Origin of the sequence: Enterobacter sp. BNK-8, from assembly GCF_048685095.1 — a bacterium.
GTDB classification, from domain to species: domain Bacteria; phylum Pseudomonadota; class Gammaproteobacteria; order Enterobacterales; family Enterobacteriaceae; genus Enterobacter; species Enterobacter quasiroggenkampii.
The window spans coordinates 1,313,377-1,367,796 of record NZ_JBLQTN010000001.1; the positions used below are offsets into that span (position 1 = coordinate 1,313,377).

A 54,420-nucleotide genomic window follows, 5' to 3' on the forward strand; every position below is an offset into this window, starting at 1 on the left:
AGGGTATTGACGCACAGCGTGCGGTTCTCGCTGAACGTCGGCCAGACGGACGCGCCGCGGTTCTGGCACACCAGCAGGGTGGGCGGTGAATCCGTGACGCTGCACACCGCGCTGGCGGTGAAGCCTGCCATCCCCGCCGGACCGTCGGTGGTGATGATATTCACCGCCGCGCCGACGCAGGCCATGGCATCGCGAAAGGTTTGTTTATCCGGTGTCGTCATCATCACTCCTTACGCCAGCCCGCAGGCATCGTCGAAGGTCAGGCGCGGCAGGCGGCCGTAAAGTTTGCCCGGGTCGCCGTAGCCGATGTTGATCAGCAGATTGCTTTTAAGCGTCGTGCCGGTGAAAAAGGCCTCGTCGACCTTTTGGCGGTCAAAGCCCGACATCGGGCCGGTGTCCAGCCCCAGCGCGCGACAGGCGAAAATCATGTAGGCGGCCTGCAGCGAGCTGTTGCGAAAGGCGGTCTCTTCCGCCAGCGCGGGGCTTGCGGTAAACCAGCTTCTGGCATCGCCGTGCGGGAACAGTTCAGGCAGGCGCTCGTAGAATTCACTGTCCCAGGCCACAATCGCCGTGACCGGGGCGGTGAGCGTTTTCTCCAGGTTGCCGCTGGAGAGCGCCGAGCGCAGCTTCTCTTTTCCCTCCGCGCTTCGCACAAACACAATGCGCGCCGGGGAGCAGTTGGCGGAGGTTGGACCCCATTTCATCAGGTCGTAGATTTCGCGCAGCGTCTCGTCGCTGACGGCAATATCCTGCCAGCCGTTATGGGTGCGGGCGCCGGTGAACAGCGTTTCCAGCGCGGTGGGATTAATGGCTTCGCTCATTACAGCTCCTTATAAAGCGGGTTCATGACTGTGCAGCAGGCTGGCCAGCCCGTTCAGCAGCAGGGTGTTAAAGGTGTCCGGCTCGGTGACGTTGCAGGCATGGCCGCCCTGACGCATCACCGCGCTGTTGCTGTGCGGGATCGCTGCCTGCAGCTCAGACGAGCAGACAGAGGGCACCAGCATGTCGTCGGCGGAACAGATGATCTGTACCGGGCAGCGAATGCGCGCCGCATGGCGGCTGAAGTCAGCCTTTTTCAGGGCGCTGAGCCGGTGCAGCAGGTTGGCTTTGCCCTGGAAATGAGCCAGCGCCAGCGCTTCTTCGGCCTCCAGGCGGGGAGCGCGAGCGGCCATCCAGTCTGCCGGGTAGAGAAACAGCGGCTGCGCCTCAACCCACGCCTGCGGGCCACCGTAATGCAGCAGGCGCTCGCGGATCTGAAAGCAGCGGCGGGTATGCGCGTTGAGGGTCAACCAGCCGTTGACGCACACCAGCGCGGTGAGGGCGTCGGGCCTGTCGAGGGCCAGCTGCAGGCCGACCAGTGCCCCCAGCGCATGGCCGACAACGCTGTAGCGCGCGATCCCAGCCTCAGCCAGCGCCTGGGCCAGTTCGTCTGCCATCTGTGCCAGGCTGTAGCCTTCCGGCAGGGCGTCGGGGTTAGTGCCCGTTCCGCGCTGGTCATAGCACACCACCTGATACTCCGGTTCCAGCGCGGCCAACTGGGGCAACCAGTAGCTGCCGCTGCCGCCGAGACCGGCAATAAGGACCACCACGGGCGCACCCTCATACGGGGGCGGTGAGACGGAGAGTTTCATGGCCGCCTCACTTCGCGATGTGCGCAACGGTGGCGATCTCAACCAGCGCGTCTGGCTTCACCAGCCCGCACTGAATGCAGAACCGGGCCGGTTTATCGCCGGGGAAGAACTCCGCGTAGATTTCATTAATCGCGGCGTAGTTTTTCCAGTCGGTGATAAAGATGCTGTTGAAGGTCACATCCTCCATCGTGCCACCCGCCGTTTCGATCACGGTTTTGATCGTTTCCAGCACGTGGCGGGTTTGCGCCTTTGGGTCGTTGATAAACACCACGTTGTTGTCTTTATCAAACGGCAGCGTGCCGGAGACATACACCACGCCGTCGGCAAGGGTGCCGGGGACAAACGGGGCGATGGGCGTGCTGGTGCCCGGCGGGATGATTACGGATTTCGGCATCGTGCGTCTCCTCAGGCGATACGGGCGAGCGGGGGATTCAGGGCGTCGCAGAAATCCGCAACGTTACTGACCCAGCCAAAAAAGGTTTCGATATTGAACAGGGCCGCCTTCTGGGCGAAATCCGGCCCGGCCTGATGGGTCGCGTCTTCCAGCACCACGCCGAAATACTCGAGGAAAAAGCCGTCGCGCAGGGTCGACTCCACGCAGACGTTGGTGGCAATGCCGGTGAAGACAAGGTGGCGAATGCCCCGGCTGCGCAGCAGGCTGTCGAGCGGCGTGTTGAAAAAGCCGCTGTAGCGCGGTTTCGGCAGGACGATATCGTCCGCCTGCGGGACCAGCTCATCCACCAGCTGATAATCCCAGCCGCCCTTCGCCAGCAGCTTGCCCTGCAGTTCGGGCCGCTTGCGCATGGTTTTCAGGGCGTTCGACTTGTGGAAGTTCGGTGAACCGGGGCCACCGGCCTCAACGTACTGGTCATCCCAGCCGTTCTGGAACCATATGATAAGCATGCCCGCAGCGCGCGCGGCGGCGACGGCGGTTTTGATATTCGCTATCACAGGCTGCGTAGCGGAGACGTCGAAGCCCGCCAGATCAAGATAACCACCGGGGCTGGCGTAGGCGTTTTGCATGTCCACCACGATCAGCGCGCTCTGCTGTGGCGTGAAGGTAATGGCTTCCGGGCGTGCGTTAAGGGTTGTCATTACGCCACCTCCTTCGTGACGGCAGGGATGTGGGCGCGGCACTGCATCAGCGGCTGGATGCGCTCGCCGAAGATCTCCACGCCGGTGAGGAAGTCATCGAAGGTCAGCAGGACGCCTTCCGCACCGGGAACGGCAGCCACTTCATCGAGCATTCTGGCAACGCTGGCGTACGAGCCGACCAGCGTGCCCATGTTGATATTGACGGCGGAGGTCGGGTCGGCCATCTGACGAACGTTGGTATCCGCCCCGGAGCGGGTGTCCTTCTGGCTCTGCTCGGTGAGCCAGCTCAGGGCTTCCTCGTCGGCGCCGTCCTTATAGCGCTCCCATTTTGCGCGCGCGGCGTCGTCGGTTTCGTCGGCGATCACCATAAACAGCACGTAGGAGCCCACGTCGCGCCCGGTTTTGTCGGCGGCTTCTTTCATGCGCGCGGCGGTCGGGGCGAAGGCGGCTGGCGTGTTAACGCCTTTACCGAAGCAGAAGTTAAAGTCGGCGTATTTCGCCGAGAACTCCATTCCCGCGTCGCTCTGCCCGGCGCAAATCACCTTCATTGGCACCGACGGCTGCGGGCTGACGCGGCAGTCGTTCATGGTGAAGAAGTCACCCTTGAAATCGCTTTTGCCGGTACCCCACAGATCGCGCAGGACCTGCACGTACTCGGTCAGGTAGTCGTAGCGACGCGAGAAGTAATCGTCACCCGGCCAGAGCCCCATCTGCTCGTACTCAGGTTTTTGCCAGCCGGTGACCAGGTTGACGCCAAAGCGTCCGCCGGAGATGGAGTCGATGGTGGAGGCCATGCGCGCCACGATCGCCGGGGGCAGGGTGAGGGTGGCTGCGGTGGCGTAGATCTGGATCCGCGAGGTGACCGCGGCCAGCCCGGCCATCAGGGTGAAGGACTCCAGGTTGTGATCCCAGAATTCGGTTTTGCCACCGAAGCCGCGCAGCTTGATCATCGAAAGCGCAAAGTCGAAATGGTAGTGCTCCGCTTTCTGCACGATGGCTTTATTCAGCTCAAAGGTCGGCATGTATTGCGGTGCAGTGGTCGAGATAAGCCAGCCGTTGTTGCCGATGGGTACAAATACGCCAATTTTCATCACGAACCTCTCTTCATTACGTCGCAGGTGTAACGGTGTTTTTGCAAAGGCAGTGCCAGTTTTAAAAATGGCAGTGTTATTAATGTGTTAATCAGAGGTTGGAGGTTTGATGCGATTAAATGTGGACTAACTGGTCAAAAACATTGCACAGAAAACAGGCATTCATGCGCGATCGGAGTGCAGGATGTCGTGGCGAGACGGGGGTTTTGCTATGCTGAGGGCAACGCAGAATAAGGAGAGCGGGAATGACACAAGGCGCAGTGAAAACACCAGGTAAACGTTCGCAGGCGGTGAGCGCCAAGAAGCAGGCGATCCTCAGCGCGGCGCTGGAGACCTTTTCGCAGTTTGGTATTCACGGCACGCGCCTGGAGCAGGTGGCGGAGCAGTCCGGGGTATCCAAAACCAATCTGCTCTACTATTACCCGTCGAAAGAGGCGCTGTATGTTGCGGTGATGCAGCAGATCCTTGATATCTGGCTGGCGCCGCTGAAAGCGTTCCGCGAAGAGCTGGCCCCGCTGGTGGCGATCAAAGAGTACATTCGCCTGAAGCTGGAGGTGTCGCGCGATTACCCGCAGGCATCACGGCTGTTCTGCCTTGAGATGCTGCAGGGGGCGCCGCTGTTGCAGGCGGAGCTGACCGGAGATTTAAAACAGCTGGTGGACGATAAGTCGGCCATTATCGCCGGATGGGTGGCCAGCGGAAAACTGGCCCCGGTCGATCCGCATCATCTGATCTTTATGATTTGGGCCTCCACGCAGCATTACGCTGACTTTGCGGCCCAGGTCGAGGCGGTGACCGGAAAAACGCTCCAGGACGAAGCGTTTTTCCACAGCACCCTGGAAAACGTGCAACGGATGATTATCGAAGGGATCCGCTTGCGCTAGTTCCCCTCACCCTAACCCTCTCCCCAGAGGGGAGAGGGAACTGTTCTGCGCTGTCTTTTCTCCCTCGCCCCTATGGTGAGAGGGGACAGCTTAGGTTGCCCTCTTCACACTGCATCAGCGAGGCCAGAAACGCTTCGCGCTCCACGGTTTTCTCCGCCAGGCACTGATTCACGATCATCGGCTGAACGCTGCCACCTTCCGTTCCCGAACCGATAAACGCACAGTCCGCGTCGCGCAGGGTAATCCAGGCCTGCTGCGCCTTTTTCAGCAGCTCGCGCTGGGGAGCTTCCGCGCGCTTGACGGCGGCCTGATAGGTCTGGTTGAGTTTTTTATCGGCAGCCTGGTATTGCTGCGCGCTACAGGTATTCAGTTCAAGCTGAGTGGTCGCTTTGTCGCACTCGTCGGCCAGCGCGCTGGCGCTCAGCAGCAGTGCTGCGCCTGCGAGAAATACTCTTTTCATCTTTCCCTCAGTGTAAAAAAGCCGGATGCGCTGCGCTTATCCGGCCTACGGTTGTTTTGTCGCCCCGGTAAGCATAGCGCCACCGGGGAGAGTTTACACGATTAACCGATGGTCATCAGGCTGGCGTTACCGCCCGCTGCCGCGGTGTTGACGCTGAGCGAGCGCTCCACGTACAGACGCTCCAGCAGCAGGTTGGTTTCCCCGCGCGCGAAGCCCTGCACCGAAACAATTGCCCCGCTGCGGGCCGCAACCTGCTCGCACAGCTCGCGCAGCTGATCGGAATCACCGTGATAAATCACGGCATCGAACGCCTGCGTCAGCAGCGCATCGGCTTTCGCGAAGTGGATACGGGCCGAGACCGCTTTCGGCAGCTGTTTGGCCAGGTCGCGATGCAGCGCATCTTCCGGCCACAGCACTTCACACCCGGTGGCCATCGCGGCGGCCAGTTGTACCAGCGCGTCCTGCTCGTTATCCGCCACGCACAGTACGCGCTCGCGCGGCATCAGCGTCCAGGTATTGCGCTCGCCGGTCGGCCCCGGCAGCAGACGCTGCGTACCGGCCTGTGCCAGCTCGCCATACTGCTGCGCCACGGCACGCAGTTCAGGACGTTTTTCCGCCCAGGCGATCAGCGCTTCCAGCGGCTGGGTCAGCACGGTTTTCAGCTGCGCATCCACCGGATACTCCGCATCCTGACGCGCCAGGGTGACGCCCAGCGCGTTCTCAGGACGGTTCGCCAGCAGACGGTACAGGTAGAGCGGACCGCCCGCTTTCGGGCCGGTGCCGGAGAGGCCTTCACCGCCGAACGGCTGCACGCCCACGACCGCGCCAACCATGTTGCGGTTAACGTACAGGTTGCCCACTTTGGCGCTGCCGGTTACCTGCGCGATGGTTTCGTCGATACGGGTATGTACGCCGAGCGTCAGGCCATAGCCGGAGGCGTTGATCTGCTCAACCAGCTCGTTGAGGTTGTTACGGTTGTAGCGCACCACGTGCAGCACCGGACCGAAGACCTCTTTTTTCAGCTCGTCGAAGCTTGCCAGCTCGATAAGCGTAGGCGGCACAAAGGTGCCGGAACGCCACTCGCGGGCGTCTTCGCTGTTGTCTCGCACCGCCTGGAACACCGGACGGCCTTTCGCGCGCATGGCCTGAATGTGGTTTTCAATATTGGCTTTGGCTTCCGCGTCGATCACCGGCCCGATGTCGGTGGTGAGACGGCCCGGGTTGCCCATGCGACATTCGGCCATCGCGCCGCGCAGCATTTTCAGCGTGTGGTCCGCCACGTCATCCTGCAGGCACAGCACGCGCAGGGCGGAGCAGCGCTGACCGGCGCTGTCGAAGGCGGAGGCCAGCACGTCAACCACCACCTGCTCGGTAAGGGCAGAGGAGTCAACGATCATGGCGTTCATGCCGCCGGTTTCCGCGATAAGCGGAGTAGGACGACCCTGCGCATCCAGACGGGTGGCAATATTGCGCTGCAGCAGCGAGGCCACTTCGGTCGAACCGGTAAACATCACGCCGCGCACGCGGTTATCGGAGGTCAGTTTGGCGCCCACGGTTTCACCGCGGCCCGGCAGCAGCTGGACCACGCCCGCCGGTACGCCGGCTTCCAGAAGAATGTTGATGCCCTGCGCGGCAATCAGCGGGGTCTGCTCTGCCGGTTTTGCCAGCACGCTGTTGCCAGCGGCCAGGGCGGCGGCAATCTGGCCGGTGAAGATCGCCAGCGGGAAGTTCCACGGGCTGATACAGACGACCGGGCCGAGCGGACGGTGGGTCTCGTTATCGAAATCATCGCGCACCTGACCGGCGTAGTAGTGCAGGAAGTCGACCGCCTCGCGCACTTCGGCGATGGCGTTGCTGAAGGTTTTACCCGCTTCGCGCACCAGAATGCCGATGAGTGACTGCATCTGGTCTTCCATCAGCACCGCCGCGCGCTCCAGAATGGCGGCACGTTCCTGCGGCGGGGTGGCGAACCAGATAGGGGCGTTATTCACCGCGCTGTCCAGCGCCTGATCCACTTCCGCATCGGTGGCTTCACGCACGTAGCCGACGATGTCTTTTGGCTCAGCCGGGTTGATGACCGGCTGCATGTCGCCGTCAGCAACGGGCTGCTCCAGCATCGGTTTAGCTTGCCACTTCTGCAGCGCGCTGTTGAGCAGGGCAGAGGAGAGCGATGCCAGACGGTGTTCGTTGGCGAGATCCAGCCCCGCCGAGTTGACGCGACCCTTGCCGTACAGCTCGCGCGGCAGGGCAATCTTCGGATGCGGCAGGCCAATCTGGCCTTCCTGGGCCGCCATCTTCTCAACGGCCTGCACCGGATCGGCCACCAGTTCGTCCAGCGGCAGCGTGGTGTCAGCGATGCGGTTAACGAAGGAGGTATTCGCGCCGTTTTCCAGCAGGCGACGCACCAGGTAGGCCAGCAGGGTTTCGTGGGTACCTACCGGGGCATAAATTCGGCACGGACGGTTCAGCTTGCCGTCGGCCACTTTACCGGTCACCTGCTCGTACAGCGGTTCGCCCATGCCGTGCAGGCACTGGAATTCGTACTGGCCCGGATAGTAGTTCTGCCCGGCCAGGCTGTAAATTGCCGCCAGGGTATGGGCGTTGTGGGTGGCGAACTGCGGATAAATCAGGTTCGGCACGCCAAGCAGCTTTTTCGCGCAGGCGAGGTAAGAGACGTCGGTATAGACCTTGCGGGTATAGACCGGATAGCCTTCCAGCCCTTCCATCTGGGCGCGTTTGATTTCGCTGTCCCAGTAGGCCCCTTTAACCAGGCGGATCATCAGGCGACGGCGGCTACGGCTGGCCAGGTCAATCAGGTAATCAATGACGAACGGGCAGCGTTTCTGGTAGGCCTGGATAACGAAACCAATCCCGTTCCAGCCCGCCAGCTCCGGCTCGAAGCACAGTTTTTCCAGCAGATCGAGGGAGATCTCCAGACGGTCGGCCTCTTCGGCGTCGATGTTGATGCCGATATCATACTGGCGCGCCAGCAGGGTCAGGGACTTCAGGCGCGGGTAGAGCTCTTCCATCACCCGGTCGTACTGGGCGCGGCTGTAACGTGGGTGCAGGGCGGAGAGCTTAATCGAGATGCCCGGGCCTTCATAAATACCGCGACCGTTGGACGCTTTACCGATGGCGTGGATCGCCTGCTGGTAAGAAACCATGTAGGCCTGCGCGTCGGCGGCGGTCAGCGCCGCTTCGCCGAGCATGTCGTACGAATAGCGGAAACCTTTATCTTCCAGCTTGCGGGCGTTCGCCAGCGCTTCGGCAATGGTTTCTCCGGTCACAAACTGTTCGCCCATCAGACGCATCGCCATATCCACGCCTTTGCGGATCAGCGGCTCGCCGCTCTTACCGATAATGCGGTTCAGGGAGCGTGACAGGTTGGCTTCGTTATGGGTGGAGACCAGTTTGCCGGTAAACAGCAGACCCCAGGTCGCGGCGTTGACGAACAGCGACGGGCTGCGGCCAATGTGCGAATGCCAGTTACCGTTGCTGATCTTGTCGCGGATCAGCGCGTCGCGGGTGGCTTTATCCGGAATACGCAGCAGCGCTTCCGCCAGGCACATCAGCGCCACGCCCTCCTGCGAGGAGAGGGAAAATTCCTGCAGCAGACCCTGAACCATCCCGGCGCGGCCGGTGGCGGTCTTCTGGTTACGCAGTTTGTCAGCCAGCTGGTACGCCAGGCTGTGCGCCTGGGCGGCAACGGCTTCCGGCAGACGAGCCTGCTCCAGCAGCATCGGTACGGCGTCGGTTTCGGCGCGACGGTACGCGCCGGTAATGGCGGCGCGGCTGACGGACTGCGGCAGGATCTGCTCGGCGAATTCCAGGAACGGCTGATGGCTCTCGTCGCCAGCGGCCGGCGCTTCCTCGCTTTCATTGGCGGCGCCGGCGAGCAGGGCAGGCAGCTCCGGCAGGCCCTCGTCGCTCTCGAGTCTTTCGAGATAGTTAAAAATCGCCTGCTTAATTAACCAGTGCGGCGTGCGGTCAATGCGGGTTGCTGCGGTCTTAATCCGTTCGCGGGTTGCGTCATCCAGCTTAACCCCCATGGTGGTCATACCCATGCCAAAGCTCCTGTTGTGCTTTCATCGTGTTTGGTCGTTAGCGTGAAATATCCACCATGTTGCAACTTTGTGCAACCGTGTTAAATGTGACCTGGTTTGCAACCCGGGAAATGAATGAATTGTTAACGGATGGTTAGCTGGAAAAACGTGCTGCCTTTGTCCCGGGAAGCCTGTTTTTATGCGGGAGTTAACACTTTTAAAAGGTGCAACCCGTAAAAGCGTGAGCGAGTGCAACCTATAGGAAACTCGTATCAAACCGGGGATGAAATTGATGTAAATGCAGTGTTAAATCGTTTGTCAGCGGAGGGCGCATACGGCAGGATAGCGCGCCTCACCGAAACACAAGATACCGTCACCTCGTTCCGGTGATCATATAACAAGGCAACCCGGACGGTTGTCGCTCGACACTTTTGGAGAATTTGAATGGCAATTAGCACACCGATGCTGGTGACATTTCTCGTTTATATTTTTGGCATGATCCTGATAGGGTTTTTGGCGTGGCGTTCAACGAAAAACTTTGACGACTACATCCTGGGCGGACGCAGTTTAGGCCCGATGGTGACCGCACTCTCTGCGGGCGCATCGGACATGAGCGGCTGGCTGCTGATGGGTCTGCCCGGTGCGATTTTTATCTCTGGTATTTCGGAAAGCTGGATTGCCATCGGTCTGACCGTGGGCGCATGGATCAACTGGAAGCTGGTGGCAGGCCGTTTGCGCGTGCACACCGAGGCCAACAATAACGCCCTGACGCTGCCGGACTACTTCACCGGACGCTTTGAGGATAACAGCCGCGTGCTGCGTATTATCTCGGCGGTGGTGATCCTGGTGTTCTTCACCATCTACTGTGCCTCCGGCATCGTGGCCGGTGCGCGTCTGTTCGAAAGCACCTTCGGCATGAGCTACGAAACCGCCCTGTGGGCCGGTGCGGCGGCAACCATCCTCTATACCTTCGTGGGCGGCTTCCTGGCCGTCAGCTGGACCGACACCGTGCAGGCGAGTCTGATGATCTTCGCGCTGATCCTGACCCCGGTGATTGTGATTTTCACCGTTGGCGGCTTTGGCGATTCGCTGGAAGTGATCAAGCAGAAGAGCATCGAAAACGTCGACATGCTGAAAGGGCTCAATTTTGTCGCCATCGTCTCCCTGATGGGCTGGGGTCTGGGCTACTTCGGTCAGCCGCACATTCTGGCGCGCTTTATGGCGGCGGATTCTCACCACACCATCGTCCATGCGCGCCGCATCAGTATGACGTGGATGATTCTGTGCCTGGCGGGCGCGTGTGCGGTCGGCTTCTTCGGGATCGCCTACTTCAGCAATAACCCGGCGCAGGCGGGCGCGGTGAACCAGAATGCCGAACGCGTGTTTATCGAGCTGGCGCAAATTCTGTTTAACCCGTGGATTGCCGGTATTCTGCTCTCCGCGATCCTGGCCGCGGTGATGTCCACCCTGAGCTGTCAGCTGCTGGTCTGCTCCAGTGCCATCACCGAAGATCTCTATAAGGCCTTCCTGCGCAAGGGCGCGAGCCAGAAAGAGCTGGTATGGGTAGGGCGCTTTATGGTGCTGCTGGTGGCGCTGATTGCGATTGCGCTGGCGGCCAACCCGGAAAACCGCGTGCTGGGTCTCGTGAGCTACGCGTGGGCGGGCTTTGGTGCGGCATTTGGTCCGGTCGTCCTGTTCTCCGTCATGTGGTCCCGTATGACCCGTAACGGCGCGCTGGCGGGGATGATTATCGGTGCGGTGACCGTTATCGTCTGGAAACAGTTCGCCTGGCTGGGCCTGTACGAAATCATTCCGGGCTTCATCTTCGGCAGCATCGGTATCGTGGTCTTCAGCCTGCTGGGTAAAGCGCCGTCTGCCTCCATGCAGAAACGCTTTGCGGAAGCCGACGCGCATTACCACTCCGCACCGCCGTCTAAGCTGCAGCCAGAATAATTTTCTCACGCAGTACCGTAGGCCGGGTAAGCGCAAGCGCACCCGGCTTTTTTCTTGCCAAAATCCGTCTTTTCCTGTGATATCCCTGTGCTTATAACAATGAGGATAGCGAAGCATGACAATCAAAACAGGGTTAATGGCGGCGGCATTATTGATGCTGGCGGGCTGCAACGCGCCATCGCAACACGCGGCGGTAGAGACCTGCAAAGCGGATAACCAGATGCAGCAAACCACGCTCTATTTCGGCTTAAACCGTCCTGCCGGGGCGCAGATTACCCCCAACGAGTGGCAGCAGTTTGTTGACCAGGACGTGACGCCGCGCTTTCGCGATGGCTTAACGGTATTTGATGCCCGCGGGCAGTGGCTGGGGAACGACGGAAAAGTGGCGCGTGAACCGAGCAAGGCGCTGATGCTGATCCACGGTAAAGATGCGCAGAGTGAGAAGAACATCGAAGCGTTACGCGGGATTTATAAGTCACGCTTCGCGCAGGAGTCGGTGATGCGTGTCGATCAGCCGGTGTGCGTGCAGTTTTAATGAAAACGGCGGGAATTCCCGCCGTTGTTGTTTTGCAGGCCGGGATCGCTGCGCGCCACCCGGCATTGCGTCAGAGCACCAACCCCGCAAAGCTCGCTGACAGCAAACTCACCAGCGTCGCGCCGTAGACCAGACGCAGCCCGAAACGCGATACCACGTTACCCTGCTGCTCGTTCAGGCCCTTAATCGCCCCGGCCACGATGCCGATGGAGGCGAAGTTCGCGAACGAGACGAGGAAGACGGATAAAATCCCCAGCCCGCGCGGGGACATCTGGTGCGCTATTTTCTGCAGCTCAATCATCGCCACAAATTCATTCGCCACCAGCTTGGTCGCCATAATGCTGCCTGCGTTTAAGGCATCGCTCAGCGGAATACCTACCAGCCATGCCAGGGGATAAAATACATAGCCCAGGATCTGCTGGAAGCTCATGCCAAATACGCTGGAGAAGAGGGCGTTAACGGCGCTAATAAGGGCGATAAAGCCAATCAGCATCGCCAGAATAATCATCGCCACCTTAAAACCAGCCAGAATATACTCGCCGAGCATCTCGAAGAAGCTCTGCGATTCATGCAGTTTTTCAAGCTTGATATCCGGCTCCGCTTCCGGGCGCGCCGGGTTGATGACGGAGAGAATAATAAAGGTGCTGAACATGTTCAGAATCAGCGCCGCGACGACAAATTTAGCATCGAGCATGGTCATATACGCCCCGACAATCGACAGGGAGACCGTCGACATGGCCGTGGCCGCCATGGTGAACAGACGACGCGAGGAGAGATCGCCCAGCACGCCTTTGTAGGCAATGAAGTTTTCCGACTGGCCGAGGATCAGCGAGCTTACCGCATTAAAGGATTCCAGCTTGCCCATGCCGTTCAGTTTGGACAGCAGCGTACCGATCACCCGAATAAAAATCGGCAGGATCCGCCAGTGCTGAAGAATACCAATCAGCGCGGAAATAAAAATAATCGGGCAAAGTACGCCGAGGAAAATGAACGCCAGCCCTTTTTCTCCCATACCGCCAAAGACGAAATTAGTCCCTTCGCCAGCAAATTTGAGCAGTGACTCAAAAAATCCCGAGACGTATTTAATCAGGAATAACCCGCTTTCGGCGTGCAGGAAAAAGAACGCCAGGGCAATTTCAATGACAATCAGCTGTAAAACAAAACGAATGCGAATTTTTCGGCGGTCAAAACTCGTAAGCCAGGCAAGCGCGAGAATAATGACCAGCGCCAGCAGGAAATGGACAATTTTAAACATAATTTATTTTCACCAGGTGTTTGAGGCGGATATTTAGCCACAGCCCTGAATCAGCGTAAATGGGCATTTTCGTTATAACTTATAAACTTGACCGTTACGTATGTAACTATTATCAGGCTCTGCGTTTACAACTCGTCATCAAAACACCGCACATTTCGCTTGTGTTTCTTTCTGCCGTAATGATAATCACTATCACAAGAATTTACCTTTCTTTGCATCAGTTGACCGCGATAAACATTTAAGGTGTCGGCATGTTTGTTCCATTTCTCATTATGTTACGTGAAGGGCTCGAAGCCGCCCTTATCGTGAGCCTCATCGCCAGTTATCTGAAGCGAACCCAGCGCGGGCGCTGGATTGGCGTCATGTGGATCGGGGTCTTCCTTGCCGCGGCGCTCTGCCTGGGCTTAGGTGTCCTCATCAACGAAACCACCGGCGAGTTTCCGCAGAAAGAGCAGGAGCTGTTTGAAGGTATCGTCGCCGTGATTGCGGTGGTGATCCTCACCTGGATGGTGTTCTGGATGCGTAAAGTCTCCCGTAACGTGAAGGTGCAGCTGGAGCAGGCGGTGGATAACGCCCTACAGAAGGGGAACAACCACGGCTGGGCGCTCATTATGATGGTCTTTTTCGCCGTGGCGCGCGAAGGGCTGGAGTCTGTTTTCTTCCTGCTGGCGGCGTTTCAGCAGGATGTGGGGATTTGGCCGCCGCTGGGGGCCATGCTGGGCCTTGCCACGGCCGTGGTGCTCGGTTTCCTGCTCTACTGGGGCGGTATCCGCCTGAACCTGGGCGCCTTCTTCAAGTGGACCAGCCTGTTTATTCTGCTGGTAGCCGCGGGTCTGGCGGCAGGGGCGATTCGCGCCTTCCATGAAGCGGGCCTGTGGAACCATTTCCAGGACGTGGCGTTCGACCTCAGCAACGTTCTCTCCACGCACTCTCTGACCGGCACCCTGCTCGAAGGTATCTTCGGCTATCAGGAAACGCCGAGCGTCAGCGAAGTGGCGATGTACTTTATTTATCTGGTTCCGGCGCTGGTGCTGTTCGCAATGCCGCCGCGTACCGGCACGCAGGCGTCGCGCGTTGCGCCGTAATCTTTGATTGAGTAACAACATACTTTTAAAGGGAAGAGTCATGGCAATTCAGTTCCGTCGTAGTGCGTTATGCGCAGGCATTGCCGCGCTGTTCGCTTCTGCATTCTCCGCCTGGGGCGCTGATGTTCCACAGGTTAAGGTCACCGTCAACGACAAGCAGTGTGAGCCGATGACCCTCACGGTGAACAGCGGAAAAACCCAGTTTATTATTCAGAACCACAGCCAGAAGGCGCTGGAGTGGGAGATCCTGAAAGGCGTTCTGGTGGTGGAAGAGCGTGAAAATATCGCCCCTGGCTTCAGCCAGAAGATGACCGCCAACCTGCAGCCGGGCGAGTATGAGATGACCTGCGGTCTGCTGACCAACCCGAAAGGGAAGCTTATCGTCAAAGGTGAAGCGACGGCCGATGCGGCGAAAGGCGCTGCGGTACTGAGCCTGGGCGATGCGATTACCGCGTATAAAGCGTACGTCACGAAAGAGACGGCGGATCTGGCAGCGGCAACCAAAGCCTTTACCGATGCGGTGAAGGCCGGTGATATCGAAAAAGCGAAATCCCTCTACGCGCCAACCCGTCAGCATTACGAGCGCATTGAGCCGATCGCCGAGCTGTTCTCTGACCTTGATGGCAGCATTGACGCTCGTGAAGATGATTTCGAGCAGAAAGCGGCCGATCCGAAATTCACCGGTTTCCACCGTCTGGAGAAAGCCCTGTTTGGCGATAATTCTGCCAAAGGGATGGAGAAGTATGCCGACCAGCTGAACAGCGACGTGCTGGAGCTGCAAAAGCGCATCAGCGAGCTGGCCTTCCCGCCATCAAAAGTGGTGGGCGGTGCGGCCGGGCTGATTGAAGAAGTGGCCGCGAGCAAAATCAGCGGCGAAGAAGATCGCTACAGCCATACCGACCTGTGGGACTTCCAGGCTAACGTCGACGGCGCGCAGAAAATTGTTAACCTGCTGCGTCCTCAGCTGCAGAAAGAGAACGGCGAGCTGCTGGCCAAAGTGGATGCCAACTTCAAAAAAGTCGACACCATCCTGGCGAAGTACCGCACCAAAGACGGGTTTGAGACCTACGACAAGCTGACCGATGCCGACCGTAATGCGCTGAAAGGCCCGATTACCGCCCTGGCGGAAGATCTCTCCCTGCTGCGTGGCGTACTGGGTCTGGACTAAGCACGATGAATAAGCATAACGAGAGCGACGTGGCTGAACCTTCCCGTCGCCGGTTGTTAAAAGGGGTAGGGGCGCTGGGGGGCGCGCTTGCTCTGGCTGGCGGGTGTCCGGTGGCGCACGCGGCGAAACCGCAAAGCGCGCCCGGCACGCTGTCACCTAATGCCCGCATGGAGACGCAGCCGTTTTATGGCGAGCATCAGGCCGGTATCCTGACGCCGCAGCAGGCGTCGATGATGCTGGTGGCCTTTGATTCGCTGGCCAGTGATAAAGCCGATCTGGAACGTTTGTTCCGCCTGGTGACGACGCGCATCGCGTTTCTTACCGCCGGTGGACCGGCGCCCGATACGCCGAACCCGCGTCTGCCGCCAATGGACTCCGGCATTCTGGGGCCATTCATTGCCCCGGATAACCTGACCATAACCGTTTCGCTGGGAGAATCGCTGTTTGACGCGCGCTACGGGCTGGCAAAACAGAAGCCGAAAGCGCTGCAAAAAATGACGCGCTTCCCGAATGATTCCCTGGATGCCGCCCTTTGTCACGGCGACCTGCTCCTGCAGATCTGCGCCAACACCCAGGACACGGTGATCCACGCCCTGCGCGACATCATCAAGCATACGCCGGATCTGCTGAGCGTGCGCTGGAAGCGGGAAGGGTTTATCTCTGACCACGCCGCCCGCAGCAAAGGCAAAGAAACCCCGGTGAACCTGCTGGGCTTCAAGGACGGCACGGCCAACCCGGACAGCCACGATAGCGCGCTCATGAAGGAGGTGGTGTGGGTCACTGCCGACCAGAATGAACCGGCATGGGCGGTGGGCGGCAGCTATCAGGCGGTGCGGATTATTCAGTTCCACGTGGAGTTCTGGGACCGCACGCCGCTGAAAGAGCAGCAGACGATCTTCGGTCGTGATAAGCAAAGCGGGGCTCCGCTCGGCATGAAGAACGAGCATGATGTGCCTGACTACGCCAGCGATCCGAATGGCGATGTGATTGCGCTGGACAGCCATATTCGTCTGGCCAATCCGCGCACCAAAGAGACGCAGTCGAGCCTGATGATGCGTCGGGGATACAGCTATTCGCTGGGCGTCACCAATTCCGGTCAGCTCGATATGGGGCTGCTGTTCGTCTGCTATCAGCACGATCTGGAAAAGGGCTTCCTGACCGTGCAGAAGCGGCTCAATGGCGAAGCGCTGGAAGAGTACATTAAACCCATCGGCGGCGGTTATTTCTTTGCCCTGCCAGGCGTGCGCGACAGCAACGTGTATCTCGCTCAAGGTCTTATTGAAGCCTGATAATTGTCCCTGCGACGATTCGCAGGGACATTATTTTTTCATATGACTATCCTGCTGTTATATTTCTGTAATATTTCTATATGAGACTGATTTCAACTGTAGGGACAGTCTTAAAAGTTGCATTCAGGTAAAATAAATGTTGCATTTATGATAACTCCTGATGTACTTAAGATAAGACAGCGGTAGTTCCCGGCAGTGATGCTGAATCACTATGGAGATCGCGAATGGTTGCGTCCTGTACTGGACAAGGTAAACATAACAACCGCAGCACCCGGCGCGGAGGCTCAGACTCCGGCAGCGATTTCCTCACCACTAAATTTTCCCCCCTCCCTCAAGAATCTGATTCGACCGACGTGCAGAACGGTGCGCGTAGCTGTTCCGTATCGTCATCCGATAGTGCAAGCAATGGCTTACAAGGAAGCCAACCCTCTGATGTTCGTGCGCATAATCGTGCCGACGCTGGCGCGTGTGATGAATACCAACAACTCAAGGTGCTATCCATGGGAAGACAAAAAGCAGTGATCAAAGCTCGTCGCGAAGCAAAACGTGTGCTGAGACGGGATTCACGTAGCCATAAACAGCGTGAAGAAGAATCGGTCACCTCGCTTGTGCAGATGAGTGGCGTAGAAGCAATTGGCATGGCCCGTGACAGCCGTGATAATTCTCCAATTGTGGCGCGCAATGAGGCTCAGGCGCACTACCTGAATGCTATCGAGAGTAAACAGCTCATCTTTGCAACCGGTGAAGCCGGATGCGGGAAAACCTGGATCAGTGCAGCCAAAGCGGCGGAAGCGCTGATCCATAAGGACGTGGAGAGAATCATTGTTACCCGTCCGGTACTGCAGGCTGATGAAGATCTCGGCTTCTTGCCCGGTGATATTTCGGAGAAGTTTGCCCCGTACTTCAGGCCCGTCTATGACGTGCTGGTGAAGCGGCTGGGTGCATCCTTTATGCAGTACTGCCTGCGGCCAGAGATTGGCAAGGTGGAAATCGCGCCGTTCGCCTATATGCGCGGACGTACATTTGAAAATGCGGTCGTCATTCTTGACGAGGCTCAGAACGTGACCGCTGCGCAAATGAAGATGTTTTTAACGCGCCTCGGGGAGAACGTGACGGTTATCGTTAACGGCGATATTACCCAGTGTGACCTGCCGTCCGGCGTGAAATCCGGACTGAGCGACGCCATGTCACGTTTTGAGGAAGATGAGATGATTGGGGTGGTACGCTTCACCAAAGATGATTGCGTGCGCTCGGCGCTCTGCCAGCGCACGCTTCAAGCGTATTACTGAGTTTGCTGTTGCGTTCAAGGCCCGGGAAACCGGGCTTTGTTTTTTGTGCGGGCATGTCGTCGGGTGGCGCTGCGCTTACCCGACCTACAATACTGCATGCATGCAATATGCGAAAAAAAAGCCCGCATTTTCATGCGAGCTCTTCTTTAAATATGGCGGTGAGGGGGGGATTCGAACCCCCGATACGTTGCCGTATACACACTTTCCAGGCGTGCTCCTTCAGCCACTCGGACACCTCACCATATTGTTTTGCTGCCTGACCGCTTGGGGGGCAACGGGGCGCTACTATAGGGAGTTGCGCTGACACGGTCAAGCAGATTTTCAGCTTTAGTGCCTGTTCGGTTAAGCAATAATCAGCTCCACGGTTTTTACGCCGTGGAGCAGGGGATTAACGCTGTGAATCGAGCACTTCGCTGTTTTTAACCACTTCCTGTGCTTTGCTGTAGCTTTCGATCAGCAACTGATAAGCCGGGAAGATGTGGGTGTACACTTCCGCCCACTCCGCGGCATCTTCACGGTTCCATGTACGCTGGATCTCAGAGGCCACCGCCGCCGTATCCATCGGGACCACACCGGCCTGTACAACGCGCGCCAGCGTGATCTCCTGCGCCATTTTGCTGTAGGTGCCGGAGGCATCAATCACCGCAAACACTTTATACCCGTCCGCCACCGCGCTGATTGACGGGAAGGCCATGCAGACGCTGGTGATGGTGCCCGCAATGATCAACGTCTTACGCCCGGTGGCTTTTACCGCCGCCACGAACTCCGGGTTATCCCAGGCGTTGATTTCGCCTTTACGGGCAACATATTGCGCATGCGGCGCGTTGGCGTGGATCTCCGGGATAAGCGGTCCGTTTGGTCCTTGTGGGACGGACGCGGTGGTGATCACCGGGATCTTCGCCAGGGTTGCGATTTTTGCCAGCGCTGCCGCACGGGCACGCAGTTCCGGCATTGGCATATCCCCAACGGTCTGGAACAGACCGCTCTGGTGATCGATAAGCAACATCACCGCATCGTTTACATCGATGGCCGGACGGGTTCCGTTAAAATTCGCAGGTGTAGACATCTTCTTCTCCTTTATTACGTTCAGATCTGGCCGAAGCGGCCGGAATTGAAATCACGAATGGCTTCGTTGATTTCGGTTTTACTGTTCATCACAAACGGGCCATACCCCACGATCGGTTCATTCAGCGGCTCACCGGCCATCAGCAGCACTTTTGCATCGCTGTTCGCTTCCAGGTGCAGTTTGTCGCCTTCCTGACTTAACACGACCAGCTGGGCTTCACCCGCCTGAGCGGTACCGTTTACCGTGATGCTGCCTTCAAGCACGACCAGCGCCGTGCTCCAGCCTTCCGGCTGAGCGAGCGTCAGATGGCTTCCCTGGTTCAGCGCGATGTCCCAGACGTTGAGCGGCGAGAAGGTGTGCGCCGGGCCGGTCACCGTGTCGTAGCGACCGGCAATAACCCGCAGCGTTCCACCATTGTCAGGCAGCGTCACCACCGGGATGTCGGCTTTCGTGATGCTCTGGTAGCCCGGTGCGGCCATCTTGTCTTTCGCCGGCAGGTTGACCCAAAGCTGCATCATTTTGAGTTCCCCGCCTTTCTGCGAGAACGCGCTGGAGTGGAACTCCTCGTGCAAAATGCCTGCGCCTGCGGTCATCCACTGCACGTCGCCGGGGCCAATGACGCCGCCTTTCCCCGTGGAGTCGCGATGCTCCACTTCACCGTCATAGACGATAGTGACCGTCTCAAAACCCCGGTGAGGGTGCTGGCCGACGCCGCGTTTCGCACCATCTGCCGGAAAGGTGTACGGGCCTGCGTAGTCCAGCAGCAGAAACGGGCTGAGCGGCTCGCCGTGCGTCTGATAAGAGAACATTGAACGGACCGGGAAACCGTCGCCCACCCAGTGCTGACGTGGAGCGGTATAAACGCCAGTGATGTTTTTCATGATTAACTCCTGATGTTCTGTAGATGTAATTAGCTTATATTCAGGGTTAATATCCCGGTAGATAGTGAAAATGGCATTCACTGTTCTGAAAATAGAACGATGAGGATGTATGCAGGATCTCAATGACTTCGTCTGGTTTGTGAAGGTGGTGGAGTACGGGGGGTTTGCGGCGGCGGGAAGGGCGCTTGATTTGCCGAAGTCCAGGCTAAGCCGCCGGATTGCGCAGCTGGAAGAGCGTCTCGGCGTACGGTTGATACAGCGCACGACGCGGCAGTTTACGGTGACGGAAGTGGGGCACACTTTCTATCAGCACTGTAAGGCAATGCTGATAGAAGCAGAAGCGGCAGAGGAGGCCGTTGCTGCGCTGCAGGCTGAGCCGCGCGGCGTCGTCAGGATCACCTGTCCCGTCACGTTACTGCACGTCCACGTGGGACCGATGCTGGCGCGGTTTATGGCGCGCTACCCCGGGATTAATCTCCAGCTTGAGGCCACCAATCGTCGGGTCGATCTTGTTGGCGAAGGTATTGATGTGGCTATCCGCGTGCGTCCGCGTCCGTTTGATGACAGCGACCTGGTGTTAAGGGTGCTGGCTGACCGGGGCATTGCCTGGTGGCAAGTCCGCAGTTGATTGGACGTATGGGTAAACCGCGAATGCCTTCCGAACTCAGTGAATGGCCTGGATTAAGTATGGGGGCCGGTAAACAGGTGCATAAATGGGAGCTCAGTGGTCCAGAAGGGGCGAAAGCGGAGATCCACTACGCACCGCGCTTTATTACCACCGACATGCTGGCACTGCGGGAAGCAGCGATGGCGGGCGTGGGCGTTGTACAGTTGCCGATTTTGATGGTGAAGGATCAGCTTGCGTCAGGGGAACTGGTACGGGTGCTGGACGCGTGGGAACCCCGACGGGAAGTAATTCACGCGGTTTATCCTTCGCGGCGCGGCATGCTGCCGTCGGTCAGGACGCTGGTGGATTTTCTGACTGAAGAGTATGCGAAGATGGTGGAGGAGTAGCTTTTTGTAGGTCGGGTAAGCGCAGCGCCACCCGACATAAAGAGCGCAGGGAGTTTCAAGGTTCGAATCCCCCCTGCATGCGTGCAATATGCGAAAAAAAAGCCCGCATTTTCATGCGAGCTCTTCTTTAAATATGGCGGTGAGGGGGGGATTCGAACCCCCGATACGTTGCCGTATACACACTTTCCAGGCGTGCTCCTTCAGCCACTCGGACACCTCACCATATTGTCATCCCGTTGTTGACGGGACGGGCGCTAATGTAAGGAAAAGCCGAACTGCCGTCAACTCACTTTTTCAGTAATTTAGCGCGTTTAGACAAACTTCAGACAACATGATTCTTAAATGTGCTGAAAGCGTCTTTTTTATCAACAACACAGCCGTGCAATAAATTTGTTATGCTGACAACCTCGTTAAAAAACAAAATAAATCAGCGCAATAAAAGGCAGGAATGACTATGGATATACTTTTCTATCACCCTACGTTTGATACGGCCTACTGGATCGAGGCGCTCACGGCGGCACTACCCGGCGCACGCGTTCGCGAGTGGAAGCGTGGAGATAACGAACATGCTGACTATGCGCTGGTCTGGCATCCGCCGGTAGAAATGCTCCAGGGCCGTAAACTGAAGGCCGTTTTTGCCCTGGGAGCCGGTGTGGATTCCATTCTGAGCAAGCTGAAGGCGCACCCTGACATGCTGCCGGAAGCGATTCCCCTGTTCCGCCTGGAAGATACCGGAATGGGGCAGCAGATGCAGGAATATGCAGTCAGCCAGGTGCTGCACTGGTTCCGCCGCTTCGATGACTATCAGGCATTTAAACAGCAGGCCCACTGGGAGCCGCTGCCGGATTACCGTCGTGAAGACTTTACCATCGGCATCCTCGGTGCGGGCGTGCTGGGCTCAAAGGTGGCTGAAGCCCTCGCACCGTGGGGCTTTCCGCTGCGCTGCTGGAGCCGCAGCCGCAAAGATTATCCGGGCGTCGAGAGCTTTGCCGGCACGGATGAACTCCCGGCCTTTCTGAACGGCACGCGCGTGCTGATCAACCTGCTGCCCAATACGGCGGAAACGGTCGGCATCATCAATGAAGACTTGCTCAACCAGTTAGCCGATGAGAGCTACCTGATGAATCTGGCGCGCGGGGTGCATCTGGTCGAGACCGATCTGCTGAAGGCGCTGGACAGCGGAAAGCTAAAAGGCGCTATGCTGGATGTCTATAGCCGTGAGCCGCTGCCGGTGGAAAGCCCGCTTTGGGCACATCCGCGCGTGGCGATGACCCCGCACGTGGCCGCCGTGACGCGTCCGGCAGAAGCGGTGGCGTACATATCCCATACCATCAGCGAAATGGAGAAGGGTAACGCGGTCACCGGCCAGGTCGACAGACAGCGCGGCTACTGAGAGAAACCCGGCGTTCGCCGGGTTTTTGCTAATATTCGCCGCTGATAACTGCTATCCTTTGGAAAAACCGCAGAGGAGAGAGAGATGTATCCCGTTGACCTGCATATGCACACCGTCGCCAGTACCCACGCGTATAGCAACCTCCATGATTATATCGCCCAGGCGAAGCTTAAGGGGATTAAGCTGTTCGCAATCACCGATCATGGCCCGGACATGGCGGATGCGCCGCACTACTGGCATTTTGTGAATATGCGGATCTGGCCACGTCTGGTGGACGGCATTGGGATACTGCGCGGCATCGAGGCGAACATCAAAAATACCGACGGTGAGATCGACTGCACCGGCCCGATGCTGACGTCTCTGGACCTTATCCTCGCCGGTTTCCACGAGCCGGTTTTTGCACCTCAGGATAAAGAGACCAACACCGCGGCGATGATTGCCACCATTGCCAGCGGCAATGTGCATATTATCAGCCACCCCGGCAACCCGAAGTACCCGATTGATATTCAGGCTGTCGCGCAGGCGGCAGCGAAGCACCGCGTGGCGCTGGAGATTAACAACTCCTCCTTTGTTCACTCGCGTAAGGGCAGTGAAGCCAACTGCCGCGAAGTGGCGGCCGCCGTCCGCGATGCGGGCGGCATGGTGGCGCTGGGTTCGGATTCCCATACCGCCTTCACGCTGGGCGATTTCAGCGAGTGCCTGAAGGTGCTGAATGACGTTAACTTCCCGGAAGCGCAAATCCTGAACGTCACCCCGCGCCGCATGCTCGATTTCCTCGAATCGCGCGGCATGGAGCCGATTGCCGAATTTGCCGATCTTTAATTGTGTAATGGAATAATAAAAATGAACGAGTTTTCCATCCTTTGCCGCGTGCTGGGTACGCTCTATTATCGCCAGCCGCAAGACCCGCTGTTGGTTCCGCTTTTTACGTTAATTCGTGAAGGTAAACTGGCGGAGAACTGGCCGCTGGAACAGGATGATTTACTGGCGCGTCTGCAAAAAAGCTGCGACATGCAGCAGATTGCGACCGATTACAATGCGCTGTTCGTCGGTGAAGAGTGCCGCGTTTCGCCATACCGTTCTGCCTGGCAGGAAGGGGCGACGGAAGCGGAAGTCCGTGCTTTCCTCTCCACCCGCGGTATGCCGCTAAGCGATACGCCAGCCGATCATATCGGTACGCTGCTGCTTGCTGCCTCCTGGATCGAAGACAACGCCGGGGATGATGAGAACGAAGCCATCGAAACCTTGTTCGAAACGTACCTGCTGCCGTGGGTCGGCACATTCCTGGGTAAAGTCGAAGCCCATGCCACCTCGCCATTCTGGAGAACGCTGGCACCGCTGACCCGCGACGCGATCGCGGCGATGTGGGATGAGCTGGAAGAAGAGAATGAAGAGTGATTTAGATCACATAAATTCTGCAACTCCGCATTTCAATTTGCACATAATGTGCTTCTGATCGCATTTCTATGGTGCGCTTCTGCTAAGATGCGCGCCATGAACATATTACTTTCTATCGCAATAACGACGGGCATTCTCTCCGGACTCTGGGGATGGGTGGCCGTGTCTCTCGGATTGCTCAGCTGGGCCGGATTCCTTGGCTGTACGGCCTATTTCGCCTGTCCGCAGGGGGGCGTCAAAGGGCTCTTCATCTCAGGCTGCACGCTGATGAGCGGGGTTATCTGGGCGCTGGTGATCATGAAAGGCAGCGCGCTGGCACCGCATCTGGAGATACTGGGGTACGTCATGACGGGCGTGGTTGCCTTCCTGATGTGCGTTCAGGCTAAGCATCTGCTGCTTTCGTTTGTGCCGGGAACCTTCATGGGAGCGTGCGCGACCTTTGCAGGGCAGGGTGACTGGAAGCTGGTGGTGCCTTCCCTGGCGCTGGGGTTGCTGTTTGGCTATGCCATGAAAAACAGCGGTCTTTGGCTGGCGTCGCGGCGGGAAAAAGCGCAAAACATCACGGCGGTGAGCGAATAAAAAAAGGCGAGATAATCATCTCGCCTTTTTTATGCGCTTCCTGTCAGGATTCCGGAGGGACTGACATATCGCGGTATTTCACCAGTATCGGGTTCTGCACGTCTGCTTTGTTTTGCAGATCCCACAGCCCGCGGTCAATACCGTCGTTGATTAAGAAGATCACGCCGGTTTCAATGGCTGACATCAGACACATCATGACCGGCTCGTTAGAGGTGTAACCAATTTCACCCTCAAGCAAACGCTGGTAATCGATGAAGCGGAATACCCCTGCCTGAACTTCATAGGACAGTATGGTTTTGCTGGTGGTCACCGAAGAGAGCACTTCGCCTGTACTGACGTTGACCACACGCAGGTTAACGGCGATTTGGTCGAGCTGGTATTGGGTATCCGCACCGATACCGAAGTACCGCGCGCCCGCACCACCCGATTTAACGTTACTTTCGTAACCAATAATCGATCCTTCAATCATCACGTTTGCTGCCGCCAGAGATTCCAGAGGCGTGCGGTTATTGGCCGCGACGGTACCATTCTCCTGTGCGGCACGAATGATTTTCCGTTCATTCAACAGGTTCTGAAGACCCTGACGTTCCAGCGGAATAAACCAGTGCGAATCCTTGAGTGCGGTAACCAGCATCGCGGTGGCGCTTTGCGGCACGGCCGTGGAGAAGTTACTTGCCGGGTAAGGTTTGAATTGCCCGGTTTCATCCTGAATGTTGTATACGGAGACAAATATTTTCCCCGTTGGAGCAGGTAAATGTGTTAAATCACGATAACTCTGGGCCCGAGGCATTAATGTTGGTTTTGCAGCTTCTTTAGGTGGAGCAGTTAAACAACCGCTCAATAAGCACACTGCAACAAATATCAGGAAGCGCTGCATGATCGTTGTCCTTATTTAGCTATTGTTTAAAAGTCAGTTGAATTACTTTGAAGACCGGAAACCTGAATGGTGGATATTCTTCCGGTTTTACGATCGGTCACGTTCAGCTGAAGCTGTCCATCAGTGTTGGCGATATCAACGATAAAATCGTTGGTCACCATCCGGCCGGGTTTACCGGTATTAATGTTGGTCAATAACCCGCCTAAAATCTGCGACTGGATAGCCTGAGTGAAGTTGTCCAGGGCGGATGGGGTATCAATGCTAAAATCCTTTAAGCTTGGGTCCTTATAGGAGTTTTGCGCCTGAGCCTCATTCAGCAGAAACGCACCGTTGTTAGGGTTACCGCCAAAGTTAGGGTTACGGAACTGAAACGTCATGTTTCCGGCCCAGCTTATGGGGGTGATCAGCATTATCGAAACAACTGCATATGCAATACGCATGACAGCCTCCGCATATCGGTTCGCTAGAACTCGTCTTTTGCTAAATCGCTGGTGCTTAATAGGGCTTTATCTATTTGCAGGCGATTAATAGCGTCTTCTGATTGTGCCAGTGCTAAGGCTACGTTTTTATCGAAGTCCATTTTTGTGGGGAATAAAAACGTTTGATAAATAACGTACTGATTGGCCGTTATTGTTATCCAACTTCCCCATCGTGCACTGGGCCGCTCGTTGATTGTTATATTTCCGGTATAAGTACTGTCCCATTTGTCACTGAAGGCCCGGTAAAAACTGTGCCCGACCGATGAGACAGTGTGGTCTGTTAACAATCCGGGAACTTCGACCTCGACGGCCTTCAGATTCCCTGCAGCGAGCAGGAAACTCGCTGCGGCGATCCAACTCAACGTGCGTTTCATATGATTAACGCCTGAGGTTATCGTTAGCCCACGAAACCGCCTGAGTTCGGTTTTTCACAGCTATCTTCTTGAAAAGATTATAAAGGTGCGTCTTTACCGTATTTTCGCTGATAAATAACGAACGGGCGATTTCAATATTTGAAGCACCAATGCGTAACTTATTCAGGATCTCTTTCTCACGGTGCGTGAGCAGTGCTGACTCTGAGCTGTTATAGCGATAATTTCCGGAATGCGTAATGAGATAGCTGGCAAGCTTTTGCGAAAAATAACACTCGCCGCGCAATATACCTTGCAGGCCCTCAACCACCCGGTCTTCTTCTTCCGTGACGTAGAACACGCCATTGATATGCGGCCAGCTTTCAATATCTCTGAAGGGATATTCGTCAGGTGTATTCAACAATAGCACGCGGATATTATTGTTTTTCCTGCTTAAAATATCCTGCCAGTAATGGATAAGCTTTTTATCAGCTTCCATCATATCGAACAGAATGATGCTGCCAGGGACAATATCATCAAAAGAACGTTGAATATTATGCAATTTCCCGTTCAGTGATAAAGATTGCTTTAAATGTTGTAATAACGCTGTCGCTTGCAAAGAAGGTTTTGTGATCAACAGTAATGTATGACCATGTAAACTATGGACTTCATTATACATGATGAAACCCCACTTTTTTTGGCACCTGGCAGCTGCCCTCCTGTTTATTAGAGGACACCAGAAGTACTGACAGATGTTGCACTGCTGTGTGTAGAATCAGACCATAACCTCCACAGGGAGGTAAATATAAAACCAATTTCGTACATCTAATTTCAATCTAGCTTTTACGAAGTTTAAAGCAAGTGTTAAACATGTAACTGAATGTAAAAATCAATATTAATTTGTGAAATTAGCTTGTAATGAATGGCGAGAAATGATGAGAAAGTTGTACATATTAATAGAGGTGCACAGATTTTAAAAATCATACAAATATTTATAATTATTTGATTTATAGAGTTATTTGTTATTTTGATGAAACGATAATTAAGTATGAGTTACAGGTTGGTTCTAAGTCCAGGAATGAGCAGTGGTCTGGCTTAAGAAAACAGGGGTCGTGTCACGCACTGAGAAAAAATGTTCTTCAGCCGTTACGTTTAAACACCCGGGAAGACCCGTGGACAGCCTTCGCTTCGCTGTACAACCCTTTCGCAAAACACCTGTAATAAAAAATATAAGCTGGCCTGAATAAAGTGTTTTTTGATGTAAATTACGACTTTGTGGTGATCTGAAAAATAAAAATAAGCCGCGCGGGTGAGATATTTAAAATGTTTCAGCGGACATACTCTTCACCGTAACGACGCGTTAACACAATACGAATCGTTTTTACAAGCAACACGGTTATACGGTTATGGTGTGATTCAATAACCAGGTCCAGGGTGACAACATGAAATACACATCGTTATTTATGGTGTTTACATTACTGGGTGCGCCTGGATTTGTAACCGCAGCGAATTCAGATTTAGCCAATCCTGAATATAACTTTGCGGTTAACGAATTAAGTCTTTCATCACTCAATCAGGCAGCCATTATTGGTCAACAGGGTGTTTTCAATGACGCTCAGGTTCGCCAGGAGGGTTCAAAACTCTTGTCCATTGTTTCCCAGGATGGGGCAGGTAACAGAGCGAGAGTTGATCAATCAGGGGGTTACAATATTGCCTGGATCGATCAGAGCGGTAACGCGAATGATGCAGGTATTACGCAAGATGGATACGGTAATAGCGCGAAAATTATCCAGAAAGGGTCGGGTAATAGAGCAAATATTACGCAGTACGGTACGCAGAAAACCGCAGTTGTAGTGCAGAAACAGTCGCAAATGGCGATTAACGTTATTCAACATTAGCGCCTTCGCGACGACTTTAATCAATCCGATGGGGGTTTACCATGAAATTTCTCAAAGTGGCAGCGCTTGCAGCAATCGTAGTTTCTGGTAGTGCTATGGCGGGTTCTATTAATCAGGGCGGCTGGGGTCATGGACATGGTCATGGCGGATACAGTGGCCCAAATTCAACCCTGAATATTTATCAGGACGGTGGCGGTAACTCCGCGGTTGCTCTGCAGACAGACGCCAGAAATTCCGTGCTGAATATTACCCAGAAAGGTGGCGGTAACGGCGCTGACGTTGGTCAGGGTTCTGATGACAGTAAAATCAACCTGACCCAGAAAGGATTTGGCAACAGTGCAACACTTGATCAGTGGAACAGTAAAAAATCTGTTATGAACGTTAGCCAGTCCGGCGGCTTTAACGGTGCCCTCGTAGACCAGACTGCTTCTAACTCTACTGTCAACGTTACCCAGATCGGCTTCGGTAACCACGCGACAGCTCATCAGTACTGATACTGAAATCTGTGCTACAAAAAAACAGGGCTGATGCCCTGTTTTTTTTCGGGAGTTCATCATGAATACCTTAATTCTCCTTGCCGCGCTTTCCAGCCAGATAACCTTCAAAACGTCGCAGCAGGAAAATATGACCACCATTATTCCGCAGGTCACTCTGGCGCAGCCGTGTGATTGTCAGGTTCAGATTGTTTCCGTTCGGGAAGGGCAGGGGGGACAAAGTTCGTCCCGACAGCAAAATACCCTTTTTATACCCGCTAATCAGACGATTGATTTAATGCGCCTGAGTTTAAATATTAACGCAGGAGACACGGTAAAAATCGTTGTCACCGTCTCAGATGGAAAATCGCTTCATTTATCACAACAGTGGTCGCCAGCGGGAAGTTCGATCTAAACATTCATGGAATCAATGGCTTGTGAATGTGGCGGGTCTGCACCGTTGAGCTATGCTGATATCAGGGACCAGGTCATTATGTTCCTTAACGTGAGACTTCGTTTGTCATAATGAAGTGCGTTTACCCCTCAAGGACGATTTTCATTGAGGAGTACCTATAATGAACCACTCTTTCGCTCGACTCGTGACGGGTCTGGGCCTGACCGTTTCTGTTTTTAGCCTCCCGGTTTATTCCGCTACCATTGTGAACGGTGGCGTCATTCATTTTCGCGGTGCCATTGTTGCCGACCCCTGTGAAGTTTCGCCGCATCAGAGACAGTTTGCCTTGTCCTGCCCGGATAATAATCGTATGCAAACGCGCATGGTCAGCTATGAAGAGGCGCTTAATGGCCACGTGTCCGATTCGAACCTGGCATCGCTGCGCATGAAATACCTCAACCCTGAAAAAACGCTCGCGGTTGTCGAAATACAGTATCGATAACGCTCTCTCTTCCGCTTTGTGCGGAAGAGGATTTTTTCTGATAGTTTTTTCTCCCGGGCAGCCCTGCGATACACTTAAGAAAAAGGCGGGTTGCAGAGGGGCTTTATGAAACCGCAAATTGAAGTGATTCATGGCGATATTACGACCATGCATGTCGACGTCATCGTCAATGCCGCCAATCCCTCCCTGATGGGGGGAGGCGGTGTGGACGGGGCTATCCACCGGGCTGCCGGACCGCAGCTGCTGGAAGCCTGCAAAACCGTGCGGCAACAGCAGGGTGAGTGTCCTCCCGGTCATGCGGTCATTACGCTTGCGGGGGATCTGCCTGCCAGAGCGGTAATTCACGCCGTAGGGCCTGTCTGGCACGGTGGCGATCGGCATGAGGCGAGTATTCTGGAAGAGGCGTACCGGAACTGTCTGCGGCTGGCTGCCGACAACGGCTATAAAACAATGGCGTTTCCGGCCATCAGTACCGGTGTGTATGGCTATCCTAAGGCGGCTGCCGCGACGATCGCCGTCGAAACCGTTTACCGCTACCTGTCGCTAAAACCGATGCCTGAGAAGGTTATCTTTGTCTGTTTCGACGAAGAAACTACCCACCTTTATCAACGGTTGCTGACCCAGCGCGGGCAGGAACTGGACACCTGAAGAAAGCGCGGCGCACTCAGTGCGCCGCGGTTGTTTATGAGGCTTTTACCTGTGGTTTTCCTGAAAAGAGGAAACGCAGGAGCGGGATCCGCAGATGGATTTCATAGAGCACGATCGCAATCCCCACGACAAACACCAGACCGGTAAAGAACCCCAGCGTGTTGGAGGCGATATGCGGGGTGATATAAGCCCCGAAGAAAAGCGTTAACGGGTGATGCACCAGATAAATAAACAGCGAAGCATTGACGAAGTAGGTCACACGGCTGGACTTAAAGTTCAGCAGGCGGTGGCCGAGCGCGAATACCACGTTCACCATCCACAAACCCAGCAGCATGGTGATCACGCTTTCCGTTTCGTACATCCAGGCGTCGCCGCTGCCGTAGCGCTGATTCAGCAGATAGGCTGCGAACGCGAAGGCCGCACCTATCGCGCACCACGGTGACGGAGTGGTAAACAGTGCTTTCAGCTTCGGATAAATAAACGCCAGCGCGCCGATTAAAAAGAACGGGATGTAGAACAGCGACTGCATCACCACGAAATTAAAGAGCCCGTCGCTTAAAATCGGCGAATAGACGATAAGCAGGGTCCGTCGCACGGCAGCATAAGCGATCCCCAACAGCAAGAAGAGCACTGACAGTTTGCCCATCGTAACGTTGGCGAAAAAGGCGTCGGCTGTCGAACTCAGGTGGTGGCGCAGGCGGCTAAAAATGAACAGACTCACCGTGGTGAGCACCACCAGGACCAGCAGGAACCACAGGTGAGACACCAGCTCCCAGACCAGCGTATTGTACTTTTCATACAGCGACAGATTCGGCCAGTTCTCCGCTTTGCCTTTGACGTACTGCAGCATCATGAACTGAGGCAGCGTCAGCAGCGGAATCGCGGTCAGCATGGGGATCCCCACGCGCTCGACGCGCACCTTCCACCAGCGTTTAAGCGGGTATCGCAGAAACAGCATGTAAGAGAAATAGCCGGAGATGACAAAAAACACCTGCATACGGAAGGCGTGAATAAAGTCATTAAACAGCGTCAGCCACCAGGACGGCATCTGGCTATTCACATGCCAGGTGTGGCTGGAGTAAATCAGTGATATGTGAAAAGGGATCCCCAATAGCATCAGCCATGCCCGGATCGAGTCGAGGAAATATTCACGTTCTGTTGGTGTTGTGCTCATATAACGTTGTGCATTCTCAGACTTTTCGTCTTATCCCTAAGACTCATAATGGTTACATTCGAAAGCAACCCTACACCAAGACCGACACCCTGTCTCCAGGATAAGCACGCAAAGTGAATAATGGGTTCTTTCATTTGCTTAATCCATGAGCCAGCAGCTGAACAAAGCAGTGATAATGTTGTCGGATTGCCTGAGTTTCCATTAAAATGGATCGGATCGATATAAGCACACAAAGGGGGAAGTGCTTACTTATTATGAAACATAAACCACAGATGATGAAAATGCGTTGGTTAGGTGCTGCAGTGGTGTTATCACTGTATACCTCATCGGCACTGGCCTTTAACATCGACGATGTCGCAAAACAGGCAAAATCGATGGCGGGCAAGAGCTACGAAGCGCCGAAAAGTAACTTGCCCTCCGTTTTCCGCGATATGAAATATGCGGACTATCAGCAGATCCAGTTCAATCACGACAAAGCCTACTGGAGCAACATCAAGACCCCGTTCAAGCTTGAGTTTTATCATCAGGGTATGTATTTCGACACGCCTGTTGCCATCAATGAAGTGACGGCCACAGCGGTACGTAAGATTAAATACAGCCCGGATTACTTCAATTTTGGCAATGTGCAACACGACAAAGATACGGTGAAAGACCTGGGCTTCGCTGGCTTTAAGGTGCTTTACCCGATCAACAGCAAAGATAAAAACGACGAAATCGTCAGCATGCTTGGTGCCAGCTATTTCCGCGTGATTGGCGCGGGGCAGGTATACGGGCTTTCTGCGCGCGGACTGGCTATTGATACCGCGCTGCCATCAGGTGAAGAATTCCCACGTTTCCGTGAGTTCTGGATTGAACGTCCAAAACCAACGGACAAACGTCTGACTATCTATGCGCTGCTGGATTCTCCGCGTGCGACCGGTGCCTATCGCTTTGTGATCATGCCGGGTCGTGACACGGTGGTTGACGTGCAGTCTAAGGTTTACCTGCGTGATAAAGTGGGCAAACTGGGCGTTGCGCCGCTGACCAGTATGTTCCTGTTTGGGCCGAACCAGCCGTCACCAGCAACCAACTTCCGCCCAGAACTGCATGACTCCAACGGTCTGTCTATTCACGCCGGTAACGGAGAGTGGATCTGGCGTCCGCTGAACAACCCGAAACATCTGGCGGTGAGCAGCTTCGCAATGGAAAACCCACAAGGTTTTGGCCTGCTGCAGCGTGGTCGTCAGTTCTCCCGCTTTGAAGATCTGGACGACCGCTATGACCAGCGCCCAAGCGCCTGGGTCACGCCAAACGGTGACTGGGGTAAAGGTAAGATCGAGCTGGTAGAAATTCCAACCAACGACGAAACCAACGATAACATCGTCGCTTACTGGACGCCGGATCAGTTGCCGGAAGCCGGTAAAGAGATGAACTTCAAGTACACCATCACCTTCAGCCGCGACGAAGATAAGCTGCATGCGCCGGATAACGCGTATGTGATGCAGACTCGCCGCTCAACGGGTGATGTGAAGCAGTCTAATCTTATCCGTCAGCCTGACGGTACCGTGGCCTTTGTCGTGGACTTCACAGGCCAGGATATGAAGAAACTGTCACCGGACACTGCCGTTGCCGCTCAGGCCAGCATCGGTGAGAACGGTGAAATCGTTGAGAATACCGTGCGTTACAACCCGGTAACAAAAGGCTGGCGTCTGACCCTGCGCGTGAAAGTGAAAGATCCGAAACAGACCACTGAAATGCGTGCAGCGCTGGTCAGTAACGATCAGCCGCTGAGTGAAACCTGGAGCTATCAGCTACCTGCCAATGAATAATACATCTGAATATATTGATGCTATGCCGCTGACGGATATCGAAAAAGCGGCACTGCCTAAGAGCGACATCCGCGCGGTTCACACCGCGCTGGATGGTGAACATCGTCAGTTTTCCCGTGATGATGATACGCCGCTGGGGTCAGTAAAGGCACGTCTGGAGCAGGCCTGGCCGGACTCGCTGGCAGAAGGGCAGTTGATTAAAGACGACGAAGGGCGCGATCAGCTTCAGGCGATGCCGAAGGCCACGCGTTCCTCAATGTTTCCCGATCCATGGCGCACCAACCCGGTGGGCCGCTTCTGGGATCGCCTGCGCGGGCGTGATGTGACGCCCCGCTATCTGTCACGCCTGACGAAAGAAGAGCAGGCTTCCGAACAGAAATGGCGTACCGTGGGGACCATCCGTCGCTACATCCTGCTGCTGCTGACGCTGGCGCAGACGGTCGTCGCGACCTGGTATATGAAAACCATCCTGCCTTATCAGGGCTGGGCGTTTATCAACCCGACGGACATGATGGGCCAGGATCTCTGGGTCTCCTTCATGCAGCTGCTGCCGTACATCCTGCAGAGCGGCATCCTTCTGCTGTTCGCGGTTCTCTTCTGCTGGGTCTCGGCTGGTTTCTGGACCGCGCTGATGGGCTTCCTGCAGCTGCTGATGGGGCGTGACAAATACAGCATTTCGGCGTCAACGGTCGGGGATGAACCCCTCAATCCTGAGCACCGTACCGCGCTGATTATGCCTATCTGTAACGAAGACGTTGACCGCGTGTTTGCGGGTCTGCGTGCCACCTGGGAGTCCGTAAAGGCGACTGGCAACGCGGAGCATTTCGACGTTTACATCCTGAGCGACAGTTACAACCCGGATATCTGCGTGGCGGAACAAAAAGCGTGGATGGAGCTGATTGCGGAAGTGCAGGGCGAAGGGCAGATCTTCTACCGTCGTCGCCGCCGTCGTGTGAAGCGTAAAAGCGGTAACATCGATGACTTCTGCCGTCGCTGGGGTAATCAGTACAGCTATATGGTCGTGCTGGATGCGGACTCCGTCATGAGCGGTGACTGCCTGAGCGGTCTGGTGCGTCTGATGGAAGCCAATCCGAACGCGGGTATCATTCAGTCTTCGCCAAAAGCCTCCGGTATGGACACCCTCTATGCGCGCTGCCAGCAGTTCGCCACCCGTGTTTACGGGCCGCTGTTTACGGCGGGTCTGCACTTCTGGCAGCTGGGTGAATCGCACTACTGGGGTCACAACGCCATTATCCGCGTGAAGCCGTTCATTGAACACTGTGCGCTGGCGCCGCTGCCGGGCGAGGGTTCGTTTGCCGGTTCTATTCTGTCGCATGACTTCGTGGAAGCGGCGCTGATGCGTCGTGCTGGCTGGGGCGTCTGGATTGCCTACGACCTGCCGGGATCGTACGAAGAGCTGCCGCCGAACCTGCTGGACGAACTCAAGCGTGACCGCCGCTGGTGTCACGGTAACCTGATGAACTTCCGCCTGTTCCTGGTGAAAGGGATGCACCCGGTTCACCGTGCAGTGTTCCTGACGGGCGTGATGTCTTATCTCTCCGCACCGCTGTGGTTTATGTTCCTTGCGCTCTCTACTGCGCTGCAGGTCGTGCATGCCCTGACGGAGCCGCAATACTTCCTGCAACCGCGGCAGCTGTTCCCGGTGTGGCCACAGTGGCGCCCTGAACTGGCGATTGCGCTGTTTGCCTCCACCATGGTGCTGCTGTTCCTGCCTAAGCTGCTCAGCATCATCCTGATCTGGTGCAAAGGCTCGAAAGAGTACGGCGGTTTCTTCCGCGTGACCCTTTCACTGCTGCTGGAAGTGCTGTTCTCCGTGCTGCTGGCACCGGTGCGTATGCTGTTCCACACCGTGTTCGTGGTCAGTGCGTTCCTGGGCTGGGAAGTGGTCTGGAACTCACCGCAGCGTGATGACGACTCCACGCCGTGGAGCGAAGCCTTTATGCGCCACGGTTCTCAGCTGCTGCTGGGTCTGGTGTGGGCGGCCGGGATGGCGTGGCTGGATCTGCGCTTCCTGTTCTGGCTGGCGCCGATTGTCTTCTCGCTGATCCTGTCGCCGTTTGTCTCCGTGATCTCCAGCCGTTCGACGGTGGGGCTGCGGACCAAACGCTGGAAGCTGTTCCTGATCCCGGAAGAGTATTCCCCGCCGCAGGTGCTGGTGGACACCGATCGTTATCTCGAGCAGAACCGCAATCGCACGCTGGATGACGGCTTTATGCACGCGGTGTTTAACCCGTCATTTAACGCACTGGCAACGGCGATGGCCACCGCGCGCCACCGTGCCAGCCAGGTGCTGGAGATTGCCCGCGATCGTCACGTTGAGCAGGCGCTGAACGAGACCCCGGAAAAACTCAACCGTGACCGTCGTCTGGTCCTGTTGAGCGACCCGGTCACGATGGCGCGTCTTCACTACCGCGTGTGGTCCGCTCCGGAGAGATACTCTTCGTGGGTAAACTACTATAAAGAACTGAAGCTGAACCCGCTGGCGTTGAAGGCGAAGTAAGTGGTTAAGTAGAGCGGGTAAGCGAAGCGCCACCCGCCAGATAAAATACCGGCTTAATCGCCGGTATTTTTTTAGAGGTTACTCATGAGAATAATCATCGTCGTTCTGATGGCATGCCTGCTCAGCGGCTGCGGCAGCATCATCAGCCGCACCATTCCAGGGCAAGGCCACGGGAATCAGTATTACCCTGGCGTGAAATGGGATCTCCGTGACTCCGCATGGCGCTACCTCACCGTGCTGGATCTGCCATTCTCGCTAATTTTCGACACGCTGCTGCTGCCGATCGATGCCAGCCACGGCCCTTACGAGTAGCGTAAATTAACGCTCGTCCCACTCATCGGCTGCGGTTTGACCTTCTTCCGTATCGAGCGGTGGCTCGAGCTGAAATTCGCCCTCATCCCACTCGTGCAGGGTGTTCTCTTCCAGCCATTCCTGCCGCAGTTCGATTTCATCATAGTCACCGTCAAAGACGGCCTGCGCACCTTCACCGCTCAGGACCGGCAGACATTCCCCTTCTTCACCTTCATCGGCAAAGAATTCGGCCTGCCACATAATATCCCCATCCTGCAGAACGTATTTTTGGATATTAAGTTGTTGCACGTCAGCATCTTCTTCTTCAACGCCGGGGTTATCGGCGAGGAACTCTTCACGAGCGGCATCAATAGCTTCTTCCAGCGTGGCGTACATGGTCATTGGTGTCTCCCTGTTTTCCAGAAGGTTTCAGGGAAAGAATAGCTGAATATCTGATTCTGCAAGTATGAATACGAAAATAAGCTTCAGGCGTTCGTCTTATTCAGCCACCGGCCGTAACGCGCGGGATAAACTGAACCACGAATAGATCGCATTAAACAGCACTACGCCTGCCGTCACGATAAAGACGGCGCGAAAACCAAAGCTGGCGGAAATGCCAGCCCCGAGGAGCGGCCCGGTGACGTTACCGATGTCGCGAAATGACTGGTTATAGCTGAATATACGCCCGGCAATCTGGTTTGTGGAGTTGTAGACCAGCAGGGTTTGAACGGCGGGCAGTAACGCGCCGTCGGCGGCGCCCAGTAAAAAGCGCAGAACACCAAGCTGCCAGGGCGAGTGCACCATCGACATGGGGATCAGCAGCAGGACAGAGATCACCAGCGCACAGATCAGAATTTTTTCCGGGCCGACGCGGTCTCCCAGTTTCCCCAGCCTCGGGGCGCTGAGCAATGCCGCCACACCGGGCACGGATGCGATCAGTCCGCTAATAAATGCAATATTGCTGACGTTGCCCGCCAGATCGCGAACGTACAGCGTGAGGATAGGAGCAATCGATCCGGTTGCAACCTGAATAATCAGGGTCGTCACGAACAGACTCAGTACCAGTCTGGGATTTTTGAGCGAGGTCAGCACCTCCCTGGCGTGGAGCATCTCTTTCTTCGCAACGGGTGTGAAGTTTTCCCGAATACAGAGCAGGGTGACGATAAAGCACAGGAACAGCACGCTGGCGGTGATGAAGAATACCGGGCGCAGGCCATAGCTGTCGGCCAGGAGTCCGCCGGCCAGGGGCCCCAGCAGGGCACCGCTCACGCCGCCGGTTGAGAGCGTGCCCAGCGCCCAGCCGCTCTTATGGCGAGGAATTTGTGTGGCAATCAGGGCATTGGCATTCGGAATAAAGCCTCCCAGTAGGCCCAGCAACGCGCGCAAAATCAGGAACTGCCAGACGTTTTGCGCCACGCCCATCAGCGCCATGATGATGGCCATCCCCAGCGCCGAGCGGAGCAGCATAATTTTTCGCCCCTTGCGGTCGGCAAGGCCACCCCAGAAGGGCGAGGCCATCGCGGAAAACAGGAACGTGATGCTGAATACCAGGCCGGACCACATATTGAGCGCGCTGTGGCCCGTCACGCCCAGCTGTTCGACGTAAAGCGGCAGGAAAGGCATGACCAGGCTAAACGCTGCACCGGTGAGAAAACAGCCAAGCCACGCAACCGTGAGGTTACGCTTCCAGCTTATGGGGGCATCTGAGGGTGACATAACAATCCGCATAATGAGGTGCTGAGCACCTGAAGCATGAAGTAATAAGCCTGCTAATTATGCGCCTGGGTTATGATTGCCGCAATGAGGGGGAGCTTTTAAAGCTAAAACAGCATGCGGCCCTGAGGGCCGCACGTTGAAAATCAATAGCGGGACGGCGTGCCTTTTGGCCGGGTTTTAAAGCGACGGTGCAGCCACATATACTGCTCCGGGGCGAGCATGATGCACTTCTCCACAACGCTGTTCATCCAGCGTGCGGTGGTTTCTGCATCGTCAAGCGGCGGTGCGAGTTCCGGCTCCAGCATCATAAGCTCGTAGCCCGAACCGTCCGGCTTGCGACGGGGAACAAAAGGCACGATGGCGGCTTTGGACATCCGCGCCAGCATCCAGGTACCGGTGGTTGTCGCGGCCTCTTCAACGGCGAAGAAGGGGACAAAAACGCTGGCCTGTGGGCCATAGTCGTGGTCGGGGGCATACCAGACCACTTCACCGGATTTCAGCGCGCGGATCATTCCCTTCAGATCTTTACGGTCGATCATGCTTTTGTTAGAGCGCATGCGGCCGTTGGTCTGGATTAAATCGATGACCGGGTTATCGTTAGGGCGATAAACGCCAATGCCGGGCGCCTGCATGCCGAACATACGCGCCCCGATTTCCAGCGTCAGAAAATGGACGCCGATCAGCAGAACGCCCGTCTGGTTGGCCTGAAGCGTATGCACCGGATCCATGCCGGTTCCCGTCACCTCACTCCAGCGAGCCATGCGTTTGTCCGGCCAGAACCACGCCATGCCGGTTTCCATAAGCCCCATCCCGACGGATTCGAAATTCTTCGCGACCATGTCGTGACGCTCTGATTCGCTCATCTGCGGAAAACACAGCTCAAGGTTGCGGTACGCGATTCTGGCGCGACGCTTCATAAACAGCTGTGCGAAACGGCCCAGAAATTTACCCAACCGAAAAATAATAGGGTAGGGAAGCTGTACCAGAAGCCATAAAAAGCCGATGCCAAGCCAGGTCAACCAATAGCGGGGATGCAAAAGGGCGGCAGTAAATGTTGGTAACTGGGTCATGTCTTTCCTGTGTTCAAACGTCCTGTTTTGCTAGTGTCTCATTTTTTGAGGCGTAGCCAAAATATCTGCTTTCGAAGCGTGCACGAATACAGCAATTGTTAAGCCTGATTAATCAGGGTGTGTGAAATGTAGCGTAAATTGTGTGGATGTAAATTGGTTTTGTTTGCTATATGATGCCGACCGAATTTTCATTCTCTCTAACGATTCCAGGACTGTACACCATGCCAGTGTTACACAACCGCGTGTCGAATGAGATGTTAAAAGCGCGTATGTTGGCTGAAACCGAACCGCGCACCACCATCTCATTCTATAAATACTTCACGATCGACGATCCGCAGGCGACCCGCGATGCGCTTTATCAGGCGTTCACAGCGCTGAACGTCTTCGGCCGCGTCTACCTTGCCCGTGAAGGCATTAACGCGCAGATTAGCGTACCGGAAAGCAAAGTCAGCGCCTTCCGTGACGTACTTTATCAGTTTGACCCGGCCCTTAACGGCTTACGCCTGAACATTGCCCTGGATGATGACGGGAAATCCTTCTGGGTGCTGCGCATGAAGGTGCGTGAACGCATCGTGGCGGACGGTATCGACGATCCTGAGTTTAACCCGGCGGACGTCGGTGAATACCTGAAGGCGGCGGAAGTGAATGCGATGCTGGACGATCCGGATGCCGTGTTTATTGATATGCGTAACCACTATGAGTATGAGGTGGGGCATTTCGAGAACGCGATGGAAATCCCGGCCGATACCTTCCGCGAGCAGCTGCCGAAAGCGGTTGAGATGATGCAGGAGCATAAAGATAAAAAGATCGTTATGTACTGCACCGGCGGTATCCGCTGTGAGAAAGCCAGCGCGTGGATGAAGCACAACGGCTTTAATAAGGTCTGGCACATTGAAGGCGGCATTATCGAGTACGCACGCCGCGCCCGTGAGCAGGGGCTGCCGGTACGCTTTATCGGGAAAAACTTTGTCTTTGACGAGCGTATGGGCGAACGTATTTCGGACGACGTCATTGCCCAGTGCCACCAGTGCGGCGCGCCGTGCGATACCCACACCAACTGCAAAAATGACGGTTGCCATCTGCTGTTCATTCAGTGCCCGGCCTGTGCCGAGAAGTTTAACGGTTGCTGTAGCGAGCTGTGCAGCGAAGAGAGCATCCTGCCGGAAGAAGAGCAGCGTCGCCGTCGCGCAGGACGTGAAAACGGCAACAAGATTTTCAATAAATCACGCGGTCGTCTGAATACCAAACTGGGTATCCCTGACCCGGAATGATAATAACGCCCGGCACGGTGAAAGCCTGCCGGGCGACATTATTACGATTTCTGCTGTACACCTTCAACGGAAATAATCAGCTCCACGTCCTGAGACGCCGGGCCTAAATCCGTTGTGATATTAAAATCTTTCAGGTGAATTTTCCCTGCCGCTTCAAAACCTGCGCGTTTACCTCCCCACGGGTCATCACCCTGACCCAGTAATTTCGCATCAAGCGTGACCGGTTTGGTTACGCCGTTAAGCGTCAGGTTGCCGGTAATATTCAGCTTATCGCCGTCTTTCTTCACCTCAGTAGAAGTGAAGGTCGCCTGCGGGAATTTCGCGACGTTGAGGAACTCCCCACTGCGCAGGTGTTTATCGCGCTCTGCGTGGTTTGTGTCGACGCTGTTCGTATTAATCGTCACATTGACTTTATCGGCCGCAGGATTTTTTTCGTCAAAGGTGAACGTGCCGTCAAAATCCTTAAAGGTACCGTACAGCCAGCTATATCCCAGGTGCTGAATACGGAAATTGACGAAAGCGTGCTGACCCTCTTTATCAATTTTATAATCCGCCGCCACGGCGGAACCGGCGGTGAATAACAGAGAACCCAGTGCGATACCCAGCAGGTGTTTTTTCATTTTATGCTCCAGAGTCAACTGACGAGCGGCCAAGCATGCGCTTTAGCGTATCGTCTTTATCAATAAAATGGTGTTTGAGGGCGGCAAGCCCGTGAAGTAAGGACAGGATCACCACGCTCCAGGCAAGCCAGAGGTGAATGACCCCCGCCGTGTCGGCCTGCGCCCCGGCATCGCTCAGTGTTGCCGGAACGTCGAACAGGCCGAAGACGTTAATCGGCTTACCGTCAGCCGTCGAAATGAGATAGCCGCTAATCAGGATGCCAAACAGCAGTGCATAGAGCGCAATATGCGCGGCGACGGCACTGAGGCGGGTAAATTTACTGTGGGTCTTTGGCGCAGCGGGCGGCGGGGAAATATGTCGCCAGATCACGCGGAAAACCAGCCCCAGCATCAGCAGGACACCAATGCTTTTATGCAACTCCGGCGCCTGGTGATACCAGCCATCGTAATAGCTGAGCGTGACCATCCAGAGTCCAAGTCCAAACATACCGTAGACGGCAAGAGCAAATATCCAGTGCAAACCTATGGATATTATTCCGTAGCGCCGGGAGGAGTTACGCAATTGCATCAGAATGTCCATTTTCAAATTAACCGGAAAGTAAAAATGAACGGGAAGGCGGGATATTGCAACTGAAATAATTGTCTATTGATTTTTATTTTATTTATTTCAGCAATTTTGAAAAGGATCGCTAGCGCTAATTCAATCTCTTCGTGCAAGCGAAATGGTGAGTTTCAATAAAGATAAATTAACGTCAATTATTGTCAGTAAGGCTTTTCAGTAAAATACAATGTAAACAAAATCAATAATGGCCAACAGCGCCCACAATAAGAGATAGAGCATAAAATGCTCGCGAATATTATTCATCAGAAAGCTAACGATCCTGCGCATAACGCCCCGTAATGCAGTGTGAATGAAACGGGCCCCGGGACGTCCGGTGCCCGTGGCGAATTATCCGTTAAAACGCGAGAGGGAGAAGGGCGTCAGATCAAACTGCGGTGCAATACCCTGGGCAAACTGCGCGGCGATTTCACCCAGCACGGAAGCAAACTTAAAGCCGTGGCCGCTCAGTCCGGTGATGAGCAGCGTGTTGTCATGCCCCGGCAGCGTATCAATGATAAAGTCTTCATCCGGCGTGTTGTCGTAGGTACAGGCCGCGCCATAAAGCAAGCCGCCGACGCCCGGAAGAATAGTGCGCAGGAACGAGAAGGCTTCCGAACCATCCTGAGGAAAGGCGCCGAAAGGCTTGCGCTCTTCAGGGGAGGAGATTGCCTGGCCCCCGTTGTGTTTACCGATTTTCAGCGCGTCTTTTTCTGACGGGAAGCCGTAGAACTGGTCGCCGTTGGGTAATTCGCCGGTGAAGGCCGGGAATTTATTCTGGACGCTGTAACGACCATCCGACTGGAACCAGGAGAAGACCTTGCGCACCGGCTGGATCGGCAGATCGGGCAGCAGACGGGTAACCCAGGTTCCCGCGCTGACCAGCAGGCGATCCGCGGAATATTCACCGTCAAGGGTCGTTACCGTGACGCCATTACCGTCATGGGTGATGGCGTCTACCGGACAGTTGAACAGCTGCGCGCAGCCTGCCTTCTCGGCCAGCTCGATCCAGGTCTTGATCGCCGTTTCACAATGCAGCACACCAGAGTGGGCTTCAAAGAGGCCAATATAATCGTCCGGGACGCTAATTTCGGGCCAGCGCGCGCTAATGCCCGTCGCGTCCAGTTTCTCAACGTCCAGATTAAACGTTTTCGCGCTGCGTTCGACGCCGGCGAGAAATTCAGAATGGGCCGGGCCCAGGTTGATAACGCCGGTACGTTCGAAAATGCGGTCTTCAGTCTGTTTCGCCAGTTCGTCCCACAGCGTCTGGGCGCGAAGCACCAGCGGAACATAGCGCTCGCCTTCGCCATACGCATGGCGGATGAGGCGGGTATCGCCATGATGGCTGCCCTCCGCATGAGGCGGAAGATGGCTATCGATCATCAGGACCTTCAGGCCCGCCTGCGTCGCGTAATAACCGGCGGCAGAACCCACGGATCCGCTGCCAATAATGATTAAGTCGTATCTCATATGCATCTCGTAAACTGATGTTTTGTTAGCAGAGTAATTAACAACGCGGGGTTAGACAAGGGAGAAATAAATAAGGCACCGCGAGGGTGCCTGTTGAGTGAAAAGTGGGCATAAGCTTAGTGCCGTTTATACTCATTTTCCTGATAGTCGCCAGATTCTATTTTTGCAATACCTGCCTCTAAAATAGAAATAAACTGACGGGCGACGTCTGTTGTTAGCCACAGCGTCTGTCCAACTTCCGCTTCTTCACGGTTGAGTTGATTTGGGGTCTGGTAGTGCAAACGCAGCATCAGCGCATCGTAGCTATCTACGGTACTGATATCCCAGCCAACGAGTGGGTGGGTCTGGATGACTTCACTATTCTTTTCCATTATAACCCCCTTAATGCGTGTTAGAAGACAACGGCTTTGAGGTTCAATGCATGTTTTTCTGAAAGCAACTTCAGTATACCAAGTAATAAGGGTTCCGAAGGGAAAAATAAACAGGTGGCAACACATTTTTCTGCTTTTTAGGATTGTTCGAACAATAAAACACCATCTCGTTCACGATTTTTAAAGAAGATGCCGAATTAATTTGAACTTACGGGATTTTTAGGCAAAAAAAAGCCGGGGCGACCCGGCAAAAACACAATGAGGGAGCAGTGTTAATCTGTGATGAACCAGTCGTCAGCGCTTTCCCACGTTTCCTGCAGGATTTCGCTGATGCGATCTTTATCTTCTTTTGCGGCACCAATAACGGAAAGGTTGTTTGCCGCGGCGTAACGCACCGTGACGGCACCTGCGTTGTCAGGAAAGGTATTGTTAATACGACGGGATAATTCGCCTGCCAGTGCATCAAGCGCGCCGGCAGGCAGAACGGTAGTTTTGGCTATGGTGACTTCAATACGCATAAATGCCCCCTGTGTAATATACTGTTTATTTATACAGGTATATTATCAGTTTGACAACAAGGGGCATTGATTTTTTAACGTTTTACCGTCCAGCTTACGGTTTCACCCGCCAGGAATGGGATCAGCGTGTCATCCGTCAGGGCAATGGACTCCTCAACGTGGCTCGCTTTACGCTCCAGTTCGATGAAGGTGTCATTGACCGGCAGGCCGTAGAAGCGTGGGCCGTTAAGGGAGCAGAACGCTTCGAAATGTTCCAGCGCGTTCATCTCTTCAAATACAGTTGCGTAGCTGGCAAGCGCCGTTGGGGCGTTGAAGCAGCCTGCACAGCCGCAGCTTGCCTCTTTACGATGGCGGGCGTGAGGCGCGGAATCGGTACCGAGGAACGCGCGGGAGAACCCGCTGGCGACCAGCTCACGCAGCGCCTGCTGGTGGATGTTGCGCTTGAGAATAGGCAGACAGTAGAGGTGAGGGCGCACCCCGCCCACCAGCATGTGGTTACGGTTAAACATCAGGTGCTGTGGCGTAATGGTGGCGGCGATGAGATCGTTGCCGTCACGCACGTACTCTGCCGCGTCTTTGGTGGTGATATGCTCAAAGACCACCTTCAGCGCGGGCAGGCGCTGGCGCAGAGGCTCCATCACGGTCTCGATAAAACGGGCTTCACGGTCGAAGATGTCAATGTCAGCATGCGTCACTTCACCGTGAACCAGCAGCGGCATACCCAGTTTCTGCATGCGTTCCAGAACCGGCATAATGGCATCAATGCTGGTGACGCCGTGGCTGGAGTTGGTGGTGGCATTCGCCGGGTAGAGTTTCGCTGCCGTAAACACGCCTTCGTTAAAGCCGCGCTCCACTTCGTTCGGATCCAGTGAATCGGTCAGGTAGCAGGTCATCAACGGGGTAAAATCGTGTCCCGCAGGAACGGCGTCGAGGATGCGCTGGCGATAGGCTATCGCGGCATCGACGGTGGTGACTGGTGGCACCAGGTTAGGCATGACAATCGCGCGGCCATAAATTTCGCTGGTATAAGGCACGACGGTTTTCAGCATATCACCATCACGCAGATGAATATGCCAGTCGTCAGGGCGGCGGATTTTAAGAACCTGGGGTTGTGCAGTCATGGAAGCTCCGGCTTGTCAGGAATCAGTCATTAGGATGGCTGTTTTTGCCGGACACAAATCATAAGCGGAAACGTTTTCGTTTGCACACTTTTCCGTAAAAAAAGGGCGCCGCAGCGCCCTTCGGGTTAATCGGTGAAAGGAATGATAATTTCACCCGGCTTAACCTCTATCCCTTTTGCGTATTTTTTCGCCAGGGCTTCACCCTTGCTTTTGTCTTCACTTAAGACGTACGCGGGCTGCTGGTTAAAGTAATTCCGCAGCGACTGATTCAGATAGGGCATCAGGGTTTGCAGAACCGGAGCCATTTTGTCCGGAGACACCTGCGCATCGACGACTTCCATCTCCTGGAGGAAAATTGCCCCTTTCTCTTTATTGAAAACAGGGAGTGCCTTCAGCTTGAGCTTGATGTTGGCTTTCTGGTTACCAAAGAGGGAGGACATATCAAGGTCCGCATCACCGGCCAGGGTGACTTTGTTTGGCTCTTCACGTCCGATCTGGCTGGTGAGATTTGTGAGCACGATATGCGCATCGGCAAGACCCGGTACGCCAATGTCTTTCGAGAAATTGTTATGTTTTTCCAGCGCCTGATTAATTTCCTGTTCACTGACGGTATATTGTGTGAGCTGGTTACAGCCAACCAGCAGACCGCTGACAACCAATGCCGCGGCTAAAACAATTTTCTTCATAGTGTTCCTCAACGAAAAATCGGCGCTTCTGTCCTGTTACGCCAGTATGTCAGCGTGAATGGGTAGAAACCAGCAGAAAAAACTGAGAAGTGGGGCGGGAGCGGCGCCCGCCCGAGGGAAAAGTTATGCGCCTGGCTCGAGCATGCCGCTCGCGCTGCGTTTCTGGCTGAACTGCCACCACAGGGCGAGTAGCGTCATAAAGCCCACCGCGCCAAGCATCATCCACGGGAGTTCAGGTTGATTTAACGCTTTGCCGGCATCAAACAACCAGCCGCCCCCGGCGTAACCTAATGCCCCGCCGAGTGCCAGCCCCAGGCGGCTGAACCCCATATAGCTGCCGCGCGCACGCGCATCCGCAAGCGAGGCGCTCAGCGTTTCGCGGGCAGGCTCGGCGATGATCGAGCCAATATAGAATGTGCAAATCAGCGTAAACAGCTGCTGGAGCGTGTTCACCAGGCCGATCGGCATCATGCTCAGCGTCATCAGGAACAGTCCGGCCATCAGACGATGTTCCAGACGAAAACGTCGCTCGCTCCAGCGGGCAATCGGATAGAGCAGCGTTAACGACAGGCAGGCTTCGATGGCGTACATCCATTTCACCGCCGCAGGGGTACCTGCAATGTCGTTAACCATGATCGGCAGCATCAGCATGACCTGCACGGCCAGCATGTAATATCCCGTCAGGGTCAACACATAGGTGACAAAGCGCTTGTCATGCAGGACGCGACCAAGCCCTTCCCGGACCGGCGCTTTCACCGTCGACAGTTTCCACGCCGGCAGGAACAGGCCATTAAACAGCGCGCACAGAATAAAGAGTACCGCGCCAGCCGCACAGACCAGACGGAAGTCATACTGCAGCAGCCAGCTTCCCAGCAGGGCGCCGACAACCGCCCCGGCACTGTCCTGCATCATGAGAATCGAGAAGAAGCGGCCGCGGTGCTGCGGGCGAATCAGCTTTACCACCAGCGCGGTGCGGGGCGGATCGAACAGCGTGCCCCCGATACCGGAGAGGAAACAGGAGAACCAGAGCAGCCACGGCTCCTGAGCGACCGCCATCGTGGCAAAGCCTGCCGCGCGCAGCAGCATACCGGTTACGATCATCGGTTTCGCGCCAAAGCGGTCGGCGATGGCCCCGCCAAAGACGCCCAGGCCCTGCTGGACAAACTGGCGTAGCCCCAGGGCAATGCCGACCATTAATGCCGCCCAGCCCATCTGATCGACAAAGCGGATCGAAATAAGCGGAAAAACGACAAAAAAGCCGAGCACGACCAGCATGTTATCGACGAGCAGGAAATATTTACCCAGGCTCCTGGCCTGTGATACGCGGGACATTTTCCCTCCAGGGAAAATAAGATGGTGAGCACGCTAACATTCTGCGGTGTCGCCGCGTTTTTTCCCACCCCTGAACGCGACAATATTTTTTTATCAAAAGGGTGCTTTGATAGAGAGTTCTCATCGAAAAGTGTGAAAAGAGGTGAAAATGGTATGTCACTGTTTTCACAGACGGCGCAGGCGCAGGTATAGTAAAGCTAATGGGTAAGCTGAAGTGACGGGAAGGAGTGGTATCGATGTTTGGCTATCGCAGTAATGTGCCAAAAGTGCGTCTGACAACGGACAGGCTGGTCGTTCGTCTGGTGCATGAGCGTGATGCCTGGCGTCTGGCGGATTATTACGCCGAGAATCGCCAGTTTTTAAAGCCCTGGGAACCCGTTCGGGATGAGAGCCATTGTTATCCTTCCGGCTGGCAGGCGCGCCTCAGCATGATTACGGAATTTCACAAGCAGGGCAGCGCGTTTTATTTCGCGCTGCTGGATCCTGAAGAGAAAGAGATTATCGGGATCGCCAATTTTTCAAACGTGGTGCGGGGATCGTTTCACGCCTGCTACCTGGGCTACTCCATCGGCCAGAAGTGGCAGGGACAGGGGCTGATGTACGAGGCGCTGACGGTAGCGATCCGCTATATGCAACGCACCCAGCACATTCATCGCATTATGGCGAACTATATGCCTCATAACCAGCGCAGCGGAAATCTGCTGGCGCGTTTAGGGTTCGAGAAAGAGGGTTACGCCAAAGACTATCTGCTGATAGACGGAGAGTGGCGCGACCACGTTCTGACGGCATTAACCACCCGGGACTGGACTGCAGGTCGTTAAGGAGAAAAGATGAAGTATCAGCTAAACGGTACAGAAGCGCGCGTAATTGGGTGCTTACTCGAAAAACAGGTCACCACGCCGGAGCAGTATCCGCTCTCCGTCAACGCAGTGACCATGGCCTGCAACCAGAAAACCAACCGCGAGCCGGTGATGAACCTCAGCGAACATGACGTTCAGGAGGTGCTGGACGCCCTGGTAAAACGCCACTATCTGCGCACCGTCAGCGGATTCGGCAACCGCGTGACCAAATATGAACAGCGCTTTTGTAACTCCGAATTTGGCGACCTGAAGCTGAGCAGTGCGGAAGTGGCGGTCATCACCACGCTGTTGCTGCGCGGGGCGCAGACGCCGGGGGAGCTGCGCACCCGCGCTTCCCGCATGCATGAGTTCAGCGATATGCAGGAGGTTGAGCAGACCCTGGAAGGGTTGGCTTCTCGCGAAGACGGCCCTTACGTGGTCCGTCTGGCGCGCGAGCCGGGCAAGCGTGAAAGCCGCTATATGCATCTGTTCAGCGGTGACGTTGATATTTCAGTGAAATCCAGCGCAACTGATATCAATGCTGGAGATGACGATTTGGTTGCCCGCGTAGAGGCACTGGAAGACGAGGTCGCAGGGCTGAAACAGCGTCTGGATGCCTTGCTGGCACATTTGGGAGACTGACGGTGAAAAAATTACGCGTAGGCGTGGTGGGGTTGGGCGGTATTGCACAAAAAGCCTGGCTGCCTGTTTTAGGTGCGGCGACGGACTGGACCCTGCAAGCGGCATGGTCACCCACCCGAGAAAAGGCAGAACGTATCTGCGAAACCTGGCGCATGCCGTATGCTGCCTCATTGCAGGATCTGTCCCGCGAGTGCGATGCGGTATTTGTCCATACCTCAACGGCAACTCATTATCAGGTGGTGAGCGAACTGCTCAATTTGGGGGTTCACGTCTGCGTGGACAAACCGCTGGCTGAAAATGTTCAGGATGCCGAGCGGCTGATTGAACTGGCCGCGCGTAAAAAACTGACGCTGATGGTCGGTTTCAACCGCCGCTTCGCACCGCTTTACCAGCAGCTTAAGGCGCAGTCGGGCACGCTTTCCTCGCTGCGGATGGATAAGCACCGCACAGACAGCATCGGGCCGAACGATCTGCGCTTCACGCTGCTGGATGACTATCTGCACGTTGTGGATACGGCGCTGTGGCTCGCCAGCGGCAATGCGCAGCTGCAAAGTGGCACGCTACTGACGAACGAGCAGGGTGAAATGGTCTACGCCGAACATCATTTCGCGATTGACCATCTGCAGGTAACCACCAGTATGCATCGTCGTGCGGGCAGCCAGCGAGAATGTGTCCAGGCCGTCACCGACGGCGCGTTGTACGACATTACCGACATGCGTGAATGGCGGGAGGAGAAGGGCAGCGGCGTGGTGACCCTACCTGCCCCTGGCTGGCAGAGTACGCTTGAACAGCGCGGTTTTGCCGGTTGTGCCCGTCACTTCATCTCCTGCGTGCAAAATCAGACGGTTCCTGAAACGTCCGGCGAGCAGGCCATCATGGCGCAGCGCGTTGTGGAAAGGCTCTGGCGCGAGGCCATGAGTGAATAACTCGCTGTAACATCTGCGGATAGTAATTCGTTGAAATCCGGGTAGACTAAGCGCCGCTTGTAGGCTTTGCCGGGTGGCGCTTACGCTTGCCCGTCCTGGAAATCCGTATGGTTCTGGAAATTCACGTTAATGAACTTATTAAAATCGCTGGCGGCCGTCAGCTCGATGACCATGTTTTCCCGCGTGCTGGGTTTTGCGCGCGACGCCATTGTGGCAAGGGTATTTGGTGCAGGGATGGCCACGGACGCCTTTTTCGTCGCGTTCAAATTACCGAACCTGCTGCGCCGTATATTTGCGGAAGGGGCGTTTTCTCAGGCATTCGTCCCGATCCTGGCGGAATATAAAAGCAAGCAGGGCGAGGACGCAACGCGCGTCTTTGTGTCTTATGTCTCCGGCCTGCTGACGCTGGCGCTGGCGGTGGTGACCGTCCTCGGGATGCTGGCCGCGCCCTGGGTGATTATGGTGACCGCGCCCGGCTTTGCCGATACGGCCGACAAGTTTGCCCTGACCTCGCAGCTGTTGCGCATCACCTTCCCCTATATTCTGCTGATCTCGCTGGCCTCTCTGGTGGGGGCGATCCTCAACACCTGGAACCGCTTCTCTGTTCCCGCGTTTGCGCCGACGTTCCTTAACGTCAGCATGATCGGCTTTGCCCTGTTCGCCGCGCCGCACTTCAACCCGCCGGTACTGGCGCTGGCCTGGGCGGTCACCGTGGGCGGAGTGCTACAGCTGGCGTATCAGCTGCCGCATCTGAAAAAAATCGGCATGCTGGTGCTGCCGCGCATCAACCTCAAAGATGCCGGGGCGATGCGCGTCATCAAGCAGATGGGGCCCGCCATTCTCGGCGTCTCCGTCAGCCAGATCTCGCTGATTATCAACACCATCTTTGCCTCGTTCCTGGTGTCCGGCTCGGTTTCCTGGATGTACTATGCCGACCGCCTGATGGAGTTCCCATCCGGGGTGCTGGGCGTGGCGCTGGGAACCATCCTGCTGCCGTCGCTGTCGAAAAGCTTTGCCAGCGGTAATCATGATGAGTATTGCCGCCTGATGGACTGGGGCCTGCGTCTCTGCTTCCTGCTGGCCCTGCCAAGCGCGGTGGCGCTGGGTATTCTGGCCAAACCGCTGACGGTGTCGCTCTTCCAGTATGGGAAATTCACCGCCTTCGATGCCGCCATGACCCAGCGCGCGCTGATTGCCTACTCGGTGGGACTGATGGGGCTGATCGTGGTGAAAGTGCTGGCGCCGGGCTTTTATTCGCGTCAGGACATCAAAACGCCGGTAAAAATTGCCATCGTGACGCTGATTATGACGCAGCTGATGAACCTGGCGTTTATTGGTCCGCTGAAGCATGCAGGCCTGTCATTATCGATTGGTCTGGCGGCCTGTCTGAATGCCGGGCTGCTGTACTGGCAACTGCGCAAGCAGGATATTTTCACGCCGCAGCCGGGCTGGGGGCGTTTCCTGGCGCGCCTGATCGTTGCGGTACTGGTGATGTCTGCCGCGCTGCTTGGCATGATGTACGTGATGCCGGAATGGTCCCTGGGTACCATGCCTTATCGTCTGATGCGGCTGATGGCCGTAGTAGGCGTCGGGGTGGTGGCGTACTTTGCCACGCTCGCGGTGCTGGGTTTCAAAGTCAAAGAGTTTGCCCGCCGGACGGCATAAACGCCAAAAGGGGAGTTCACCTTAGGGTGCTCCCCACTGCATAATTTGTCGCTTTAGCGTCAAATCGAAATCTTTTTCACACCCGCAATACGTGCAGTTGCTGTCTGACCATCCGCACCGTACAGCCCGGTTTCTTTATGCGGTTTCAACACCTCAAGCGCCTGCTGATTACGCTCAATCTGACCTTCCAGTAGCCAGCCGTTATGCTGGTTAAGATCGCGCAGGTGCTGGGTTTTTTCGGTAATGGTCTGCCAGCGCTCAATAATATCGTCATTGGCGCTGCGCTTAGGATCCTGCTCAGCGCGTCGCTGCTGCTCCAGATAATCCAGCGTTGCCAGAAGCGAACTTTTGTCTTCAGTAATACGCTGCAGCGCGCTGCCGTTGATGTGACCGGAAGAGAGATGCTGCTGTTCAGCGTCCATTACCGTTTTCAGGTCGTTCAGGACAACCGTCATTTGATCCAGTATTTCTGACAGTCGACTCATACGGTTAGTTACTCTGTAAGAAACTCTGTGCTTCCTGAATCAGGGCGTCAGCGATTTTGCTGGTGTCCATTTTCAGCTCACCGTTACGAATAGCTGTTTTCAGCGCTTCAACACGTTCCATATTGATATCGTTGCTGCCCGGCTGCATCAGTTTTGCCTGCGCGTCGCTCAGGGTCACGCTGGTGCTGTTGGACGTTGACGGTTTTTCCAGACGCGTTTTCTGCGCCGTAGCGTCATTCGTTTCGCGAGGTTGTACAGCGCTTACCGGCTTCAGGGCTGATGTACGATCAATGCTCATAGTGTTGTCCTCATCGAGGGTTCGCGGCGTTTGCGCCTGACATCATCATTAGTGGAATATTTATCGGCACGCGCCGCGAAATCTTTAAAAAGATTATAGGTTAATCAGAATATTCCCATCAGCATCGACGGTTCCGCTCACCACCTGGCCTGAGGACATTCTGACGCGGGCGTTTTGCGCCACCGCGGCATTGTTCAACGCTTTCCCTTCACTGTTGATGCTAAAGCCATCTCCGTTGGCGACCACCATCACCTGCTGGCCTGCTTTTACCCGCCATGCCTGACGCAGCATGGAGAGCTGTATCGGCTGGCCTGGCGCGACGTCGCGCAGGCTGACGGCGTCCTGTGCCTGGTTAATATCCAGCATGGTGCGTGGCGGCAGCTGATCCAGACGGCCGCGCTTCAGCGTCACGCTGTTTGTCTGCAGCACGCTGCCGCGCGCAATGGGCACGGCAGCGACAACATAATTGCCCGTCGCCTGAACGGCAACCTGTAAATAGCGTTTTTCGTTGGCGCAGCGTGCCAGCACGTTCACATTCCCCCAAAGCTTTGTGAACCCTACCACGCTGAAGGACGGCTGGTCACACGTCGGGTACAGATTCGGTGGCGTGCGCACGGTAACGGTCACGTCATCGCTAAAGCCTGCCAGTTTTTCAGCAAAAAAAGCCGTTAGCCGATCCTGTAACCCTTCAGCCTGCGCCAGAGGGCTTAACAGCAAGAGAGCCGCCACCAGACCACGTTTTAACGTTTGCATCGCAAGTTCCACCGTTTCCTGAGTTGAACGAATTCTACCTGCAGTGGTTTTGCATCAACGGAATAAATAGCGACGCATTTTGCGCTTATTCCGTCGATAGGGGAGACCGGGTGAGATTTAAGCTGTGAACTGAAATTTTGCCATCAGCGGAGGAGACATGCTCGATAAACTCGACGCCGCGTTACGTTTTCAGCAGGAAGCGCTCAACTTACGCGCCCAGCGGCAGGAGATTTTAGCCGCCAATATCGCTAACGCCGATACCCCGGGGTATCAGGCGCGCGATATTGATTTTTCCAGTGAACTCAAAAAGGTGATGGAGCGTGGACGTGCCGAAGGAACGGGTGTTGCACTTGCCATGACATCCTCTCGCCATATTCCTGCTCAGGCGATGACTGCGCCAGCGACCGATTTACTTTATCGCATACCCGATCAGCCCTCACTCGACGGTAACACCGTGGATATGGACCGGGAGCGTACCCAGTTTGCCGACAACAGCCTGAAATACCAGACGGGCCTGACCGTACTCGGCGGACAAATCAAAGGCATGATGAACGTCCTGCAGGGGGGGAATTGATAGATGGCCTTGCTGAATATTTTTGATATCGCCGGTTCGGCGTTAACCGCACAGTCCAAACGCCTGAACGTGGCCGCCAGTAATCTGGCGAACGCCGACAGTGTCACCGGACCCGACGGCCAGCCCTATCGTGCCAAACAGGTTGTCTTTCAGGTCGATGCTGCGCCAGGCGCGGCGACGGGCGGCGTGAAGGTCTCTGATGTGGTAGAGAGCCAGGCGCCGGACAGGCTGGTGTATGAGCCGGGTAACCCGCTTGCGGATGCCAGCGGATACGTGAAGATGCCAAACGTGGATGTGGTGGGTGAGATGGTGAACTCCATGTCGGCTTCCCGTAGCTACCAGGCCAACGTCGAAGTGCTTAATACCGTGAAGAGCATGATGCTCAAAACACTCACTCTCGGCCAGTAAAGGAGACATGCATGTCCATCGCCGTAAATGTGAATGATCCTACGAACTCGGGTGTTAACAACACAAAGAGTACGACAGGTTCTAACTCCCTGACGGGGAGTAACGCCGCCGACCTTCAGGGCAGCTTTCTGACGCTGCTGGTGGCGCAGCTTAAGAACCAGGATCCCACCAACCCAATGCAGAACAACGAACTGACCACGCAGCTTGCGCAGATCAGTACCGTGAGCGGCATTGAGAAACTGAACACCACCCTCGGTTCCGTCTCTGGGCAGATTAACAGCGCCCAGTCTCTGCAGGCGGCAAGCCTGATTGGTCACGGGGTGATGATCCCGGGAACCACGATTCTGGCAGGCACCAGCACCACCGACGGCAATACCACCACGACAACCACGCCGTTTGGCGTTGAGCTCCAGCAGCCGGCTGAGAAGGTGACGGCAACGATCACGGATGCCAATAACGTGGTGGTTCGCACCATTGATATCGGCGAGCTGAAGGCGGGCGTTCACACCTTTACCTGGGATGGCAGCCTGACCGACGGCACCAAAGCACCAAACGGATCCTACAAAGTGGCAATCAGCGCCAGCAACGGGACGACCCAGCTGGTAGCGCAGCCGCTGCAGTTCGCGCTGGTCCAGGGCGTGATTAAAGGAAGCGACGGCAACAAACTGGATTTGGGAACCTCTGGTTCCACCACACTCGACGAAGTTCGGCAGATTATCTAAGCCTTAACACTTATCAGGAGTAAGTCATGGCCTTTTCTCAAGCGGTCAGCGGCCTGAATGCTGCGGCCACCAACCTGGACGTCATTGGCAACAACATCGCCAACTCCGCGACCTATGGTTTTAAATCCGGTTCTGCATCCTTTGCAGACATGTTTGCCGGTTCCAAAGTCGGCCTGGGCGTTAAAGTTGCGGGCATCACTCAGGACTTTAGCGACGGCACCACCACCAACACCGGTCGCGGTCTGGACGTTGCCATCAGCCAGAACGGTTTCTTCCGTATGGTCGACTCCAACGGTTCCGTGTTCTATAGCCGTAACGGCCAGTTCAAGCTGGATGAAAACCGTAACCTGGTGAACATGCAGGGGATGCAGTTAACCGGTTATCCGGTTGCCGGGACGCCATCAACGGTTCAGACCGGGGCGAACCCACAGGTCATTAATATCCCAACCACGTTGATGGCCGCGAAGTCCACCACCACGGCTTCCCAGCAGATTAACCTGAATTCCACCGATACCGCGCCGACCACCGCTTTTGATCCGGCTAACCCGGACACGTACAACAAAAAAGGTACGGTGACCGTCTTTGATAGCCAGGGTAATGCGCACAACATGAACCTGTTTTATGTCAAAGATGCGACCCCAGCTAACTCCTGGAAAGTGTATGCCCAGGACGGTAGCGTCGCAGGCAGCACGGCGGCACTGGCCACCACGCTGACCTTCGATAATAACGGTACGCTGACCGGTGGTGGAAATATCAACATCACTACCGCGACCATCCCAGGTGCGACGCCAGCGACCTTCGCCATGAGTTT

At 55.6% G+C, this 54,420-nt stretch carries 59 protein-coding genes, 2 tRNA genes and 1 pseudogene (2 of these 62 cut by a window edge); 29 read left to right on the forward strand and 33 right to left on the reverse strand.

Features of this window, described 5'->3' with window-relative positions; translation table 11 throughout:
- The 6 genes in view from rutF to rutA are tightly spaced (at most 11 nt apart) and all read right to left on the reverse strand, a layout consistent with a single transcriptional unit that may run on beyond the window.
- On the reverse strand, window positions 1-221 hold the start of the coding sequence (rutF, locus tag ACMGGU_RS06255) for an NADH-dependent FMN reductase RutF (protein WP_420300330.1). 274 nt of this gene lie to the left of the window's left edge; the window shows 221 of its 495 coding nt (coding positions 1-221); the start codon lies at window positions 219-221; the stop codon falls past the left edge of the window.
- A 9-nt stretch (window positions 222-230) separates the two neighbouring features.
- Window positions 231-821, reverse strand: coding sequence for a malonic semialdehyde reductase (locus tag ACMGGU_RS06260; protein WP_420300331.1), 591 nt, complete (start codon window positions 819-821; stop codon window positions 231-233).
- 9 nt (window positions 822-830) lie between these two features.
- Window positions 831-1,631 carry a pyrimidine utilization protein D gene (gene rutD / locus ACMGGU_RS06265; protein WP_262801865.1) on the reverse strand — a complete coding sequence of 267 codons (801 nt, stop codon included), beginning with the start codon at window positions 1,629-1,631 and terminating at the stop codon, window positions 831-833.
- A gap of 7 nt (window positions 1,632-1,638) precedes the next feature.
- On the reverse strand, window positions 1,639-2,025 hold the full coding sequence (gene rutC, locus ACMGGU_RS06270; protein ID WP_008499822.1) for a pyrimidine utilization protein C: 387 nt from the start codon (window positions 2,023-2,025) through the stop codon (window positions 1,639-1,641).
- 11 nt (window positions 2,026-2,036) lie between these two features.
- Entirely contained in the window at window positions 2,037-2,726 is a 690-nt protein-coding gene (gene rutB, locus ACMGGU_RS06275) for a pyrimidine utilization protein B (protein WP_048027351.1), read from the reverse strand.
- Complete coding sequence (gene rutA / locus ACMGGU_RS06280; RefSeq protein WP_420293665.1) at window positions 2,726-3,817, reverse strand: pyrimidine utilization protein A; 1,092 nt, start codon at window positions 3,815-3,817, stop codon at window positions 2,726-2,728. Before rutA ends, rutB begins: the two co-directional genes overlap by 1 nt.
- Window positions 3,818-4,062: 245 nt before the next feature.
- On the opposite strand from rutA, the gene rutR reads away from it, so the two are divergent.
- Entirely contained in the window at window positions 4,063-4,701 is a 639-nt protein-coding gene (gene rutR / locus ACMGGU_RS06285) for an HTH-type transcriptional regulator RutR (RefSeq protein WP_008499819.1), read from the forward strand.
- Window positions 4,702-4,771: 70 nt separating this feature from the next.
- On the opposite strand, the gene ACMGGU_RS06290 is transcribed toward rutR, so the two are convergent.
- Complete coding sequence (locus tag ACMGGU_RS06290; protein WP_420300332.1) at window positions 4,772-5,161, reverse strand: lysozyme inhibitor LprI family protein; 390 nt, start codon at window positions 5,159-5,161, stop codon at window positions 4,772-4,774.
- A 101-nt stretch (window positions 5,162-5,262) separates the two neighbouring features.
- A complete protein-coding gene (putA, locus tag ACMGGU_RS06295; protein WP_420293664.1) occupies window positions 5,263-9,225 on the reverse strand; it encodes a trifunctional transcriptional regulator/proline dehydrogenase/L-glutamate gamma-semialdehyde dehydrogenase in 3,963 nt (1,320 codons plus the stop codon).
- A 423-nt stretch (window positions 9,226-9,648) separates the two neighbouring features.
- On the opposite strand from putA, the gene putP reads away from it, so the two are divergent.
- Complete coding sequence (putP, locus tag ACMGGU_RS06300; protein WP_045908304.1) at window positions 9,649-11,157, forward strand: sodium/proline symporter PutP; 1,509 nt, start codon at window positions 9,649-9,651, stop codon at window positions 11,155-11,157.
- Window positions 11,158-11,272: 115 nt separating this feature from the next.
- Complete coding sequence (locus ACMGGU_RS06305; protein WP_045908303.1) at window positions 11,273-11,692, forward strand: DUF3574 domain-containing protein; 420 nt, start codon at window positions 11,273-11,275, stop codon at window positions 11,690-11,692.
- Window positions 11,693-11,762: 70 nt separating this feature from the next.
- Here the strand turns inward: ACMGGU_RS06305 and ACMGGU_RS06310 are convergent, their stop codons facing one another.
- Window positions 11,763-12,947 carry a NupC/NupG family nucleoside CNT transporter gene (locus ACMGGU_RS06310; RefSeq protein WP_111966927.1) on the reverse strand — a complete coding sequence of 395 codons (1,185 nt, stop codon included), beginning with the start codon at window positions 12,945-12,947 and terminating at the stop codon, window positions 11,763-11,765.
- A gap of 251 nt (window positions 12,948-13,198) precedes the next feature.
- On the opposite strand from ACMGGU_RS06310, the gene efeU reads away from it, so the two are divergent.
- From efeU to phoH, 4 genes are all read left to right on the forward strand, one after another.
- Window positions 13,199-14,032, forward strand: a complete 834-nt coding sequence (efeU, locus tag ACMGGU_RS06315; protein ID WP_045908301.1) for an iron uptake transporter permease EfeU — start codon at window positions 13,199-13,201, stop codon at window positions 14,030-14,032.
- Between the two features lie 40 nt (window positions 14,033-14,072).
- Window positions 14,073-15,200 (forward strand): iron uptake system protein EfeO, encoded by a 1,128-nt coding sequence (gene efeO, locus ACMGGU_RS06320; protein WP_045908300.1) that lies wholly within the window; start codon window positions 14,073-14,075, stop codon window positions 15,198-15,200.
- 5 nt (window positions 15,201-15,205) lie between these two features.
- The gene (gene efeB, locus ACMGGU_RS06325) at window positions 15,206-16,489 is read left to right on the forward strand and encodes an iron uptake transporter deferrochelatase/peroxidase subunit (protein WP_417928975.1); all 1,284 of its coding nucleotides are present in this window, start codon (window positions 15,206-15,208) and stop codon (window positions 16,487-16,489) included.
- A gap of 500 nt (window positions 16,490-16,989) precedes the next feature.
- Window positions 16,990-17,778, forward strand: a complete 789-nt coding sequence (gene phoH / locus ACMGGU_RS06330) for a phosphate starvation-inducible protein PhoH (protein WP_008503509.1) — start codon at window positions 16,990-16,992, stop codon at window positions 17,776-17,778.
- A gap of 153 nt (window positions 17,779-17,931) precedes the next feature.
- Here phoH and ACMGGU_RS06335 read toward each other — a convergent pair.
- The 3 genes from ACMGGU_RS06335 to ACMGGU_RS06345 all read right to left on the reverse strand — a co-directional run bounded on the left by ACMGGU_RS06335 (window position 17,932) and on the right by ACMGGU_RS06345 (window position 19,725).
- A tRNA-Ser gene (locus ACMGGU_RS06335) sits at window positions 17,932-18,019 on the reverse strand.
- 147 nt (window positions 18,020-18,166) lie between these two features.
- Window positions 18,167-18,844 (reverse strand): isochorismatase family protein, encoded by a 678-nt coding sequence (locus ACMGGU_RS06340; protein WP_048027360.1) that lies wholly within the window; start codon window positions 18,842-18,844, stop codon window positions 18,167-18,169.
- A gap of 20 nt (window positions 18,845-18,864) precedes the next feature.
- Window positions 18,865-19,725, reverse strand: coding sequence for a pirin family protein (locus tag ACMGGU_RS06345; RefSeq protein ID WP_048222489.1), 861 nt, complete (start codon window positions 19,723-19,725; stop codon window positions 18,865-18,867).
- 109 nt (window positions 19,726-19,834) lie between these two features.
- Here ACMGGU_RS06345 and ACMGGU_RS06350 point away from each other — a divergent pair.
- Window positions 19,835-20,739 (forward strand): annotated as a pseudogene (locus tag ACMGGU_RS06350) (LysR family transcriptional regulator).
- 134 nt (window positions 20,740-20,873) lie between these two features.
- Here the strand turns inward: ACMGGU_RS06350 and ACMGGU_RS06355 are convergent.
- Window positions 20,874-20,961 (reverse strand) — tRNA-Ser (locus ACMGGU_RS06355).
- A gap of 232 nt (window positions 20,962-21,193) precedes the next feature.
- On the opposite strand from ACMGGU_RS06355, the gene ghrA reads away from it, so the two are divergent.
- The 4 genes from ghrA to ACMGGU_RS06375 all read left to right on the forward strand — a co-directional run bounded on the left by ghrA (window position 21,194) and on the right by ACMGGU_RS06375 (window position 24,109).
- Window positions 21,194-22,132, forward strand: coding sequence for a glyoxylate/hydroxypyruvate reductase GhrA (ghrA, locus tag ACMGGU_RS06360; RefSeq protein WP_048027362.1), 939 nt, complete (start codon window positions 21,194-21,196; stop codon window positions 22,130-22,132).
- 84 nt (window positions 22,133-22,216) lie between these two features.
- Window positions 22,217-22,954 carry a phosphatase gene (locus ACMGGU_RS06365; protein ID WP_008500850.1) on the forward strand — a complete coding sequence of 246 codons (738 nt, stop codon included), beginning with the start codon at window positions 22,217-22,219 and terminating at the stop codon, window positions 22,952-22,954.
- 21 nt (window positions 22,955-22,975) lie between these two features.
- Entirely contained in the window at window positions 22,976-23,530 is a 555-nt protein-coding gene (locus ACMGGU_RS06370) for a TorD/DmsD family molecular chaperone (RefSeq protein ID WP_045908295.1), read from the forward strand.
- 96 nt (window positions 23,531-23,626) lie between these two features.
- The gene (locus ACMGGU_RS06375) at window positions 23,627-24,109 is read left to right on the forward strand and encodes a DUF1097 domain-containing protein (RefSeq protein ID WP_074180321.1); all 483 of its coding nucleotides are present in this window, start codon (window positions 23,627-23,629) and stop codon (window positions 24,107-24,109) included.
- Window positions 24,110-24,152: 43 nt separating this feature from the next.
- On the opposite strand, the gene csgG is transcribed toward ACMGGU_RS06375, so the two are convergent.
- From csgG to csgD, 4 genes are read right to left on the reverse strand one after another with little or no spacing between them, the layout of a single operon-like run.
- Window positions 24,153-24,986, reverse strand: coding sequence for a curli production assembly/transport protein CsgG (gene csgG, locus ACMGGU_RS06380; RefSeq protein WP_045357119.1), 834 nt, complete (start codon window positions 24,984-24,986; stop codon window positions 24,153-24,155).
- A 26-nt stretch (window positions 24,987-25,012) separates the two neighbouring features.
- Window positions 25,013-25,426 (reverse strand): curli production assembly/transport protein CsgF, encoded by a 414-nt coding sequence (gene csgF / locus ACMGGU_RS06385; protein ID WP_023311106.1) that lies wholly within the window; start codon window positions 25,424-25,426, stop codon window positions 25,013-25,015.
- 23 nt (window positions 25,427-25,449) lie between these two features.
- Window positions 25,450-25,839 (reverse strand): curli production assembly/transport protein CsgE, encoded by a 390-nt coding sequence (gene csgE, locus ACMGGU_RS06390; protein ID WP_008500845.1) that lies wholly within the window; start codon window positions 25,837-25,839, stop codon window positions 25,450-25,452.
- 4 nt (window positions 25,840-25,843) lie between these two features.
- Complete coding sequence (csgD, locus tag ACMGGU_RS06395; protein ID WP_045357116.1) at window positions 25,844-26,494, reverse strand: biofilm master transcriptional regulator CsgD; 651 nt, start codon at window positions 26,492-26,494, stop codon at window positions 25,844-25,846.
- A 763-nt stretch (window positions 26,495-27,257) separates the two neighbouring features.
- Between csgD and csgB the strand changes: the two genes are divergently transcribed.
- The 5 genes from csgB (at window position 27,258) to ymdB (ending at window position 29,730) form a co-directional block, all read left to right on the forward strand.
- Complete coding sequence (gene csgB / locus ACMGGU_RS06400) at window positions 27,258-27,713, forward strand: curli minor subunit CsgB (RefSeq protein WP_048027369.1); 456 nt, start codon at window positions 27,258-27,260, stop codon at window positions 27,711-27,713.
- A 41-nt stretch (window positions 27,714-27,754) separates the two neighbouring features.
- Window positions 27,755-28,207 carry a curli major subunit CsgA gene (gene csgA / locus ACMGGU_RS06405; protein ID WP_008500842.1) on the forward strand — a complete coding sequence of 151 codons (453 nt, stop codon included), beginning with the start codon at window positions 27,755-27,757 and terminating at the stop codon, window positions 28,205-28,207.
- A 61-nt stretch (window positions 28,208-28,268) separates the two neighbouring features.
- A complete protein-coding gene (gene csgC / locus ACMGGU_RS06410; protein ID WP_104948888.1) occupies window positions 28,269-28,601 on the forward strand; it encodes a curli assembly chaperone CsgC in 333 nt (110 codons plus the stop codon).
- A 160-nt stretch (window positions 28,602-28,761) separates the two neighbouring features.
- The gene (locus ACMGGU_RS06415; RefSeq protein WP_325841551.1) at window positions 28,762-29,082 is read left to right on the forward strand and encodes a type 1 fimbrial protein; all 321 of its coding nucleotides are present in this window, start codon (window positions 28,762-28,764) and stop codon (window positions 29,080-29,082) included.
- A 105-nt stretch (window positions 29,083-29,187) separates the two neighbouring features.
- The gene (gene ymdB, locus ACMGGU_RS06420; RefSeq protein ID WP_045908290.1) at window positions 29,188-29,730 is read left to right on the forward strand and encodes an O-acetyl-ADP-ribose deacetylase; all 543 of its coding nucleotides are present in this window, start codon (window positions 29,188-29,190) and stop codon (window positions 29,728-29,730) included.
- Between the two features lie 34 nt (window positions 29,731-29,764).
- Here the strand turns inward: ymdB and mdoC are convergent, their stop codons facing one another.
- Window positions 29,765-30,904, reverse strand: a complete 1,140-nt coding sequence (gene mdoC, locus ACMGGU_RS06425; RefSeq protein WP_395299963.1) for a glucans biosynthesis protein MdoC — start codon at window positions 30,902-30,904, stop codon at window positions 29,765-29,767.
- A 254-nt stretch (window positions 30,905-31,158) separates the two neighbouring features.
- On the opposite strand from mdoC, the gene mdoG reads away from it, so the two are divergent.
- From mdoG to ACMGGU_RS06440, 3 genes are all read left to right on the forward strand, one after another.
- On the forward strand, window positions 31,159-32,712 hold the full coding sequence (mdoG, locus tag ACMGGU_RS06430; RefSeq protein WP_395299964.1) for a glucans biosynthesis protein MdoG: 1,554 nt from the start codon (window positions 31,159-31,161) through the stop codon (window positions 32,710-32,712).
- Window positions 32,705-35,233: a glucans biosynthesis glucosyltransferase MdoH gene (gene mdoH / locus ACMGGU_RS06435; RefSeq protein ID WP_045908288.1), complete on the forward strand. Its 2,529-nt coding sequence runs from the start codon at window positions 32,705-32,707 to the stop codon at window positions 35,231-35,233. Before mdoG ends, mdoH begins: the two co-directional genes overlap by 8 nt.
- An 84-nt stretch (window positions 35,234-35,317) precedes the next feature.
- On the forward strand, window positions 35,318-35,545 hold the full coding sequence (locus ACMGGU_RS06440) for a YceK/YidQ family lipoprotein (protein WP_008500835.1): 228 nt from the start codon (window positions 35,318-35,320) through the stop codon (window positions 35,543-35,545).
- A 6-nt stretch (window positions 35,546-35,551) separates the two neighbouring features.
- Here the strand turns inward: ACMGGU_RS06440 and ACMGGU_RS06445 are convergent, their stop codons facing one another.
- The 3 genes from ACMGGU_RS06445 to ACMGGU_RS06455 all read right to left on the reverse strand — a co-directional run bounded on the left by ACMGGU_RS06445 (window position 35,552) and on the right by ACMGGU_RS06455 (window position 38,310).
- Window positions 35,552-35,926 (reverse strand): MysB family protein, encoded by a 375-nt coding sequence (locus ACMGGU_RS06445; protein WP_008500834.1) that lies wholly within the window; start codon window positions 35,924-35,926, stop codon window positions 35,552-35,554.
- Between the two features lie 96 nt (window positions 35,927-36,022).
- A complete protein-coding gene (gene mdtG / locus ACMGGU_RS06450) occupies window positions 36,023-37,240 on the reverse strand; it encodes a multidrug efflux MFS transporter MdtG (RefSeq protein ID WP_069719455.1) in 1,218 nt (405 codons plus the stop codon).
- 143 nt (window positions 37,241-37,383) lie between these two features.
- Window positions 37,384-38,310, reverse strand: a complete 927-nt coding sequence (locus ACMGGU_RS06455) for a Kdo(2)-lipid IV(A) acyltransferase (protein WP_420300333.1) — start codon at window positions 38,308-38,310, stop codon at window positions 37,384-37,386.
- 221 nt (window positions 38,311-38,531) lie between these two features.
- Between ACMGGU_RS06455 and ACMGGU_RS06460 the strand changes: the two genes are divergently transcribed.
- The gene (locus ACMGGU_RS06460; protein WP_008500831.1) at window positions 38,532-39,581 is read left to right on the forward strand and encodes a rhodanese-related sulfurtransferase; all 1,050 of its coding nucleotides are present in this window, start codon (window positions 38,532-38,534) and stop codon (window positions 39,579-39,581) included.
- A 41-nt stretch (window positions 39,582-39,622) separates the two neighbouring features.
- On the opposite strand, the gene ACMGGU_RS06465 is transcribed toward ACMGGU_RS06460, so the two are convergent.
- From ACMGGU_RS06465 to mdtH, 9 genes are all read right to left on the reverse strand, one after another.
- The gene (locus ACMGGU_RS06465) at window positions 39,623-40,201 is read right to left on the reverse strand and encodes a YceI family protein (RefSeq protein WP_045401851.1); all 579 of its coding nucleotides are present in this window, start codon (window positions 40,199-40,201) and stop codon (window positions 39,623-39,625) included.
- 1 nt (window position 40,202) lies between these two features.
- A complete protein-coding gene (locus ACMGGU_RS06470) occupies window positions 40,203-40,769 on the reverse strand; it encodes a cytochrome b (protein ID WP_262796083.1) in 567 nt (188 codons plus the stop codon).
- A 207-nt stretch (window positions 40,770-40,976) separates the two neighbouring features.
- On the reverse strand, window positions 40,977-41,090 hold the full coding sequence (locus ACMGGU_RS06475) for a DUF2770 family protein (RefSeq protein WP_032645429.1): 114 nt from the start codon (window positions 41,088-41,090) through the stop codon (window positions 40,977-40,979).
- A 60-nt stretch (window positions 41,091-41,150) separates the two neighbouring features.
- The gene (gene solA, locus ACMGGU_RS06480) at window positions 41,151-42,269 is read right to left on the reverse strand and encodes an N-methyl-L-tryptophan oxidase (protein ID WP_420300334.1); all 1,119 of its coding nucleotides are present in this window, start codon (window positions 42,267-42,269) and stop codon (window positions 41,151-41,153) included.
- A 116-nt stretch (window positions 42,270-42,385) separates the two neighbouring features.
- A complete protein-coding gene (gene bssS, locus ACMGGU_RS06485; protein ID WP_008500827.1) occupies window positions 42,386-42,640 on the reverse strand; it encodes a biofilm formation regulator BssS in 255 nt (84 codons plus the stop codon).
- 272 nt (window positions 42,641-42,912) lie between these two features.
- Entirely contained in the window at window positions 42,913-43,158 is a 246-nt protein-coding gene (dinI, locus tag ACMGGU_RS06490; protein ID WP_008500826.1) for a DNA damage-inducible protein I, read from the reverse strand.
- Window positions 43,159-43,232: 74 nt separating this feature from the next.
- Complete coding sequence (gene pyrC / locus ACMGGU_RS06495; protein WP_045334677.1) at window positions 43,233-44,279, reverse strand: dihydroorotase; 1,047 nt, start codon at window positions 44,277-44,279, stop codon at window positions 43,233-43,235.
- 125 nt (window positions 44,280-44,404) lie between these two features.
- Entirely contained in the window at window positions 44,405-44,965 is a 561-nt protein-coding gene (locus ACMGGU_RS06500) for a lipoprotein (RefSeq protein ID WP_045910186.1), read from the reverse strand.
- Window positions 44,966-45,088: 123 nt separating this feature from the next.
- The gene (gene mdtH / locus ACMGGU_RS06505; RefSeq protein WP_063621367.1) at window positions 45,089-46,297 is read right to left on the reverse strand and encodes a multidrug efflux MFS transporter MdtH; all 1,209 of its coding nucleotides are present in this window, start codon (window positions 46,295-46,297) and stop codon (window positions 45,089-45,091) included.
- Between the two features lie 236 nt (window positions 46,298-46,533).
- On the opposite strand from mdtH, the gene rimJ reads away from it, so the two are divergent.
- The 4 genes from rimJ to murJ all read left to right on the forward strand — a co-directional run bounded on the left by rimJ (window position 46,534) and on the right by murJ (window position 50,369).
- Window positions 46,534-47,118, forward strand: a complete 585-nt coding sequence (gene rimJ, locus ACMGGU_RS06510; protein ID WP_008500822.1) for a ribosomal protein S5-alanine N-acetyltransferase — start codon at window positions 46,534-46,536, stop codon at window positions 47,116-47,118.
- 9 nt (window positions 47,119-47,127) lie between these two features.
- Entirely contained in the window at window positions 47,128-47,778 is a 651-nt protein-coding gene (locus tag ACMGGU_RS06515; protein ID WP_235404191.1) for a YceH family protein, read from the forward strand.
- Window positions 47,779-47,780: 2 nt separating this feature from the next.
- On the forward strand, window positions 47,781-48,704 hold the full coding sequence (locus ACMGGU_RS06520; RefSeq protein WP_420300335.1) for a Gfo/Idh/MocA family protein: 924 nt from the start codon (window positions 47,781-47,783) through the stop codon (window positions 48,702-48,704).
- 129 nt (window positions 48,705-48,833) lie between these two features.
- Window positions 48,834-50,369, forward strand: a complete 1,536-nt coding sequence (murJ, locus tag ACMGGU_RS06525; protein ID WP_048222521.1) for a murein biosynthesis integral membrane protein MurJ — start codon at window positions 48,834-48,836, stop codon at window positions 50,367-50,369.
- A gap of 59 nt (window positions 50,370-50,428) precedes the next feature.
- On the opposite strand, the gene flgN is transcribed toward murJ, so the two are convergent.
- The 3 genes from flgN to flgA form a co-directional block, all read right to left on the reverse strand.
- The gene (flgN, locus tag ACMGGU_RS06530; RefSeq protein WP_008500818.1) at window positions 50,429-50,854 is read right to left on the reverse strand and encodes a flagella biosynthesis chaperone FlgN; all 426 of its coding nucleotides are present in this window, start codon (window positions 50,852-50,854) and stop codon (window positions 50,429-50,431) included.
- 4 nt (window positions 50,855-50,858) lie between these two features.
- A complete protein-coding gene (gene flgM / locus ACMGGU_RS06535; protein ID WP_008500817.1) occupies window positions 50,859-51,152 on the reverse strand; it encodes a flagellar biosynthesis anti-sigma factor FlgM in 294 nt (97 codons plus the stop codon).
- A 93-nt stretch (window positions 51,153-51,245) separates the two neighbouring features.
- Complete coding sequence (gene flgA, locus ACMGGU_RS06540) at window positions 51,246-51,905, reverse strand: flagellar basal body P-ring formation chaperone FlgA (RefSeq protein WP_008500816.1); 660 nt, start codon at window positions 51,903-51,905, stop codon at window positions 51,246-51,248.
- A 157-nt stretch (window positions 51,906-52,062) separates the two neighbouring features.
- On the opposite strand from flgA, the gene flgB reads away from it, so the two are divergent.
- The 4 genes in view from flgB to flgE are tightly spaced (at most 26 nt apart) and all read left to right on the forward strand, a layout consistent with a single transcriptional unit that may run on beyond the window.
- Window positions 52,063-52,479 (forward strand): flagellar basal body rod protein FlgB, encoded by a 417-nt coding sequence (flgB, locus tag ACMGGU_RS06545; RefSeq protein WP_008500815.1) that lies wholly within the window; start codon window positions 52,063-52,065, stop codon window positions 52,477-52,479.
- 3 nt (window positions 52,480-52,482) lie between these two features.
- Window positions 52,483-52,887, forward strand: coding sequence for a flagellar basal body rod protein FlgC (gene flgC / locus ACMGGU_RS06550; protein WP_008500814.1), 405 nt, complete (start codon window positions 52,483-52,485; stop codon window positions 52,885-52,887).
- A gap of 11 nt (window positions 52,888-52,898) precedes the next feature.
- The gene (flgD, locus tag ACMGGU_RS06555; protein WP_032650840.1) at window positions 52,899-53,609 is read left to right on the forward strand and encodes a flagellar hook assembly protein FlgD; all 711 of its coding nucleotides are present in this window, start codon (window positions 52,899-52,901) and stop codon (window positions 53,607-53,609) included.
- Between the two features lie 26 nt (window positions 53,610-53,635).
- Window positions 53,636-54,420 carry the 5' portion of a flagellar hook protein FlgE gene (gene flgE / locus ACMGGU_RS06560; RefSeq protein ID WP_008500812.1) on the forward strand. The gene runs 424 nt beyond the window's last position, so only the first 785 of its 1,209 coding nucleotides appear in the window; the start codon lies at window positions 53,636-53,638; its stop codon lies beyond the right edge, outside the window.

Coding starts and splice junctions, on each gene's coding strand:
- ACMGGU_RS06465 (WP_045401851.1), bottom strand. CDS start 40,201: ATGAAAAAACACCTGCTGGGTATCGCACTGGGTTCTCTGTTATTCACC.
- csgC (WP_104948888.1), top strand. CDS start 28,269: ATGAATACCTTAATTCTCCTTGCCGCGCTTTCCAGCCAGATAACCTTC.
- phoH (WP_008503509.1), top strand. CDS start 16,990: ATGGGAAGACAAAAAGCAGTGATCAAAGCTCGTCGCGAAGCAAAACGT.
- mdoH (WP_045908288.1), top strand. CDS start 32,705: ATGAATAATACATCTGAATATATTGATGCTATGCCGCTGACGGATATC.
- ghrA (WP_048027362.1), top strand. CDS start 21,194: ATGGATATACTTTTCTATCACCCTACGTTTGATACGGCCTACTGGATC.
- dinI (WP_008500826.1), bottom strand. CDS start 43,158: ATGCGTATTGAAGTCACCATAGCCAAAACTACCGTTCTGCCTGCCGGC.
- csgG (WP_045357119.1), bottom strand. CDS start 24,986: ATGCAGCGCTTCCTGATATTTGTTGCAGTGTGCTTATTGAGCGGTTGT.
- bssS (WP_008500827.1), bottom strand. CDS start 42,640: ATGGAAAAGAATAGTGAAGTCATCCAGACCCACCCACTCGTTGGCTGG.
- flgA (WP_008500816.1), bottom strand. CDS start 51,905: ATGCAAACGTTAAAACGTGGTCTGGTGGCGGCTCTCTTGCTGTTAAGC.
- ACMGGU_RS06440 (WP_008500835.1), top strand. CDS start 35,318: ATGAGAATAATCATCGTCGTTCTGATGGCATGCCTGCTCAGCGGCTGC.
- ACMGGU_RS06470 (WP_262796083.1), bottom strand. CDS start 40,769: ATGCAATTGCGTAACTCCTCCCGGCGCTACGGAATAATATCCATAGGT.
- rutB (WP_048027351.1), bottom strand. CDS start 2,726: ATGACAACCCTTAACGCACGCCCGGAAGCCATTACCTTCACGCCACAG.
- csgA (WP_008500842.1), top strand. CDS start 27,755: ATGAAATTTCTCAAAGTGGCAGCGCTTGCAGCAATCGTAGTTTCTGGT.
- ACMGGU_RS06475 (WP_032645429.1), bottom strand. CDS start 41,090: ATGCGCAGGATCGTTAGCTTTCTGATGAATAATATTCGCGAGCATTTT.
- putA (WP_420293664.1), bottom strand. CDS start 9,225: ATGGGTATGACCACCATGGGGGTTAAGCTGGATGACGCAACCCGCGAA.
- rutD (WP_262801865.1), bottom strand. CDS start 1,631: ATGAAACTCTCCGTCTCACCGCCCCCGTATGAGGGTGCGCCCGTGGTG.
- efeO (WP_045908300.1), top strand. CDS start 14,073: ATGGCAATTCAGTTCCGTCGTAGTGCGTTATGCGCAGGCATTGCCGCG.
- mdoG (WP_395299964.1), top strand. CDS start 31,159: ATGAAACATAAACCACAGATGATGAAAATGCGTTGGTTAGGTGCTGCA.
- ACMGGU_RS06345 (WP_048222489.1), bottom strand. CDS start 19,725: ATGAAAAACATCACTGGCGTTTATACCGCTCCACGTCAGCACTGGGTG.
- mdtH (WP_063621367.1), bottom strand. CDS start 46,297: ATGTCCCGCGTATCACAGGCCAGGAGCCTGGGTAAATATTTCCTGCTC.
- ACMGGU_RS06515 (WP_235404191.1), top strand. CDS start 47,128: ATGAAGTATCAGCTAAACGGTACAGAAGCGCGCGTAATTGGGTGCTTA.
- flgM (WP_008500817.1), bottom strand. CDS start 51,152: ATGAGCATTGATCGTACATCAGCCCTGAAGCCGGTAAGCGCTGTACAA.
- mdtG (WP_069719455.1), bottom strand. CDS start 37,240: ATGTCACCCTCAGATGCCCCCATAAGCTGGAAGCGTAACCTCACGGTT.
- pyrC (WP_045334677.1), bottom strand. CDS start 44,279: ATGACTGCACAACCCCAGGTTCTTAAAATCCGCCGCCCTGACGACTGG.
- ACMGGU_RS06340 (WP_048027360.1), bottom strand. CDS start 18,844: ATGTCTACACCTGCGAATTTTAACGGAACCCGTCCGGCCATCGATGTA.
- efeB (WP_417928975.1), top strand. CDS start 15,206: ATGAATAAGCATAACGAGAGCGACGTGGCTGAACCTTCCCGTCGCCGG.
- ACMGGU_RS06500 (WP_045910186.1), bottom strand. CDS start 44,965: ATGAAGAAAATTGTTTTAGCCGCGGCATTGGTTGTCAGCGGTCTGCTG.
- ACMGGU_RS06305 (WP_045908303.1), top strand. CDS start 11,273: ATGACAATCAAAACAGGGTTAATGGCGGCGGCATTATTGATGCTGGCG.
- ACMGGU_RS06445 (WP_008500834.1), bottom strand. CDS start 35,926: ATGACCATGTACGCCACGCTGGAAGAAGCTATTGATGCCGCTCGTGAA.
- csgF (WP_023311106.1), bottom strand. CDS start 25,426: ATGCGTATTGCATATGCAGTTGTTTCGATAATGCTGATCACCCCCATA.
- rimJ (WP_008500822.1), top strand. CDS start 46,534: ATGTTTGGCTATCGCAGTAATGTGCCAAAAGTGCGTCTGACAACGGAC.
- ACMGGU_RS06310 (WP_111966927.1), bottom strand. CDS start 12,947: ATGTTTAAAATTGTCCATTTCCTGCTGGCGCTGGTCATTATTCTCGCG.
- csgE (WP_008500845.1), bottom strand. CDS start 25,839: ATGAAACGCACGTTGAGTTGGATCGCCGCAGCGAGTTTCCTGCTCGCT.
- ACMGGU_RS06375 (WP_074180321.1), top strand. CDS start 23,627: ATGAACATATTACTTTCTATCGCAATAACGACGGGCATTCTCTCCGGA.
- murJ (WP_048222521.1), top strand. CDS start 48,834: ATGAACTTATTAAAATCGCTGGCGGCCGTCAGCTCGATGACCATGTTT.
- ACMGGU_RS06260 (WP_420300331.1), bottom strand. CDS start 821: ATGAGCGAAGCCATTAATCCCACCGCGCTGGAAACGCTGTTCACCGGC.
- flgD (WP_032650840.1), top strand. CDS start 52,899: ATGTCCATCGCCGTAAATGTGAATGATCCTACGAACTCGGGTGTTAAC.
- csgB (WP_048027369.1), top strand. CDS start 27,258: ATGAAATACACATCGTTATTTATGGTGTTTACATTACTGGGTGCGCCT.
- rutA (WP_420293665.1), bottom strand. CDS start 3,817: ATGAAAATTGGCGTATTTGTACCCATCGGCAACAACGGCTGGCTTATC.
- ACMGGU_RS06365 (WP_008500850.1), top strand. CDS start 22,217: ATGTATCCCGTTGACCTGCATATGCACACCGTCGCCAGTACCCACGCG.
- flgC (WP_008500814.1), top strand. CDS start 52,483: ATGGCCTTGCTGAATATTTTTGATATCGCCGGTTCGGCGTTAACCGCA.
- mdoC (WP_395299963.1), bottom strand. CDS start 30,904: ATGAGCACAACACCAACAGAACGTGAATATTTCCTCGACTCGATCCGG.
- ACMGGU_RS06415 (WP_325841551.1), top strand. CDS start 28,762: ATGAACCACTCTTTCGCTCGACTCGTGACGGGTCTGGGCCTGACCGTT.
- ACMGGU_RS06460 (WP_008500831.1), top strand. CDS start 38,532: ATGCCAGTGTTACACAACCGCGTGTCGAATGAGATGTTAAAAGCGCGT.
- putP (WP_045908304.1), top strand. CDS start 9,649: ATGGCAATTAGCACACCGATGCTGGTGACATTTCTCGTTTATATTTTT.
- solA (WP_420300334.1), bottom strand. CDS start 42,269: ATGAGATACGACTTAATCATTATTGGCAGCGGATCCGTGGGTTCTGCC.
- ACMGGU_RS06455 (WP_420300333.1), bottom strand. CDS start 38,310: ATGACCCAGTTACCAACATTTACTGCCGCCCTTTTGCATCCCCGCTAT.
- ACMGGU_RS06370 (WP_045908295.1), top strand. CDS start 22,976: ATGAACGAGTTTTCCATCCTTTGCCGCGTGCTGGGTACGCTCTATTAT.
- flgN (WP_008500818.1), bottom strand. CDS start 50,854: ATGAGTCGACTGTCAGAAATACTGGATCAAATGACGGTTGTCCTGAAC.
- efeU (WP_045908301.1), top strand. CDS start 13,199: ATGTTTGTTCCATTTCTCATTATGTTACGTGAAGGGCTCGAAGCCGCC.
- flgB (WP_008500815.1), top strand. CDS start 52,063: ATGCTCGATAAACTCGACGCCGCGTTACGTTTTCAGCAGGAAGCGCTC.
- rutR (WP_008499819.1), top strand. CDS start 4,063: ATGACACAAGGCGCAGTGAAAACACCAGGTAAACGTTCGCAGGCGGTG.
- rutC (WP_008499822.1), bottom strand. CDS start 2,025: ATGCCGAAATCCGTAATCATCCCGCCGGGCACCAGCACGCCCATCGCC.
- csgD (WP_045357116.1), bottom strand. CDS start 26,494: ATGTATAATGAAGTCCATAGTTTACATGGTCATACATTACTGTTGATC.
- ACMGGU_RS06290 (WP_420300332.1), bottom strand. CDS start 5,161: ATGAAAAGAGTATTTCTCGCAGGCGCAGCACTGCTGCTGAGCGCCAGC.
- ymdB (WP_045908290.1), top strand. CDS start 29,188: ATGAAACCGCAAATTGAAGTGATTCATGGCGATATTACGACCATGCAT.